This is a genomic window from Mycobacterium sp. (assembly GCF_040509115.1).
Classification (GTDB): Bacteria; Actinomycetota; Actinomycetes; order Mycobacteriales; family Mycobacteriaceae; genus Mycobacterium.
Genome location: NZ_JBEVLO010000306.1, coordinates 1 through 52872, shown reverse-complemented (window position 1 = coordinate 52872; position 52872 = coordinate 1). Strand labels below are relative to the sequence as shown.

Sequence of the window (52872 nt, the reverse complement as noted above, 5' to 3'; positions counted from 1 at the left end):
AGGTCGGCAGCCACGTCCACCTGCCGCAGGCCAACGCGGCGCTGCAGTTCGACCGGGAGGCCGCCCACGGGTACCGCTTCGACATCCCCGCGGGCACCGCAGTGCGCTTCGAACCCGGTGTGGCCCAGCAGGTCTCACTCGTGCCGTTGACCGGCACCCGGGAGGTCTACGGGCTGTCGCTGAACCCGCCGGGAAAGTTGGACGAGGAGTGATGAGCGCTTGCGCGAAGAACCGAGGAAACGATGAGCGCTTGCGCGAAGAACCGAGGAACGATGAGCGCTCGCGCGAAGAACAGAGGAAACGATGAGTGAGCTCTCCCGCAGTCGCTACGCGGCGCTGTTCGGCCCCACCACCGGTGACCGGATCCGACTCGCCGACACCGACCTGTTCATCGAGATCACCGAGGACCGCAGTGGCGGCCCAGGACTCGCTGGCAACGAAGCCGTCTTCGGCGGCGGCAAGGTCCTCCGCGAATCGATGGGCCAGTCGCGTGCCACCCGCGCCGACGGCGCCCCCGACACCGTCATCACCGGCGTGGTGATCATCGACCACTGGGGAATCATCAAGGCCGACGTCGGAATTCGCGACGGCCGCATCACCGCCATCGGCAAGGCGGGCAACCCCGACATCATGTCGGGGGTGCATCCCGACCTGGTGGTCGGACCCTCCACGGAGATCATCGCGGGCAACGGCCGCATCCTCACCGCGGGCGCCATCGACTGTCACGTTCACCTGATCTGCCCGCAGATCATGGAGGAGGCGCTCGGCGGCGGCATCACGACGATCGTCGCGGGTGGCACCGGGCCCGCGGAGGGCAGCAAGGCCACCACCGTCACCCCGGGCGCCTGGCACCTGGCCCGGATGCTGGAAGCACTCGACACGTGGCCGCTGAACGTCGTGCTGCTCGGCAAGGGCAACACCGTCAGCGCCGAGGCCATGTGGGAGCAACTGCGGGCGGGCGCAGCGGGTTTCAAGCTGCACGAGGACTGGGGCACCACGCCAGCTGCGATCGACGCCTGCCTTACGGTCGCCGACGCCGCCGGTGTCCAGGTGAATCTGCACTCCGATACGCTCAACGAGGCGGGCTTCGTCGAGGACACCCTCGCGGCCATCAACGGCCGGGCCATCCACGCGTATCACACCGAGGGCGCGGGCGGCGGCCACGCTCCCGACATCATCACGGTGGTGTCGCACCCCAACGTGCTACCCAGCTCGACCAACCCGACACGTCCCCACACCGTGAACACGCTCGACGAGCACCTCGACATGCTGATGGTGTGCCATCACCTGAATCCCAGTGTCCCAGAGGATCTGGCGTTCGCCGAGAGCCGGATCCGTCCGTCGACCATCGCCGCCGAGGACCTGCTGCACGACATCGGGGCGATCTCGATGATCGGCAGCGACGCGCAGGCGATGGGCCGCATCGGCGAGGTCGTGCTGCGGACCTGGCAGACCGCGCACGTGATGAAGAAGCGGCGCGGTGCGCTGGAGGGCGACGGGGCGGCCGACAACAACCGGGTCCGTCGCTACGTGGCGAAGTACACGATCTGCCCGGCCGTCGCGCACGGGATCGACCACGAGATCGGTTCGGTCGAGGTCGGCAAGCTCGCCGACCTGGTGCTGTGGGAGCCGGCGTTCTTCGGCGTGCGCCCGCACGCGGTGATCAAGGGCGGCATGATCGCGTGGGCCGCGATGGGTGATGCCAACGCGTCGATTCCCACTCCGCAACCGGTGCTGCCGCGGCCGATGTTCGGTGCTTCGCCTGCCGCGGCGGCGGCGACGTCGGTGCACTTCGTGGCACCGCAGGCCATCGAGGACGGTCTGGCCGACCGACTCGCCGTCAACCGCAGGCTCGTCGCCGTCAACGACGTTCGGCAAGTCGGTAAGGCGCACATGCCGCTCAACGACGCGCTACCGAGCATCCAGGTCGATCCCGACACGTTCACCGTGACGATCGATGGCGAGGTTTGGGCCGAGCAGCCTGCCACGGAACTGCCCATGGCGCAGCGATACTTCCTGTTCTGATGTCCTCCCTGACGACGCTGTTGGCCCTCGCCGACTCCCGGCTCCCGACGGGTGGGCACGTCCACTCCGGTGGCGTCGAGGAGGCCGTCGCCAGTGGATTGGTGGTCGACCTGCCGACGCTGCGGGCGTTCCTGCGCCGACGCATCCGCACCAGCGGGATGGTGACGGCATCGATCGCTGCCGCCGTTCACGCCGGCACCTTGAGCGTCTCCGACGCCGATCTCGAAACCGATGCGCGCACACCGGCGCCCGCGGCCCGCGGCGCATCGCGGGCGCAGGGCAGGGGCCTGGTTCGGCTGGCGCGCAAGGTGTGGCCGGACCGGGACTGGGAGGCGGTTGGCCTCAAGCCGCACCTGAGCGTCGCGGCGGGCGCCGTCGGTGCGGCCAGCGGCCTGCTGCCCGAACAGACCGCGCTGTCAGTGGTGTACACCACGATGACGGGATCGGCGACGGCCGCGCAACGGCTGCTCGCCCTGGACCCCGGTGACGTCGCGGCGCTGACGTTCGAGTTGTCCACGCTGTGCGACCAGACCGCTGCCGAGGCCGCCAAGGAACTCGCCGACTTGTCCGACCCACTGCTCGACGTGCTTGCTCAGCGGCACGTCGAACGCGACCGACCTCTCTTCGTTTCCTGAAAGGTGCCTCATGCCACCACATCTCCTCGATGGTGAGCCCCACACCCACGTCGACCGTCCGCGTCGCGTGCGCGTCGATGGTGAGCCGTTGCGCATTGGCATCGGTGGACCCGTCGGCTCCGGCAAGACCGCGTTGGTGGCCGCACTGTGCAGGCAGCTGCGCGACGAGCTCTCGCTTGCGGTGCTGACCAACGACATCTACACCACCGAGGACGCCGACTTCCTCCGCCGCAATGCGGTGCTGCCCGACGAACGCATCGCGGCGGTGCAGACCGGCGGCTGCCCGCACACCGCGATCCGTGACGACATCACGGCCAACCTCGACGCCATCGACGACCTGATCGCGGGCAACGAGAAGCTGGACCTGATCCTCGTCGAATCCGGTGGCGACAACCTCACCGCCACGTTCTCGTCGGGTCTGATCGACACGCAGATCTTCGTCATCGACGTGGCGGGCGGTGACAAGGTGCCCCGCAAGGGCGGGCCTGGAGTGACGTTCTCGGATCTGTTGGTGATCAACAAGACCGACCTCGCCCCGATGGTGGGTGCCGACCTCGACGTGATGCGCCGTGACGCGGCGATGGTCCGCGGTGACCGCCCGTTCGTGTTGATCTCGCTGACCGAGGATCCGACGGCGTCCCTGGTGTTGGACTGGGTGCACCAGCAGCTGCGCGTGCCGGTGTAGTCAATGATCTCCGACGTCCTGATCGTCGCGTCGACCGGTCGCGGTCCGCGCATCGAGTGCTCGGGCGGGGTGGCTGGCCGCCGTACCGGCGTGGACACCGTGCACCTGGTGTCGGCGGCGGCCACTCCGTTGGGGGGAGACACCATCCGAGTGCGGGTGGTCGTTGAGGCGGGGGCGCGACTCGTACTGCGCAGTGCTGCCGCGACGATGGCGATGCCCGGCGTGGTGTCGATGGAGTCGCGTTCGGGCTGGGATCTGGAGGTGGCGGGACACCTCGATCTCGATCCTCAGCCGACGATCGTGGCCGGGGCGGCCCGGCACGTGACCTCGACACGGTTGAGCGTCTCGGGCGAGGGCAGCGTGCGGGTGCGCGAGCGGATCCAGATCGGCAGATCATTTGAGCGCGAGGGCAATTGGTCCGGTTCGTTGCATGCCGACGTGGACGGAGCTCCGCTGCTGCGGCACCGCATCGAGATGGGTTCCGGCTCGGTGACCGACGACGAGCTCGGCCGACCGCTGGCGTGCGTCAGCGAATTGCGTTATCCCGAGCCTGCGTTCGACGCCGCAGGCACGCTGCTCGAGCTTGCGGCGGGCGGCGGCCTGGCCACCTGGCAGGGCGAGCGGCTCTGACCGAGCCGCCGGCCCCGGGCAGGTGGGCTAGCTGGCCGCTCTCTCGGTCTCCTTGGCCGCCGCGAGATCCTCGAGTTGCTCGATCCGGGTTCTGGCGTAGGCCTGCTGCTCGGTGATAGTCAGCTGACCGCGGCTGCGGCTGAGGAACGTCACGGCCCACGACAACAGCGTGGCGATCTTGGTCTTGAACCCGACGAGATAGATCAGGTGCAGGCCGAGCCAGGCAAGCCAGGCGATGAAGCCACCGAACTCCAGCTTGCCGACCTGAGCGACCGCGTTGTACTTCGACACCGTCGCCATCGAGCCCTTGTCGAAGTAGTGGAACGGTTCGCGGGGCTTGGGCACGTTGCCGTGCTGGCGGGCCGCGACTTCGTTCTGGACGATCTTCGCGACGTACTTGCCGCCTTGGATGGCGCCCTGCGCCATGCCGGGAACGCCTTCGACGTAGGCCATGTCACCGACGACGAACACGTGCGGGTGGCCGGGAATCGACAGGTCGGGCAGCACCTTGACGCGGCCGGCGCGATCGATCTCGGTCTCGGACTGATTCGCCAGGTCCCGACCGAGCGGGCTGGCCTGCACACCGGCGCTCCACACCTTGCAGGCCGCCTCGATGCGACGGATGGTGCCGTCCTTGTCCTTGACGGTGATGCCGTTGCGGTCGACGTCGGTCACCATGGCGTTGAGCTGAATCTCGACGCCCATCTTCTCGAGCCGGGCCTTGGCCTTGAGCCCGAGCTTCTCGCCCATCGGCGGCAGCACGGCGGGTGCGGCGTCGAGCAGGATGACGTGCGCCTCGGTGGGGTCGATGTGCCGGAAGCTGCCCTTGAGGGTCTGGTCGGCCAGTTCCTGGATCTGGCCGGCCATCTCGACCCCGGTGGGGCCCGCCCCCACGACGACGAACGTCAGCAGCTTCGCCCGGCGGACGGGATCACTGGACCGCTCGGCCTGCTCGAAGGCGCCCAGAATGCGACCGCGGAGCTCCAGCGCGTCGTCGATGGACTTCATGCCGGGGGCGAATTCGGCGAAGTGGTCGTTGCCGAAGTAGGACTGGCCCGCGCCTGCCGCGATGATCAGCGTGTCGTACGGGGTCTTGTAGTCGTGGCCGAGCAGTTCCGAGGTGACGGTCTGGGCCGCCAGATCGATGTGCGTGACGTCGCCGAGCAACACCTGTGCGTTCTCCTGCTTGCGCAGGATGAGCCGGGTGGGCGGGGCGATCTCACCCTCGGAGATGATCCCCGTGGCAACCTGGTACAACAGCGGCTGGAACAGATGGTGTGTGGTGCGGGCGATCAGCTTGATGTCGACGTCGGTCTTCTTGAGCTTCTGCGCTGCGTTCAGAGCGCCGAACCCGGACCCGATGATGACGACCTTATGCCGATCCGTTGCCGTAGCTCCGGGGTGGCTCATTGCTGCTCCTCGCGTGCGAAAAACCTACTCGGTACAACCGATAGGTTAGTCGGCACCGTTCCCGGCAGCGCGGTGAGATCAACCACCACCCCGGATGGCTACTTGGCGAGCAGCGGCTTGAGCTTGTCGGCGACCTCGGTGATGTTGCCGGGCTGGTAGCCGTTGAGGCTAGTGACGGGGCTGATGATGACACCGTCGACGCCGACGTCGAGCACCTTGGTCTTGATCTGGTCGACGACCTGTTCGGGGCTCCCGAAAACGGCTTGCTGCCTGAACTCCTCGGGGATGGCGTCGACGGTGATGCCCTCGTCGATGATCGCGATGACCAGCATGCTGGTTTCGAGCGTGGCGGGATCGCGATCGATCTCCTCGCACTTGGCCTTGACGACGTCGAGCTTGCGGGGCAGCTCGTCGAAGCCGGCGATCACGTTGAGGTGGTCGAAGTGCTTGGCGGCCAGTGGGATGGTCTTCTTCTCGCCACTGCCGCCGATCATCAGCGGAATGTGGTCGCGGAAGCGCGGCTCGGCCATCGCCTCCTGGGTCTGGTAGTACTTGCCGGAGAAGGTCGGGCGCTCACCTGCGAGCATCGGCAGGATGATCTGCAGCGCTTCGCCGAGTTTGTTGAACCGGTCGGTGAAGGTGCCGAACTCGTAGCCGAGTGAGTCGTGTTCGAGCTCGAACCAGCCGGTACCGATGCCGAGGATGGCGCGGCCCTGGCTGATCACGTCCAGCGTGGTGATGGCCTTGGCGAGCAGCGTCGGATTGCGGTAGGTGTTGCCCGTGACCAGGGTGCCGAGCTGAACGTTCTCGGTGGCATTGCCAAGGGCGCCCAGCGCCGTATATGCCTCGAGCATCGGCTGATCGGGCGTGCCCAGCCCGGGCAGCTGATAGAAGTGGTCCATCAGGAAGACGGAGTCGAAACCGGCGGCGTCGGCTTCTTGCGCTTGCTTGATGACGGTGGGGAAGAGCTCTTCCACACCGGTGCCGTAGGAGAAGTTGGGGATCTGGAGTCCGAGTCGAATCGTCACGCAGACGACCCTAGCCACGGGCTAACCGGAACCGTAACCCCGTTTCGCTCTCCGCGAAGAGGGAATAATCCCGGCCCGTCGGTCCCTAGCCGAATTTGGCGAGTGCGCCGTGACTGACGTGGAGCGTCTGACCCGTGATGTGCCGGGCGGCAGGCGTGGTGAGGAACAGTGCGAGCCTGGTGATTTCGGCGGCGACCGACGGCGACGTGGTGGCGATGCCGTCGTAGCCGGGCTCGGCGCCACGACCCGAGGCGACGGCGTTCAGCGTGATGCCGCGGATCCCGAAGTGAGTGGCTTGCCCTGCCGTCCAGTTCGCCAGTGCCGCCTTGGTCGCGGCCTCGGCGCTGCCCTCGGTGGAGTTGTCGGCGACGACGTTGACGATCGTGCCGCCGGAGCGCAGATGGTCACCGAGCACCTGCACGGTGAGGACCGCCGACAGCACGGTGGCGTCGAGGGCAGCGCGCCACGCCGCGGTGCGCTCGGCCAGTGTGTAGGTGCGGGGATCGCCACCGTCCCAACGATGGGCCGGGATGTTGACGATGGTGTCGAGATGATGCGGGAACTGAGCGCGGGCCTCTTCGAGGCTGGCCGGGTCGGTGTTGTCGAAGACGATGAAGTCGACGTCGAGTTCCTTGGCGGCGACCTCCAGGTCATCGCGGCGGGAACCGGCAATCGTCACCTCGTGCCCCGCATCGCGAAACCCTTGGGCGACGATGCGCCCGAGCTCGGTGTCACCGCCGGTGAGCAGCACATCCATCACCACGACCTCCTCGTGTTCGACGCTGAACCCAGCGAGTCGCGGTTCATGTTACTGGACGGTAGCTATTGGACGAAATGCGCCACGCAGGGAAACGGGACAGCGGGATGGGGGTGCCCTAGGGTTTTTCCGATGATCAGGTCGCACCGCGTGGTCGCCGCCCTTGTCGCCGTGTTGCTGGTGGGCCTCACCGCCTGTGGGTCCGGCGGTCAGGGCAATTCGCCGTCGAGCAGCGCCGCCAGCGGTTCCACCGAGGCCGCCGAGGGAGGCTCGCTGACCGTGTATGCCGCCGCGTCGCTGAAGAAGTCGTTCACCGACATCGGCGGTCAGTTCGAGACCGACAACCCCGGGTGGAAGGTCGAGTTCAACTTCGCGGGCTCCTCCGACCTCGTCACGCAGCTGACCCAGGGCGCGCCTGCCGATGTCTTCGCGTCGGCCGACACCAAGAACATGGACAAGGCGGTCGACGGTGGCCTGCTCGCGGGCGATCCCGTCGACTTCGCCTCCAACACGTTGGTGATCGTGACGGCACCCGGCAATCCCAAGGGCGTGACGTCGTTCGCCGACCTCGTCAAGCCCGACCTGTCCGTTGTCGTGTGCGCACCCCAGGTGCCCTGCGGTTCGGCGACCGAGAAGGTCGAGCAGGCCACCAAGGTCACGCTGAACCCGGTCAGCGAGGAATCCCAGGTGACCGACGTGCTGACGAAGGTCACCAGCGGGCAGGCCGACGCGGGACTCGTCTACGTCACCGACGCCATCAGCGCGGGGGACAAGGTCGCCCAGGTCGACTTCCCGGAGGCCTCGTCGGCGGTGAACACCTATCCGATCGCCGTGCTGAAGGGCGCAGCCGACGCGGCGGCGGCGCAGAAGTTCGTCGACCTGGTGACCGGTGAGGCGGGCCAGAAGATCCTGTCGCAGGCGGGCTTCGCCAAGCCTTGACCGGTTCGGGCGGGCTCCCGCGCTGGATCTACGTGCCGGCGGCGATCGGCGCGATCTTCGTCGTGCTGCCGTTGGTCGCGGTGGCCGCGAAGGTCGACTGGTCGCAGTTCTGGTCGTTGATCACCAGCCAGTCGTCGCTGACCGCCTTGGAGCTCAGCTTCCGGACGGCGCTGGTCAGTACGACGCTCTGCATCGTGCTCGGGGTGCCCATGGCAATGGTGTTGGCCCGCACCAACTCTCGTATGGTGCGCTGGATGCGACCGCTGATCCTGCTGCCGCTGGTGCTCCCCCCGGTGGTGGGCGGCATCGCGCTGCTGTACGCGTTCGGTCGACTCGGCCTGCTCGGCAAGTACCTCGAGACGGCGGGCATCCAGATCGCCTTCACCACGACGGCCGTGGTGTTGGCGCAGACGTTCGTCTCGCTGCCGTTCCTGGTGATCGCACTCGAGGGGGCGGCACGCACCGTCGGGGCCGACTACGAGGTCGTGGCGGCGACGCTCGGTGCCAGGCCGTCGGTGGTGTGGTGGCGCGTCACGTTGCCGTTGTTGGCCCCCGGATTGGCGTCGGGCGCCGTGCTGGCCTTCGCCCGCTCGCTGGGGGAGTTCGGCGCGACGCTGACGTTCGCCGGTTCCCGGGAGGGCGTGACGCGAACCCTGCCGCTGGAGATCTACCTTCAGCGTGAAGTCGACGCCGACGCCGCGGTGGCGCTGTCGGTACTGCTCGTCGCCGTCGCCGCGGTGGTGGTGGTCGGGCTCGGCAGCAGGCGCATCAAGGCGGGCGGCGCCAGTGGTTGGCAGTAACCCGTGAGCGGCGTCGAGTTGAGGGCCGTTGTCGAAAGCCGTTCGCTGGACCTGGAATTCACCGTGGCACCCGGGCAGGTGGTGGCGGTGCTCGGTCCCAACGGGGCGGGCAAGTCGACGGTGCTCGGGGTGATCGCCGGGCTGGTGCGACCCGACAGTGGCTGGGTCCGGGTTGGGGACCGGGTGCTCACCGATACCGCGGCTGGGCGGCACGTCGGCACTCACGACCGTCGGGTCGGTCTCCTCATGCAGGACCCGCTGCTGTTTCCGCATCTCTCGGTGGCCGCCAACGTGGCCTTCGGCGCACGAAGTGGTAAACGATTGGCGCGCAAGGCTTCTCAAGCCGCGGCCGGGCGTTGGCTGGAGGAAGTCGAGGCTGCCGCACTTGCCGAGCGCAAGCCGCGCCAACTGTCGGGCGGCCAGGCGCAGCGCGTGGCGCTGGCGCGGGCACTGGCGGCCGATCCCGACGTTCTGCTGCTCGACGAACCGCTCGCTGGTTTGGACGTCGCGGTCGCCAGCGCAATGCGCAAGGTGCTCAGAAGGGTGCTGGCCCGCGACGGCAGATCCTCGGTGCTGGTCACCCACGACCTGCTCGACGTCGTCACCCTCGCCGATCGGGTGGTGGTCCTGGAGGCGGGTCGCATCGTCGAGGCAGGTCCGACGGCGACGGTGTTGGCCGCCCCGCGCAGCGGCTTCGGCGCCCGGTTCGCCGGCGTCAACCTGGTGACGGGGCACGTCGGGCCGGGCGGCTCGCTGGTCAGCGGATCCGGTCAGGTGTGGCACGGCATCCTCGACGAGGAGCTCGAACCTGGCGCCGCGGTGACGGCGACGTTTCATCCCTCGGCAGTCGCGGTGTACCGGGACAAGCCGCACGGAAGTCCCCGCAACAGCATCGAGGTCGTGGTCGCCGAGTTGGACGGTCGCGGCCCAGCCATCCGGGTGCGGGCCGACGAGCAACCCGACGGCACGCCCGGCCTGTCCGCCGACATCACGGCGGAGTCCGCGGCCGACTTGCGGTTGGGACCGGGGGAGCGCGTGTACTTCGCGGTGAAGACGCAGGAGGTGGCTATCCATCCGGTGCGGTAACGGCTACCGGAACGGTGGCGATCAATCAGTGGAGCCACCCCGCGCACCGCGCGGGCGGCTCGTCGCGCGCGGATATTGCCAGCAATCTCGAAACTGCACTGCGGTCAGTCATTTTCAAGCCACAGCAATCTCCAAGATTGACACTTTAAGAGCAACTCACACTTGCGTCACGGCCGTAACACGGTAGTTTCTTCCCCATGCAACACCCCCCACGACGATGGAGTCTCCCGAAGTCGCTGGCCACCGCGGCGTTCGCAGGTGTGACCGCAGTGACGGTCGCGATACCCGGCGCACTCGCCTACGCGGAGCCGCTTCCTCCTGCGCCCGTACCCGTACCGGCGCCAGCACCTGCTCCAGCACCCGCCCCAGTGGACCCGAATGCGCCGGCCCCTGCCCCGGCGCCGGCACCGATCGACCCCAACGCGCCGGCCCCGCCGCCCGCGGATCCCAACGCACCACCCGTCGATCCCAATGCGCCGCCGCCGCCACCACCTCCGGAGCCCGGCCGCGTCGACAGTGCCGCAGGCGGACTGAGCTATGTCATCCCCGCCGGCTGGCAGGTGTCCGACGCTACGCAGCTGTCGTATGGGCAGGCGCTGCTGACCAAGGTCCCCGAGGGCGGCGGTCAGGCCCCGTCCGACACCAGCGTGTTGCTCGGAAGGCTGGACCTCAAGCTGTTCGCCGGCGCCGAAACCGACAACTCCAAGGCCGCAACGCGGTTGGCGTCTGACATGGGTGAGTTCTTCATGCCGTTCGCCGGCACGCGCCTCAACCAGGAGGCAGGTCCGCTCGACGCGGCGGGCGTCCCAGGCGCCTTCTCGTCCTACGAGGTCAAATTCACCGACGCCAGCAAGCCCAACGGGCAGATCTGGGCCGGTGTCGTCGGCAACACGCCCCCGGCGGGTACCCCGCGTGGCCAGCGGACGCCGGAGCGCTGGTTCGTCGTTTGGCTGGGTTCGGCGAGCCATCCGGTGGACAAGGCCGCCGCGATCACGTTGGCCCAGTCGATCAGGCCGTACACGCCGCCTCCGCCCCCACCACCGCCACCGCCGCCAGACCCCAACGCGCCGCCGGATCCGAACGCCCCGCCGCCCGATCCGAACGCCCCGCCGCCACGGCCAGGCGTCGGTGTGCCGGTGCCCGTCACCGATGCCCCACCGGAGATGATGCCGGCCGGCTGATCCGTCGGCCCCGAATCGAGGGACGAACGTACACGTTTCGCCTGCCTAATCGTTACCCTCGGCGAGTACACCGGAGAGGGTCAGCGGTTGCGTTGACGCGTTCGGCGACAGGCTGGAGTTCCTGATGGACATGATTACGGCTACCGAGTTCCTGGCTGCCAGATCCACCACTCTGACGAGCGTGGGGTGGATCGGTTACATCATCATCGGCGCAATCGCGGGTTGGATCGCGGGCAAGATCGTCAAGGGCGGCGGCTCGGGAATCCTGATGAACATCGTCATCGGCATCGTCGGCGCGCTCATCGGCGGCTTCCTTCTGAGCTTCTTCGTCGACACCGCGGCGGGTGGTTGGTGGTTCACGCTGTTCACCGCGATTCTCGGATCGGTGATCCTGCTGTGGATCGTCGGCAAGGTGCGGAGCCGCTAGCGCGGCGCTACATCGCCGCCAGCACGCCCCGCATCGCGGCGGAGAAGCTGCCCTGCCCCGACCGGTAGATGGGGCCTCGGCCGTCGCCGAGCAGGATCCTCAGCCGGGCCATGCCGCGTGCGCGCACCGGCAGTGGACTACCGAGGCGAGCGAGTACGTCGCCGACGAGTTCTGCCGACCTGCGAACGTCGTCGGCCCGGATGGGCACCCGCATCGTCTTGGTGCCCTCGTTCGGTGTCACGCCCGCGTCGCGCAGTAGCAAGGTCAGGGCCATCGCCATGTCCTCCCGTTCCTGGCGGGAGGCGAGGCGGGCGTAGTGCGCGGCCAGCGGCGTGCCTGCGTGCACCGTGACGCCCCGTTCGATCTGCAGGTCGTAGCGTCCGGCGAAGAGTCGCGCCCACATACGTCCTGAGAATGGCACGTCCGCGGCGTCGATCCGGCGGATTTCGCGGCTGGCCGGGTCCTTCGCATCCGTGGTGTCGGCGTTTCTCGGAGTGTCGGCGTTCCGCGGAGTCCCGTTCTGCAGCGTCATCGTCATGCCTTTCGTTTCGTGACCAACGTAAACGCTATACCGGTCACGAATGACCGGTCAAGCCGTTATGGCGGTCACGGTCGAGTTAGAGTGGGTGGCATGTCGACGCCCCAGTCGTCCGGACGGTGGTCCGGAGACACCGAGACCAAACCGGCACCCGAACCGCTGCGCCGCGTCCAGGCCCTCGTCAACACCGTCGACCTGGAATCTGGCCAAGACCGCTTGGCCCTGGCTGCCGACGCCGGGCCCTGGCTCGTCGACCACGCCTTGCTGACGCCGGGAGCCACTCCGACGGAGGAGGAACTGCGCCTCGTCGTTGGTGTGCGGGAGGGGTTGCGGGCCCTGCTGATACAGAACGCCGGCGGCGACGCCCCGAACGCGTCGCGGACCGCGCCTCTGACCGAGATCGCCGCGGCCACGCCGGTACGCGCCACCATCGACGACGACGGCCGGATATCGCTGGTGCCCGACGGCGAGTCGGTGCGATCACGCCTGGTGTCGCTGCTCCTGCTCGTCAAGGACGCCCAACTCGACGGCACCTGGAGCCACCTGAAGGCCTGCGCCAACGATGACTGTGCGTGGGCGTTCTACGACCGCTCGCGCAACCACGGCGGCATGTGGTGCGACATGGCGGCATGCGGAAACAAGTTGAAGAACCGCGACTTCCGGGCAAGGCGGCGACAGCCGCTGGTGCGGTAAGGGCGACAGCCGCTGGTGCGGTAAGGGCGACAGCCGCTGACGCGGTGAGCGGCGACAGCCGCTGGTGCGGTAAGGGGCGACGGCCGCTGACGCGGTGAGGGGCGCCGATCAGGTCGACAGGTGCCACACCAGGGCGGCCGCCAGTGCACCAAGACCGTTGAGCGACCAGTGCAGCGCGATCGGTGCGATCAGGCTGCCGCTGCGTCGCCGCAGCCAGGTGAACACGAAGCCCGCGGCCCCGGTGGCGAGCACCGCCATCACCACGCCCGCGACCATGCCGAGCACGCCGGCGCCGAAGAGATTCGTGAAGCCGACGTTGCTGCTGGTCAGGCCCAGTGACGTGGCGATGTGCCACAGCCCGAACAGGAGCGAGCCCGCTGCCGCCACCCCACGGAACCCCCACGCGCGATCGAGTGCGCCGTGCAGCACCCCACGAAACGCGAGCTCCTCCGGGATGACCGTCTGCAGCGGGATGATGATCATCGACGCGACGAGCGCACCTGACACCGTGGCGTAGTGGTCGTTGAGGAACATCGGCCGAGTCCACGGCAGCATCGCGCCCGCGGCGATTACCGACCCGACCAGCGCCACGGCGCCCAGTGCGTACCAGGCGCCCGAGCGCCAGTGATCGCGACCGAGGCCGAGCTCCGTCCAGCCCAGCCCGCGGGACCGGACCAGCAGCACCAGACCGACCGCCGCGGCGGGCACCACCACGAGGTTCGCCAGCGGAGTGGTGAAGTGCGCGACGAGGTTCGTCAGAGCGAGGACCACGACCACGACGCCGATGTCGACGTAGATCCGGAAGTGGTGCAGTGCAGCCATCTGACCGATCAGCGGATGGGGCGGCGCGTCGGCCGTGCTGAGGTCAGACATAACCGAGCCAGCATACGTGCGGTGTGGGTAACGGCAGGTCAGTGTCGAGCACCGCGCGGATCGGGGCGTCCGCCGCACGGTAACCGGAAGATGAAATCCCGGGACGCGCGCAAGCGCGAGGGCCTCGCCGGGGGTTTGATGGGCAGTGGACCATTCGCCTCGACGCGTAGGAGTGTTTGCGATGACCGCCCTGATGCCAGCCTGGAACTCCATCGATGCCGGCCCTCTCAGCGATGAGACCGTCGCGCGGCTGGACGGCTGGTGGCGCGCCGCGAACTACCTCTCCGTCGGGCAGATCTATCTCTTGGACAACCCGCTGCTGCGCACGCCGCTCTCGCGCGACGACGTCAAGCCCCGGCTGCTCGGCCACTGGGGCACCACGCCGGGCCTCAACTTCATCTACGCCCACCTCAACCGGGCGATCAAGGCCCGCGAGCAGTCGACGATCTACGTCACGGGCCCCGGGCACGGCGGACCCGGCCTGGTCGCCAATGCCTATCTTGACGGCACCTACTCCGAGGTCTACTCCGACATCACCTCCGACGTCGAGGGCATCCGACGACTGTTTCGGCAGTTCTCGTTCCCCGGAGGTATCCCGTCCCACGTGGCTCCCGAGACCCCGGGCTCGATACACGAGGGGGGCGAGCTGGGTTACGCGCTGTCCCATGCCTACGGCGCGGCGTTCGACAATCCCGACCTTCTGGTCGCCGCGGTCGTCGGCGACGGAGAGGCGGAGACCGGAGCCCTGGCGACCAGCTGGCACTCCAACAAGTTCACCAACGCCGCCAAGGATGGCGTGGTGCTGCCGATTCTTCACCTCAACGGCTACAAGATCGCCAATCCCACTGTGCTGGCGCGCATCCCAGAGGACGAGCTGCGCAGCTTGATGATCGGCTACGGGCACCGGCCGTATTTCTTCGAGGTCCCCGACGATGCGGATGCCGCGGGCGGCGGCGACCACATCGAGGTGCACCGCCGGTTCGCCGCGCTGCTCGACGAGGTCCTCGACGAGATCGCCGAGATCAAGGCCAGGGCGCTCAGCGGCGACGAGGAGCGGCCGCGTTGGCCGATGATCGTCTTCCGCACCCCGAAGGGCTGGACCGGACCCGCCTACATCGACGGCAAGAAGACCACCGGATCGTGGCGAGCGCACCAGGTTCCGCTCGCCAACGCCCGCGACACCCCCGAGCACCTCCAGGTGCTCGCCGAGTGGCTCGCCTCCTACCGGCCAGAGGAACTCTTCGACGAGAACGGGAGCCTGCACGCCGACATCGCCCAGTTGGCGCCCGCGGGTCAGTTGCGGATGAGCGACAACCCACACACCAACGGCGGGCTGCTGCTGAAGGACCTGCGGCTGCCCGACTTTCGCGAGTACGGCGTCGACGTGCCTGCGCCTGGGGCGACGGTCGCCGAGGCCACCAAGGTGCTCGGCGGGTGGCTGACCGACGTGGTGCGACTGAACCCGCACAACTTCCGGATCTTCGGCCCCGACGAGACGGCGTCCAACCGCCTGCAGGCGGTGTTCGACGCGACCGACAAGCAGTGGAACGCCGAGTACCTGTCACCGGAGGTCGACGACCACCTGGCCCGCCTCGGTCGGGTCGTCGAGATGCTGTCCGAACACCAGTGCCAGGGGTGGCTCGAGGGGTATCTGCTGACCGGGCGACACGGGTTGTTCAACTGCTACGAGGCGTTCATCCACATCATCGACTCGATGATGAACCAGCACGCCAAGTGGCTGAAGGTCACCAACCACATCCCGTGGCGTCGGCCGATCGCCAGCCTGAACTACCTTCTCTCCAGCCATGTCTGGCGCCAGGACCACAACGGGTTCAGCCATCAGGATCCCGGGTTCATCGACCACGTCGTCAACAAGCGCGCCGAGGTGGTCAGGGTCTACCTGCCGCCGGACGCGAACACGCTGCTGTCGACCTACGACCATTGCCTGCGCTCGCGTCAGTACGTCAACGTCGTCGTGGCGGGAAAGCAACCGGCGCCGAACTACCTGACGATGGAGGAGGCCGTCGCGCACTGCACGCGGGGGCTCGGCATCTGGGAGTGGGCGGGCTCCGAGCGCTTCGGCGAGGAACCCGACGTCGTAGTTGCCACGTGCGGTGACGTTCCGACGTTGGAGGGGCTCGCCGCGGTCGATCTGCTCAAGCAGCACATCCCGGATCTGAAGATCCGGGTCGTCAACGTCGTCGACCTGATGCGACTGCAGGACGAGAGCGAGCATCCACACGGGTTGTCCAACAAGGCCTTCGACATGGTCTTCACCCCGGACAAGCCGGTGATCTTCGCCTACCACGGCTACCCGTGGCTCATTCACCGGTTGATCTACCGCCGCACCGGGAGCAACAACTTCCACGTCAGGGGGTACAAGGAGGAGGGCACCACCACGACGCCGTTCGACATGGTGATGCTCAACGACCTGGACCGCTTCCACCTGGTGATCGACGTCATCGACAGGGTTCCTTCGCTGCAGACGAAGTATGCGTCGCTCCGCCAGGACATGGTCGACCGCCGGATCGCGGCCCGCGAGTACACCCGCGAGCACGGTGATGACATGCCCGAGGTGCGCGACTGGGTCTGGCCCGATGCGCGCGGTGCTGCGCCAGGAACCAGCATCGATGCGACCGCGTCGACGGGCGGCGACAACGAGTAGCGGTAGAACGAGCAGCGGTAGAACGAGTATCGGTGGCCAGTGGCGAGGCCCCGGCACACGGCGGTGGAGCTCGCTGAACGATACTGATCGGCATGCTTGACAGGTGTCAGCTTCTCGCATCGGTGCGGGTGCTGGACGTCGGCGGCCCCGAGTCCGACGGCGTCGGCCGGTTGCTGGCCGACCTGGGGGCCGACGTGCTGAAGATCGAGCCGCCCGGCGGTGCCTCTTGCCGCACGGCGCGCCCCACGATCTCGGGCGCCAGTGTCGCGTTCGCGTTGAACAACGCGAACAAGCGCACGGCAGTGCTCGACGCGGCCGATCCGGGTGACCGCGGCCGGTTCACCGAGCTCGTCGCGGCGGCCGACATCCTCGTCGACGGCCCTCCAGGAACGACGGCGTTCGGAGCCACGTGCGCTGACCTCGCCGACCGCTTCGATCATCTGGTGGCCCTCGAGATCACCGACTTCGGCACCTCAGGTCCTCACGCCGGATGGCAGGCCACCGACGCGGTGCTGTATGCGATGTCGACGGCGCTGTCTCGCTCCGGGCCCACCGCCGGGCGACCGGTGCTGCCGCCGTACGGAATTGCGTCGGCCGCCGCCGCGACGCAGGCCGCGTGGGTGGCGCTCAGCGCCTACTATCACCGGTTGCGCTGCGGAAGAGGCGACTACATCGACTTTTCGCGTTTCGAGGCGGTGTTGCAGTGCCTGGATCCGCCGTTCGGCTCGGAGGGGCAGGCTGCGGTCGGCAGGAAGCCGTCGGAGGAATTGTGGCGGGGCAGGCCGCGCAATCAGCAGATCTACCCGACTTTCGCCTGCCGGGATGGCTTCGTGAAGATCTGCCTGCTGTCGGCGAAGCAGTGGCGCGGCATGCGGGCCTGGCTCGGCGAGCCCGACGCCTTCGCCGATCCGAAGTTCGAGACGATCGCCGCCCGCTACTTCGCCTCCGACGAGATCAACGCCGCCGTCGCCGAACTGTTCGGGCCGCAGACGATGGACGACCTCGTCGCCGAGGGGCAGCGTCGCGGCGTTCCGATCGCCGCGGTGCTGACCCCCGCCGAAGCGCTTGCCTCCGAACACCTTCGGTCCGTGGGTGCCCTGACGGAGACCGAGGTCGGCGGGCGGACGCTGCAGGTACCCGTCGGTGCCTTCGTCCTCGACGGCCACCACGCCGGGATCCGCAGACCATGTCCGCGGGCGGGCGCCGACGATGCCGACTGGGTCGCGACCACTCCCGGCGCCGAAGCTGCCGATGCTTCGCACTCCGGCCCCCCGACGTCACGACCATTCAGCGGGCTCCGGGTGCTCGACCTCGGCGTCATCGTCGCAGGCGGCGAATTGGGCAGGCTCTTCGCCGATCTGGGCGCCGAGGTGATCAAGGTGGAGAGCGCGGCCTATCCCGACGGGCTGCGCCAGACGATTCCTGGCCAGCCGATGAGCAGGTCATGGGCGTTGACGCATCGCAACGAGCTCAGCCTCGGGCTGGATCTCCGTGACGAGGGCGGTGCGGAGATCTTCCGCAGGCTGGTCGCCGACGCCGATGCGGTGTTCGCCAACTTCAAGCCGGGAACCCTTGCCGCCCTTGGCTTCTCCTATGATGAACTGCGGACCATCAATCCACGGATCATTCTCGCCGAGAGCAGCGCGTTCGGCGCCTCGGGGCCGTGGAGCGCGCGGATGGGCTACGGTCCGCTGGTTCGGGCCACCACCGGCATCAGCAGGCTGTGGTCGTCGGATGACCGCGGAGGGGAGGACTCCTGCTCCAGGTTCTTCGATGCGACGACGATCTTCCCCGACCACGTCGTCGCCAGGATCACGGCGTTGGCGACGCTGGCGGCCCTCGTCAGCCGGACCTCCGCCAACGTCCACATCTCCCAGGCCGAGGTGGCGGTCAACCAGCTCGCGACGTCATACGTGACCGAAGCCGCCCGCGTGGCTGGCCTCGACGTCACCGACGACGACGCGGTCCATGCGGTGTACCCGTGCGCAGGCGACGACGAGTGGTGCGTGATCTCGGCGCGGACGGACGCCGACCGCGCCGCGCTGGCCAAGTTGCTCTCGATCGATGAATTGCCAAGGGGTAGAGAGGAATTCGTAGACATCGTCGCCAGTTGGACGGTGAGCCGGGACAAGGCCGACGTCGTGGCCGCCGCGCAGGGCGCGGGGGTTCCCGCCGGGCCGATGAACCGCGCCGTCGACGTGCTCGCCGACCCGCAGGTCGTCCATCGCGGCCTGTACACCGAGCTGGTGCACCCGCTGTTCTCGGTGCCGATGTCCGCTGAAGCGCACCCTGCGCCGTTTCGGAGAATTCCGGACGCCGAGCTACGGCCGGCGCCGATGCCGGGGGAGCACACCCGAGAGATCGCCACCCGACTTCTCGGCCTGACCGACGACGAGACCCAACGCCTGATCGCCGATGGCGTGCTGTTCGCAGCTTCCGATGCGGATCGAGGCTGACTTCGCCCCCTCCGGCCCACCAACCCCTTCCGCGAGCGTGCGTGTCTGCACGCGACACGCCGCGGCGAACCTGAAACAACGCGCACGTTTGCGCTCGACGGAAAGGCCACCCAGTGCCGCTAGATCCACGCACGCCAGTGCTCGTCGGCTACGGCCAGGTCAACCAGCACGACGAACGTCCCGACGTCGAACCCGTGGATCTGATGGAGCGGGCCGCCCGCGCCGCCGCCGACCCGCGTGTGCTGGAGGCCGTCGACTCGGTGCGAGTCGTCAACCTGCTGTCCTGTCATTACCGCAACCCCGGATTGCTTCTCGCGCAACGCATCCGGGCATTTGATGCGCAGGCTCGCTACACCAGCATCGGTGGCAACGTGCCCCAGTCGCTGGTCAACCAGGCGTGCCTGGACATCCAGCGAGGCACCGTCGACTCCGTCCTGATCGCGGGCGCCGAGACGTGGCGGACGCGGACGCGGCTACGCAAGGCAGGAGCCAGGCTGGAGTGGACGCAGCAGGACGACTCGGTGCCGATCCCGCCCGGTGCCGAGGACGACTTCATGCTGGCGGGTCCGTTGGAGATCCGCATCCATCTGGATCGACCCGCCTACGTGTATCCGATGTTCGAGCAGGCGCTTCGCATCTCGGCGGGGGAGACGCCCGAGGACCACCGTCGCCGGATCGGGGCGCTGTGGGCGGGATTCAGTGCGGTGGCGCAAGGCAATTCTCATGCGTGGAACCGCGATCCGTACTCCGCGGAGGAGATCTGGCAGCCGAGTGCGAGCAACCGGATGATCAGCTGGCCGTACACCAAGTTGATGAACTCCAACAACATGGTCGACCAGGGGGCGGCGTTGATCCTCACGTCGGTGGAAAAGGCCACCCAGCTCCAGGTTCCCAGCGACACCTGGGTGTTTCCGTATGCGGGCACGGATGCGCACGACACGTATCTGATCGCCGAGCGCGCAGCGTTCGACCAGTCACCGGCGATCCGCATCGCGGGCGGGCGCGCGCTGGAGTTGGCGAACAAGGGCATCGCGGACATGGACATGGTCGACGTGTACTCGTGCTTCCCGTCGGCCGTGCAGGTCGCGGCCAGGGAACTCGGTCTCCCGCTTGACGATCCGGGCAGACCGCTGACGGTCACGGGTGGTCTGACCTTCGCGGGCGGGCCGTGGAACAACTACGTCACGCATTCCATCGCGACCATGGCCGAGCGGCTGGTCGCCGCGCCGGGCAGTGTCGGTCTGATCACCGCCAACGGCGGCTACCTGACCAAGCACAGCTTCGGCGTGTACGGAACCAGGCCGCCCAGCGGTGAATTCCGTTGGGAAAACGTGCAGTCCGCCGTCGATGTCGAGCCGACCGTGGTCGCAGAGGACGACTGGACCGGCGTCGGCACCGTCGAGTCGTGGACCACTCCAGTGAGCCGGGACGGGTCGGCCGACAAGGTCTTCCTCGCCGTGCGCACCCCGGAGGACACTCGGATGCTGGCGGTGATCGCCGACGCCGACGGGGCAGAGGCGAGCACCCGTGAGGACATCGCGGGCGCGAAGGTCCTGGTCGGTGCGCAGGCCGTCGCCACACTGCTCTAGCCCTGCGATTCGTGGAGACGTTTCGGCGCGTACCGCTGCTGAGATCCACTGGCTGCCGAGACTCCACTGGCCGCTGTTGACGTCGTCGCGTTGGCGCGGTTAAGGTGAGCCGCGTCACCAATTGAAACGTTTCAACAGGCAGGGAACTCGACATGGCCAACGCCGCCACGGAGCGGGTGTGCTTCGTGCTTCGACTCAAACCGGACCGGGTGGACGAGTACGTGGCCGCTCACCAGGACGTTTGGCCGGACATGCTGAGCGCGCTCAGCGAAGCCGGGTGGCACAACTACTCGCTGTTCGTCCGGCCCGAGGACGGGCTGGTCATCGGTTACCTGGAGACCGACGACTTCGCGGCCGCACAGTCGGCGATGGCCGCCACCGAGGTCAACGCCCGCTGGCAGGCGGGCATGGCCGACTTCTTCCAGAACCCCGCGGGCGTCGCACCCGACGAAGCGATGAAACCGCTCACCGAGTACTTCCACCTCGACTGAACAGAACAGCCCTAGACCGACCCCGCCATCACAACGGACACTGAAGGACGACCATGAAAATCGGAGCAACGACGACGACCGGTTGGAGGGCGACCATCGCGGTCGCCATGTCCAACTACATCGAGGCGGGGTCGATCATCGCGATCGCGACCAGCCTCGCGTTCTGGCAGGCCGAGTTCGGCATCAGCAACTTCGCGGTCGGGCTGCTCGCCGCCCTGAGCGCCAACGCCTTCGGCGCGGCCATCGGTGCGATCCTCGGTGGTCCGCTGTGTGATCGCTTCGGCCGCAAGGCGATCTACACCTACGACCTGCTGGTCTACATGGTCGGCGTGCTGTTGGCCGCCTTCGCCGTCAACTACACGATGCTGTTGGCCGCCTTCATCATCACCGGCGTCGCCGTCGGTGCAGGCGTGCCCGCGTCGTGGACCTACATCGCCGAGCAGGCGCCGTCGGACGGGCGCGCCAAGCACGTCGGCACCGCGCAGCTGGCCTGGTCGATCGGCCCGCTGATCGGCTTCGGCCTCGCCGCCGCGCTGGCCCCGATGGGTCTGCTGGGCTCGCGGCTGATCTTCGGCCACCTGTTCGTCGTCGCCGCCGTGGTCTGGTGGGTGCGGCAAGGCCTGGCGGAGTCGAAGATCTGGACCGAGGAGGGGCAACGGGAACCGGAGGGGGTAGCCAACGCGGTCGGGCTGCGTGGCCTGCGCGGCCTGTTCTCCCGCAGGGTCAACATCTCCGCGCTGCTGTTCCTCGGCGGCATCTACCTGTTCTGGAACACCGTCGCGGGCCAGGCGGGCATCTTCATGCCCCGCGTCTACGACACCGCCGGCCTGCACAGTCCCGTCGCGCAGAACCTGCTGCAGGTGCTGGTGTGGGGATGCACGGTGGCCGCCACCTACTTCGGTTTCATGCGCTACGGCGACAAGATGTCGCAGCGGCTGCTCTACGCGATCGGCGCCGCGCTGGGCATCGTCGGGTGGATCGTCCTGGTGGCGTTCACCGACAGCGGGGTGCCGACGATGCTGGTGTTCGCGGTCCTGTGGGGTGTGTCGGCAGGCATCGGAGCTCAGGCGTTCTACAGCCTCTGGGCCAGTGAGATGTTCGCGACGCCGTATCGGGCCAGCGCGCAGGGCGTCATGTTCTGCGTGGTGCGCAGCTTCACCGGACTGCTGAGCTACTTCTTCCCGACGCTGCTGGTCGCCATCGGCCTCACCGGCGTCGGCCTGCTGCTCATCGGGCTCCTGACGGTGGCACTGGTGATCGGCGCCGTATGGGCGCCCGAGACCAGGGGAAAGACATTGCAACAGATCGAGGTCGAACGCTACGGCGACGAGGCGAGCGAAGCGACGGGGAATGATGGAGTGGAGAGCGCCGCGCCCCAAACGGAGGTATCCGCATGAACGCCCTACTCGACAACCTGGCCATCGAACTGCCCTCTTGGGCGTTCGGCAACTCCGGGACGCGGTTCAAGGTGTTCGGCACGCCCGGCACGCCGCGCACCATCGAGGAGAAGATCGCCGACGCCGCGACCGTGCACCGGTTCACCGGCATGGCGCCGACGGTCGCGCTGCACATCCCATGGGACAAGGTCGACGACTACGGCGCCCTCGGCGCCTACGCCGCCGAGCAGGGGGTGAGGCTGGGCACCATCAACTCCAACACCTTCCAGGACGACGACTACAAGTTCGGCAGCCTGACCCACGTCGACAAGACGGTGCGGCAGAAGGCCATCGACCATCACCTGGCCTGCATCGAGATCATGGACCAGACCGGATCGCAGGATCTCAAGATCTGGCTTGCCGACGGCACCAACTACCCCGGCCAGGGCGACATCCGCGGCAGGCAGGACCGGCTGGCGGACTCGTTGGCGGCGATCTACCAGCACATCGGTGAAGGTCAGCGAATGGTGTTGGAGTACAAGTTCTTCGAGCCGGCGATGTACATGACCGACGTGCCCGACTGGGGTACGTCGTACGCGCAGGTCTCCGCGCTCGGCGAACGCGCCAAGGTGTGCCTCGACACCGGTCACCATGCGCCAGGCACCAACATCGAATTCATCGTCGCGCAGCTGCTACGGCTGAACAAGCTGGGTTCGTTCGACTTCAACTCGCGGTTCTACGCCGACGACGACCTGATCGTCGGGGCGGCGGATCCGTTCCAGCTGTTCCGCATCATGTTCGAGGTGATCCGCGGCGGCGGGCTAGGTACCAGTGGGAAAGGCACCGAGAGTGACCTTGCGCTGATGCTGGACCAGTGCCACAACGTCGAGGCCAAGATCCCCGGCCAGATCCGCTCGGTGCTCAACGTCGCCGAGATGACCGCACGGGCGTTGTTGGTCGACACCGACGCGCTCGCCGCAGCGCAGGAGGAGGCTGACGTGTTGGGCGCCAACGAGATCTTCATGGACGCCTTCTACACCGACGTCCGTCCGACCATGGCGCAGTGGCGCACCGACCGAGGCCTGCCAGAGAACCCGATGCGCGCATTCGCAGAATCGGGCTACCAAGACACCGTCAACGCCGCCCGAGTCGGCGGCACCCAGTCCAGTTGGGGAGCGTGAGGGGACATCATGACCAACTCCACCGTTAGCGAGCTGATCGCCAGGTCCAACCGGCTCGGCGCCGACCCGAAGAACACCAACTACGCCGGCGGCAACACCTCGGCCAAGGGCACCGACGTCGACCCGGTCACCGGTGCGCCGGTGGACCTGTTGTGGGTCAAGGGATCCGGGGGAGACCTCGGCACCCTGAAGGAGAACGGACTGGCCGTGCTGCGGCTGGACCGGATGCGCGCCCTGGTCGACGTGTACCCCGGCGTCGAGCGCGAGGACGAGATGGTCGCCGCGTTCGACTACTGCCTGCACGGCCGCGGCGGCGCCGCACCGTCCATCGACACCGCGATGCACGGCCTGGTCGACGCCAACCACGTCGACCACCTGCACCCCGACTCGGGCATCGCCCTGGCGACCGCCGCCGACGGCGAAGCGCTGACCAAGCAGATCTTCGGTGACCGCGTGGTGTGGATTCCGTGGCGCAGGCCCGGTTTTCAGCTCGGCCTCGACATCGCCGAGATCAAGAAGCGCAACCCGCAGGCCATCGGCACCATCCTCGGCGGCCACGGCATCACCGCGTGGGGTGAAACGTCGGCCGAGGCCGAGGCGTACTCCCTGGAGATCATCGACACCGTGCAGCGGTACATCGACGCGAACGGGCGACCGCAGCCCTTCGGTGCGCCTTTGGACGGTTATGGCGCACTGCCCGATGCGCAGCGTCGCGCCAAGGCCGCCGAACTGGCCCCGTTCATCCGCGGCCTGGCCTCGGCGGACAAGCCCCAGGTTGGCCACTTCACCGACGACCCGCGGGTGCTGGAATTCCTTGCCAGCAGCGAACATCCGCGACTGGCCGCACTAGGCACCAGCTGCCCGGACCACTTCCTGCGCACCAAGGTCAAGCCGATGGTGCTCGACCTGCGGGCCGACACCTCCGTCGAGGACGCCAAGGCCAGGCTGACCGAGCTGCACGAGGCCTACCGCGCCGACTACCAGGCGTACTACGACCGACACGCCTCGGCTGACAGCCCGGCGATTCGCGGTGCCGACCCGGCGATCGTGCTCATCCCCGGCGTCGGAATGTTCAGCTACGGCAAGGACAAGCAGACCGCCCGGGTGGCAGGCGAGTTCTACCTCAACGCCATCAACGTGATGCGCGGCGCAGAGTCCATCTCCACGTACGCCCCCATCGACGAGGCGGAGAAGTTCCGCATCGAGTACTGGGCGCTCGAGGAGGCGAAGCTCGCGCGGATGCCCAAGCCCAAGCCGCTGGCCACCCGCATCGCCCTCGTCACGGGAGCGGCGTCGGGTATCGGCAAGGCCATCGCGGAACGTCTGGCCGCCGAGGGCGCGTGCGTCGTCATCGCCGACCTGGACGCCGAGAAGGCCAGTGCCGCAGCCGAACAGATCGGCACCACCGACGTGGCGATCGGGATCGCGGCGGACGTGACCGACGAGGCGGCCGTGCAGGCCGCGATCGACGCCACCGTGCTGGCGTTCGGCGGCATCGACATCGTCGTCAACAACGCGGGTCTCTCGCTGTCCAAGTCGCTATTGGAGACCACGGCCGCGGACTGGGATCTGCAGCACAACGTAATGGCCCGAGGTTCGTTCCTGGTGTCGAAGGCCGCGGCGCGCGCGTTGATCGACCAGAAGCTGGGCGGCGACATCATCTACATCTCGTCGAAGAACTCGGTGTTCGCCGGTCCCAACAACATCGCCTACTCGGCGACCAAGGCCGATCAGGCCCACCAGGTGCGGCTGCTGGCCGCCGAGCTCGGCGAGCACGGCGTCAAGGTCAACGGCATCAACCCCGACGGCGTGGTGCGCGGCTCGGGCATCTTCGCAGGCGGGTGGGGTGCCAAGCGGGCCGCGGTGTACGGCGTTCCCGAGGAGGAGCTCGGCGCCTACTACGCACAGCGCACCCTGCTCAAACGCGAAGTGCTGCCGGAGAACATCGCGAACGCGGCGTTCGCCCTGTGCACGTCGGACTTCTCGCACACTACGGGGCTGCACGTGCCGGTGGACGCAGGCGTCGCGGCGGCCTTCTTGCGATGAGCACCCGCACGTTCGTCGCGGTCGACCTGGGCGCCACCAGCGGCCGGGTGATGTTGGCCGACGTCGGTCCCGGGTCGCTGGAGATGCGCCAGCTCAATCGGTTCGCCAACGATCCCGTGTACCTGTGGAACGGCAAGCGCACCGCCATGCACTGGGACCTCCCCGGACTGTTCGCCAACGTGTGCGCCGGGCTCGCGGAGGCTGGCCGGGCGGCTCCGGACGTGACGAGCGTCGGCGTGGACTCTTGGGCCGTCGACTACGGCCTGCTGCGCGAGGGCAAGCTGCTCGGCCTGCCCTACAACTACCGCGATGCGCGGTGCGCCGCGGGCGCCGACTCCGTACACGCCACGCTGAGCCAGGAGCAGATCTTCGCCCGAAACGGGCTGCAGTTCCTCAACTTCAACACGATGTTCCAGCTGGCCGCCGACAAGGCCGACGGTCTGCTGCACCTCGCCGACTCCGCCCTCCTGGTGCCCGATCTGATCGGTTACTGGCTGACGGGGCGGATGGCCACGGAACGCACCAACGCCTCGACGACCGGTCTGCTTGGCATCGACGGGCGGTGGGACGACGAGCTGGAAACGCTTCTCGGACTGCCCGCCGGGCTGTTCCCCACGCTGGCCGAACCCGGCGCCGAGCTCGGGCACGTGTTGCCCGATCTTGCCGAGCGGGTTGGTCTTCCGGCCGGGCTGCTGGTCAGCACGGTGGCGTCCCACGACACCGCATCGGCGGTGGTGGCGATTCCCATGCGGGCGGAGTCGGCGGCCTACATCTCCTGCGGGACGTGGGCCCTGGTCGGCGTCGAGTTGACCGGACCCGTGGTCGACGAGGCGGCGCGGTCGGCCAACTTCACCAACGAGGTGGGTGCGGACGGAAGAATCCGATTCCTGCGCAACGTGATGGGCATGTGGGTGCTCAGCGAGTCGGTCCGGCACTGGGAGCGGGACGGATCGCGCGTCGACCTGCCCCTGCTGTTGAAGCAGGCCGCCGAGTGCCCGCCACCCGTCGACGTGTTCGACGCCGACGATCCCCGCTTCGTCGAGCCCGGTGATCTGCCCGCTCGCATCCGAGACTGGTACGCCGACCACGACCTGCCCGCGCCGGAAGGACGCCCGGAGATGGCGCGCGCGATCGTCGAGAGTCTGGCCGCCGGGTTCGCCAGAGGCGTCGAGCAAGCGGCCGCGCTGTCCGGGGTCCCCGTCGACACCGTCCACCTGGTCGGGGGCGGCGCCAAGAACCGGCTGCTGTGCCAGCTGGTCGCCGATCGGGTCGGCAGGCCGGTGGTCGCCGGGCCCGTCGAGGCCACGGCCATCGGTAACGTATTGATCCAGGCCCGCGCGCACGGCGTGCTGGACGGTGGTCTGGACGACCTCCGTGCCAGCATGGCCGCCGCGCTGTCCACTGAACGTTTCGAACCGCAACGAACCCCGGCCGGAAGGGCTTGACTGTCATGAACCAAAGGGTGAAGCGACGCCTCCCAAATCGGCACGATCTCGCGCCGCTGATGCAGTTCAAGAAGCCCGAGTTCGACGCCACGAAGCGCAGGCTCGACAAGGCGCTGACGATCGAGGACCTGCGCCGCATCGCCAAGCGCCGCACCCCGCGGGCGGCGTTCGACTACACCGACGGGTCGGCGGAGGCGGAGCTGTCGATCACCCGCGCCCGCCAGGCGTTCGCCGACGTCGAGTTCCATCCGGCGATCCTTCGCGACGTGTCGAAGGTCAGTACCGGATGGGACGTCCTCGGCGCACCGGTGAGCATGCCCTTCGGGATCGCACCGACCGGGTTCACCAGGATGATGCAGACCGAGGGCGAGATCGCGGGCGCACACGCCGCGGCCAAGGCGGGCATCCCGTTCTCGCTGTCGACGATGGGTACCACGGCCATCGAAGAGGTCAAGGCGGCCAACCCATTGGGCCGCAACTGGTTTCAGCTGTACATGTGGAAGGATCGCGACCGTTCGATGGCGCTCGTCGAGCGTGCGGTGGCGGCAGGTTTCGACACCCTTCTGGTGACCGTCGACGTGCCCGTCGCGGGGGCACGGCTGCGGGACAAGCGCAACGGGATGTCCATTCCGCCCGCGCTGACGTTGCGCACCATCGCCAACGCGTTGCCGCGACCCCAGTGGTGGATCGACTTCCTGACCACCGAGCCGCTTGCCTTCGCGTCGCTGGACCGGTGGTCGGGCACCGTGGCCGAGCTTCTCGACACGATGTTCGATCCGACGGTGACGTTCGACGACCTCGCCTGGATCAAGTCGCAGTGGCCGGGCAAGTTCGTCGTGAAGGGCGTCCAAACGGTCGCCGACGCGCGGGCCGTCACCGACCTCGGCGTCGACGCCGTCCTGCTGTCGAATCATGGTGGCCGACAGCTTGATCGGGCGCCGATACCGTTCCACCTGCTTCCCGCGGTGGTGAAGGAGGTCGGCAAGGACACCGAGGTCCATCTGGACACCGGGATCATGTCGGGTGCCGACGTGGTGGCTGCGGTCGCCATGGGAGCGCGCTTCACCCTGATCGGTCGCGCCTACCTGTACGGTCTGATGGCCGGCGGCGAGGCCGGGGTCAACCGGGCCATCGAGATCCTGTCGGGTCAGGTGGAGCGCACCATGCGGCTGCTCGGGGTGACGTGTCTCGAAGAGCTGACGCCAGCGCACGTCACGCAGTTGGTGCGGCTGGCGCCGCGGTCACTGTCGGGTGCAACGGGGGAGTAGACCCCCATGGCGGTCGGAATCCGCGAGGTGGCGGCTGCGGCATCGGTGTCGGTGGGCACGGTGTCCAACGTGCTCAACGCACCCGACCGGGTCGCACCTGCCACGGTGGCGAGGGTTCACGCCGCCATCGAGCGGTTGGGCTTCGTCCGCAACGACGCCGCACGGCAACTGCGGGCAGGCCAGTCGCGGTGCGTCGGGCTGCTGGTGCTGGACGTGGGCAACCCATTCTTCACCGACGTGGCACGATCCGCGGAAAGGCAGGCGGCGCAGAGCAATCTGGTGGTGCTGCTCGGCACCTCCGACGACGATCCCCAGCGCGAGCGCGCCTATCTGGAGACCTTCGACGAACAGCGGGTGTTCGGTCTGCTGATCTCGCCGGTGAGCGAGGATCTCACCCGCCTGCACGCCCTGGCTGGTCGCGGTGTGCCGGTGGTGCTCGTCGACCGCGACGGCGCGGGCACCCCGTTCGCCTCCGTTGCCGTCGACGACGTCGCCGGTGGCCGGCTCGCGGTCGATCACCTGTGCAGTCAGGGCCGAAGGCGGATCGCGTACGTCGGTGGGCCGGACGGGCTGAGGCAGGTGGCCGATCGCCTCGCAGGTGCGCGTGACGCGGTGGCCGAGCATCCCGGCGCCGCCCTGGAAGTCATCCCCACCGACGAGCTCAGCGTGCTTGCGGGCCGGGCGGTGGGGGAGCGGCTGTGCGCGCTGCCCGCGGGTCGCCGCCCCGACGCCGTGTTCTGCGCCAACGATCTGTTGGCCATCGGGATGCTGCAGGCGCTGACGATGAATGGCGCGAACGTGCCAGGCGACATCGCGCTGATCGGTTACGACGACATCGACTTCGCCAGGTCGGCGATGGTTCCGCTGTCCTCCATTCGGCAGCCGAGCGCGGACATCGGCAAGACGGCGATCGAGCTGCTGCTCGAAGCGCCGGCAGGCCAGCCCAGGCACGTCGTGTTCCGCCCCGAGCTGGTCGCCCGCGCCTCGACTGCTACTTGATGGTGTACCCGCCGTCGATCACCAAGTCGGCGCCGTTGACCATGGCTGCCGCGCCGGAGGCGAGGAACACCGCGGCAGCGGCGATTTCGTCGGGATAGGCGAACCGTCCGGTGGGGATCAGCTTCTTGAGCGCGTCACCCTTGGGGTTGTCCCACGCCTTGATTCCGAGGTCGGTGAGCACGACCGTCGGGGAGATGCTGTTGACCCGTACCCCGCGACCCGCCCATTCCGTGGCAAGGACCTTGGTTATTCCGACGACGCCGAACTTGGACGCGCAGTAGGCGACGTGCTCGTCGATAGCGACGCTGGCCGCCTGCGACGCCATGTTGACGATGGCTCCTCGGCCGGCCGCCAGCATGTGCCGTCCGACCGTCTGGCACATCAGGAACGTGCCCTTGAGGTTGATGGCGATCGTGGAGTCCCAGTCGGCCTGTGACAGTTCCTCGGCGGGCGCGAGTCGCGCGATGCCCGCGCTGTTGACCAGGACGTCGATGCGGCCGAACTCGGCGATGGTGGCGTCGACGGCCGCGGTGACGGACTCGGGATCGGCGACGTTGCAACCGAATCCGCGGCTGCCAGGCAGCCCGTCCGCGAGCTCCACGGCACCGGTCTCATTCAGGTCGACGACCGCGACCCGGGCGCCCTTGGTGGAGAACGCCGTCGCGATGGCCGCGCCGATGCCGGATGCGCCGCCCGTCACCAACGCCACCAGGCCGTCGAGACTGAAGTCGAAATCCACTACCGGCGGCGATGTTTCGGGCATGCTCATCTCTCCTTTGATGTGAGTCGGGTTCAGTCGAGAACCGAGGCGGCGATGTCGATGTCGGTGACGAGTGAGGACACCAACCCGGACAGCAGGACCGCCTTGGTGGCGGCGGCCTTCTCCTTGCCCGCCGCGATGGCGATCCTAGTGGGGATCGCACGAAGGACGCTCTCGTCGATCCCCATTCGGCGCTCGTCGAGGCCAGCGATGCGGGTGCCGTCGGCGTCCATCAGCAGCGCGCAGGTCTCACCGCAAACACCTGCTGCGGCAAGGGCTTCCTGCTCGTCGGGGGTCAACGACTCGTAGACCTGGGAGGCGCCTGCGGTCCACGCGCCAACCGAGACGATGGCGCAGCTGACACCGGCCTGGCGCGCGATGGTGTCGCGGATTTGGAGGTTGTCCCCGAGGCTCTGTGCCGTGCGCGCATCGGTGACGACGAGAGGCGCGTACAGCGGCCAGGATTCGCCGCCGCTGACCTCGCTGATGCGCCGCACCAGATCGGTGCCATTGGAGGTGATGGTGCCCGCCATTCCCGTCAATTGCACGACGTCGCAACGAGGTAACGACGTGAGGTACGGCGCGATGTGCGTGAGGGTTCGGCCGCAGTCGACGCCGACGACGTCGCCGTCGCGCAGGATCGACTGCAGCAGGTCGGCCATCGCCCGCGCCACGGCGTCGACGTGGTCGGCGGCATTGCTCGAGTCGGCCGTCACCGCATAGGCGTGCTCGAGGCCGTACCGCTTCTGAAGTGCGGTCGAGAGTTCGACGTCGATCGAGCCGGGATTGTGGATCTTGATCTCGACCATCCCCGACTCGATCGCCTCGTCGAGCATCCTGGCCACCTTGAACCGGGACAGCCCGAATTCCTCGGCGATCTGGATTCGTGTTCGTCCCTCCAGGTAGTACCGACGGGCGATGACCGCGCGCTGGAACAGCTCGTCGGGCCCCATAGATCGCCTCCCGTGGATTGCGAGCCGCTAGGCTCCCCAGTCGCCGCACATATGTGCAGCTGCGTTGACATGTGAGCATAAGCATTGCATGATCCACATCACAAAGGAACACATGAGTACTGGGGCTAACAGATGAGCAGCGACGACGAAGGGCTGGCCACCTCGGCCACGTCCGCCGGATCCCGTTCGCTCACGTCCGCCGGATCCCGTTCGCTCCTCACGTCCGCGGTCATGGGTGTCGATTCGTCCACCCAATCGTGCAAGGTCGAGATCCGGGATCTGACCAGCGGCAGGCTCCTCGGCTCCGGTTCCGCGCCCCATCCGCCCGCCTTCCCGCCGTGCAGCGAGCAGCACCCCGGTGATTGGGTCAGCGCGTTCATCGCCGCGGCCCGGCAAGCGATCGCACGATGTGAGCAGCGCCCCGAGATCAAGGCGATCTCGGTGGCCGCCCAGTGCCACGGGCTGGTGCTCCTTGACGATCGCGGCGAGGTACTGCGCGCCGCCAAGCTCTGGAACGACACCACCGGCGCTCCCAACCTGGCCCGCCTCGTCGACCGCATCGGCGCCCGCCGCTGGGTGATGCGCATCGGCTCGCTCCCGACGGCGGCCTTCACCATCGCCAAGCTGGCCTGGGTCGCCGAACACGAACCCGGCCTGCTCGAGCGGGTGGGCACCATCCTGCTGCCCCACGACTACCTCACCTACTGGCTCACCGGCGAGGCCGTGACCGACCGGTCCGAGGCGTCGGGCACCGGCTACTTCGACGCCACCGACGGGCAGTGGATTACGTCGTATCTGGAACTTGCTGCCGGCGACCGCAATTGGGCCGCCAAGCTGCCTACGGTCCTCGGCCCCACCGACTGTGCGGGCACGGTGCGCCCCGAAAGGGCCGCCGAACTCGGCATCGGGGACGGCGTGTTGGTCGGGGCGGGTGGCGGTGACCAACACGCCGCCTACCTCGGTCTCGGCCTGACCGACGGCGATCAGTACTTCAGCATCGGCACCTCGGGCGTGGTGGCGACGTCCTCACGGGGCCCGGTGTTCGACACCACCGGCGCCGTCGACGGGGTCGCCGACATGACCGGCGGCTACCTGCCACTGATGAGCACGCTCAACGCCGCCAGGGTCGTCGACCGCGCCGCCGTCCTGCTTGGCACCGACCTGGCCGGCATCTCCGAGCTGGCCCTCGCGGCAGGCCCAACGCAGGGTCCGGTCCTGGTGCCGTTCCTCGACGGGGAGCGCACACCCGACCGACCGGACGCGCACGGCGCCTTCGTGGACATCACCTCCCAGACCACCCGCGAGGAGATCGCCCGGTCCTTCGTGGAGGGACCGCTGCTGTCACTGCTGTCCGGCCGCGACAGCCTGCGGGCGTGCGGCGTCGAACTCGGCGGTGTCGCAACGGCCGTCGGCGGGGGCGCCCGATCACCCGCGACCCTGCAGCTGCTCGCCGACCTGCTGGGAGAGGAAGTCACCGTGCCCGACGTCGAAGAGGCCACCGCCCGCGGCGCCTGCATCCAGGCGGCCGCCGTCGCGTCGCGCGCCGACCGCGCGGGCCTGGTCGACCTGGCCAAGCGGTGGACGCCGGACGCGCGCGTGCGGGTCGCCCCCCGCAAGCACGGCAGGAACCTCTCCGCCCTGCGGACGCGGTGGGCCAAGGTTGCCGAGTCGCCGCTGATCGACTCACCCATGCCAGAAGGGGGCCCGCTGTGACGGGTCTCGCGGCGTGGTGCAGCAACTTCCCCGGGACCGTGGCGGGGTCCGTCTATGCCGCCCCGGGCTCCCGGGTACAGGCCGCGGAGTGCCTCGCCGACGGCGGCCTCGACGTGCACGTCGACGTGATGGCCGCCTCCGAGGGACTGCCCGCGGGCGTGAGTCTTGCCGACCTGCAGATGATCTCGTCCGTCGTCGACAGGCAGCGCATCGGCGTGCACGTGATCGGGTCGGCCGACTTCGCCGACAGCGTGCTGCCGAAGATCCTTGCGCTGCAACCCGGAGTCGTCTTCTTGCCGTGGCACGCCTTCACCACCGAGCGGGCCAACGCGATTCGCACGGCCGGGGGCGAGGCGTGGATCGCCGTATGGCGGGAGTGGGACGGCCTGGACGACCCGCACTTCCCCGCCGACCCGGACGGCGTTCTGGTCATGCTCATCGAACCCGGCAGCCGTGACCGATGCCGACTGGACCGACTCGGTCTGGTCACCGCCTGCACCACCCAGTTCCCCCATCTGCCCGTCGCCGTCGACGGCGGCGTGACCGAGGAGATCGCACCCCTGTGCGCGGCGGCCGGCGTCCGCCAGATGATCGTCGGCCGGGCCCTTCTCACCTCCGAACGAAAGGAAGCAATGTGACTGAGACAGTCCTTCCCACCTCCTCCATGCGCGCGAGCGTGATGACGGGCGTCCGCGAACTTCAGATCGAGGACCGGCCGGTGCCGACGCCGAAACCTCACGAGGTTCTCGTCGAGGTTGCCGCGGTGGGCGTCTGCGGCTCCGACGTGCACTACTACCGTCACGGCCGGATTGGCGACTTCGTCGTCGAAGACCCGATGATCCTGGGCCACGAGCTGTCCGGGCGCATCGCAGCCGTAGGTGAGAAGGTGGACCCGAGCCGGGTTGGCCAACGCGTCGCCGTCGAACCGCAGCACCCGTGCCGGCGCTGCAAGCAGTGCACCGCGGGCCGCTACAACCTGTGCCCCTACATGGAGTTCTACGCCACGCCGCCGATCGACGGCGCGTTCTGCCGCTACGTCACCATCGACGCCGAATTCGCCCACCCCGTACCGGATTCCATGTCCGATGACGCGGCCGCGCTCCTCGAGCCGCTGTCGGTCGCCGTCACAACGATGCGCAAGGCTCACGTGCAACCGGGTAGCTCCATCCTCATCGCCGGGGCCGGGCCCATCGGAATCATGTGCGCACAAGCCGCGCGGGCCTTCGGCGCGGCGCGCATCGTGGTGTCCGATCTGCTGCAGTCACGGCGGGAAGCCGCCTTGCGCTTCGGCGCCACCGAGGTGCTCGATCCGATGGCAGACGACGTCGCCGCACTCACCCCCCAGGTCGACGCCTTCGTCGACGCCAGTGGCGCCGCCCCCGCGGTGGTCAGCGGCATCAAGGCGGTCGGCCCAGCCGGGCACGTCGTGCTGGTCGGCATGGGTTCCGGCGACTACGCGCTGCCCATCGGCTACATCCAGAACATGGAGATCAACGTCACCGGGGTGTTCCGATACACCGACACCTGGCCCGCCGCAATCCATCTGGTGACCTCCGGTGCCGTCGACCTCGACGCGATGGTGACCGGCCGCTACGACCTCGAACACGTTGCCGACGCGTTGGACAGCGACACCGACCCGGCAAGCCTCAAGTCAATCGTCGTCCCCAAATGAAGGAGAGTGCCCTAGTGAGTGCCCGTTCACCGTTCGATCTGACCGGCCGCACCGCGCTGGTCACGGGCGGAAACCAAGGCCTCGGAAAGGCGTTCGCCTTCGGGCTCGCCCAGGCCGGGGCCACGGTCGCGATCTCCGGCCGCAGCGCCGAGCGCAACGAGAAGACGGCGGCCGAGGCATTGGAAAGCGGAGTGGCGGGGTTCCACCCGATCACCGCCGACATCACGAATCGGGCCGACGTCGACCGGATGACCACCGAGGCCATCGAGGCGCTCGGCCACATCGACATTCTGGTGAACAACGCGGGCACCTGCTACCACAACGAGTCGTGGGACGTCACCGAACAGGAGTGGGACGACGTCTTCGACCTGAACGTCAAGGCGCTGTGGACGTGTTCCTTGGCGGTGGGCGCGCACATGCGGGAACGCGGTTCGGGGTCGGTGGTCAACATCGGGTCGATGTCCGGTTTGATCGTCAACCGTCCGCAGATGCAGCCCGCGTACAACGCGTCCAAGGCTGCGGTGCACCATCTCACCAAATCGCTTGCCGCTGAATGGGCTCCGCTGGGCATCCGGGTCAACGCCGTCGCTCCTGGCTACTGCAAGACCGAGATGGCGCCCGTGGACCGGCCCGATCTCAAGCGTTACTGGATCGACGACGCCCCGCAGCAGCGGTACGCGATGCCGGAGGAGATCGCCCCCAGCGTGGTCTTCCTCGCCAGCGACGCCGCCTCGTTCATCACCGGTTCCGTCCTGGTCGCCGACGGGGGGTACACCGCATGGTGAACCCGGCCGAACCCGGTGTGAACCGCCGCGTCGTCGTGAACTCCATCGACGACGTGGTGTTCGAGAGCGTGGCCGAGGACGAGCCCGCGGCCGGTGAGGTCCGCATCCGCGGCACGGCCGTCGGGATCTGTGGTTCGGATACCCATGCGGCGTGCGGCCACCATCCGTTCATCGACCTGCCCTACCGCCCCGGCCACGAGGTGATCGGCGTCGTCGACGCAGTGGGCGCCGGAGTCGACGACTCCTGGGTCGGCACCCGGGTGGTCGTCGAACCGAACCTGGCCTGTGGCCACTGCACGCAGTGCCTCGCGGGTAGGTACAACATCTGCGCCGAACTGCTGGTACTGGGCTGCCAGACTCCTGGTGGCCTGGCTGACAGCTTCACGGTGGCCGTCGACCGAGTCATCGCGCTGAGTCCCGAGCTCGACGACGACCACGCGATCCTGATCGAACCGCTCGCCACCCCCGTTCACGCCGTACGCCGGGCCGCCGAGGCGGTCGGCGATCTACGCGATCGCCCCGTCGTGGTGATCGGAGCGGGCCCCATCGGACTGTTCGTGCTGCTGGCCCTGCGCGACGCGGGTGCCAACGTGGTGGTGGCCGACCTGCTGGCATCCAAGCGAGAGAGAGCCGAACGGCTCGGCGCAGTGGGGACGTTCGACCCGACGGCTGCCGATGCCGTCGAGTCCGCACTGGCTCTCCTCGGTGGACCCGCCGCCGTCGTGATCGACTGCGTGTCAAGGGAGAGTTCGGTCGCGCAGGCGGTCGATCTCGTCGACAAGGGCGGCGCCATCATGATCGTCGGCGTCGCCTCCGGTGCGGTTCCCGTGCGGCTCGACCTGATCCAGGATCGCGAACTGGCCCTGATCGGCAACCTGATGTACGTCCGCGAGGACTACGCCGCCGCGATCGACCTGCTGGCCTCAGGGGCGGTGCCCATCGATGAGATCATCACGGCGCGTTACGACTTCGAGCACTCCGCAGATGCGTTCAGCGCTTCGATGGATGCGGAGAACGTCAAGGTCGTCGTCACCCTGGGCGGCCGCGACGAGGCTCCGGTCTCGGTGGGCGCCACTTCGACGAGGAGTCTTCCATGAGCTCAGCCATCCTCGAATGTGCCGACATCACCAAGAGTTTCGGTGGCGTACCGGTGCTCAAGGGCATCACGCTTGATCTGGAGCCCGGCACGGTCACCGCACTGGCCGGTGAGAACGGCGCGGGCAAGTCGACACTGATGAAGATCGTCAGCGGTCAGTACAGCGCCGACTCCGGCGAGGTGTCGGTGCAGGGCACCCACCTCGCGCCCGGCAATCCGCGCGACGCCGTCCGCCACGGCGTGGCGATCGTGCCGCAGGAGTTGGCGTCGATCGAGGACATGACGGTCTACGAAAACCTTTTCGTAGGACGGGAATTGCGGCGTGGGCCGTTCCTGAACCGTCGGGCGATGATCGCCGAGGCCAAGGAGACCCTGTCGGCCTTCGACGTGGCCATCTCGCCGACCGCGCGGATGGGCAGCCTGCCCGTCGGTCTCCGGCAGATCGTGGAGATCGTCAAGGCCGCCCGCACCGGCGCACAGGTCGTCATGCTCGACGAACCCACCTCCGCCATCTCCGAGCGTGAGGTCGAGGGCCTGTACGGGATCGTGCGTCGGCTGCGGGATCACGGCGTGGCGATGGTGTACACCACGCACAAGATGGCCGAGATCCGTGCCATCGCAGACCGCGTCGTCGTGCTCCGCGACGGCGGGCTGATCCTTGACAAGCCACTGACCGACGTGACCGACGACGACATCGTCACCGCGATGATCGGCCGCGAACTCGACGCGCTGTTTCCCGACCGCGTCGAGCCCAAGACGGACCCCGTCCTGGAGATCCGCGACCTGCAGGTGGCCGGCGCCACCGGGCCGGTGTCGTTCTCGGTGAGCTCCGGCGAGATCGTCGGTCTCGCCGGACTGGTCGGTGCGGGCCGAACGGAGTTGTTGGAGGCGATCTTCGGTGCGCACCACACGGTCTCCGGCGACATCCTGGTGCGGGGCAAGAGCGTGAAGCGCAACGCGCCAGCGGCCGCCATCACGGCGGGCATGGCGATGGTTCCAGAAGACCGCAAGATCTCGGGTGTCGTGCTCTCGATGAGCGTGCTCGACAACGGCTCCCTTCCCCGGTTGTCGTCGTTCAGCGTCGCAGGCTGGCTGCGCAGCAAGGCAAGGGGCAAGGCGGTGTCCGACGTGATGAAGTCGGTACGCCTGCGCAGCAATGGGATGGGCCAGCTCGTCGGCACCCTGTCGGGCGGAAATCAGCAGAAGGTGGTGTTGGCCCGGTGGCTCACCGGCGAGGTCAACGTCCTGCTGCTCGACGAGCCCACCCGTGGCGTCGACGTCGGTGCGCGAAGCGAGATCTATCGCATCATCACCGAGTTCGCCGAGGCGGGCATGGCGGTGGTGATGGCGTCCTCGGACATGCCCGAGATCATCGGTCTCTCGCACCGCGCCTTCGTGATGCGCGGCGGCGTGTTCGTCGGCGAATTGAACCGTGACGCCCTCGATCATCCCGCCGTGCAGGAATCCGTGTTCCGGATGGCGACCGCGCTGGACGGGCCCGTCCACGTCGACACACCTGCATCAACACCTGAACCACCCACGGCCGAAAAGCGGCACGAGTCACCGGAGGAAACATCGTGACAACGCAAGTCGACGACACCCCGGAGGCCTCTGGCCCTCCGGTGGTCGCGTCTCCCACCACGGGTGAGCCGGTTCGGCTCTTCTCGCGCGAGTGGATCAGCGGCGTGGCGCTGCGCTACTCGATGGTGATCATCATGCTGTTGGTCATCGCGTACTTCAGCTACCGCAGTGCACGATTCGGCACGGTCGACAACCTGGTCACCATCTTGGTCGCGGCCGCCCCGTTCGCGCTCATCGCGCTCGGGCAGACGCTCGTCGTGCTCACCGGAGGCATCGACCTGTCGGTGGGCTCGGTGATCGCGGTGTCCGCCATGGCGGGTGCGGCGACGGCGAAGGCCAATCCCGGCCAGGTGTGGATGACCGTGCTGGTGGCCATGGTCGTCGGCTTGGCGGTGGGTTCCCTGAACGGAATCATGGTGTCGCGCATCAACGTTCCACCGTTCATCGCGACATTGGGCACGCTGACCGCGGGCTCGGGTCTTGCCTATGTGATCGGCGGCGGCGCCCCCATCAACGGCCTACCCGCCGAGTTCGGGTCGATCGCCAACACCAAGATCTTCGGTCTGACGATCCCCGTGCTCGTCATGATCATCGGCATCGTCGTGCTGGCGATCGTGATGAAGCGGACCACCTATGGCATGCGGGTCTACGCCGTCGGCGGCAACCGCAACGCCGCCGAGATCGCCGGCATCAACGCCAAGAACGTGCTGTTCAGCGTGTATGCGTTCTCCGGCCTGCTGGCCGGCATCTCCGGCGTCATGCTGGCCTCCCGCGTCATCTCGGGACCGCCCAACCTCGGGCAGGGTTACGAACTGGACGCCATCGCCGCCGTCGTGATCGGTGGCGCCAGCCTCATGGGTGGTCGCGGCACCATCTGGGGAACGGTGTTGGGTCTGTTCATCATCCAGACACTCAACAACGGTTTGGACATCCTAGTGGTGCCCGCCTACTGGCAGGACGTGATCAAGGGCGTCCTCATCGTCGCGGCCGTGGCCGTCGACGTCTGGTCGACCCGACGACGAACGTGATCGTTTGACCGACAACCAATTCACATCCAACGAACACAACGAGAGTGGGATCAGATGAGACTGACAACGAAGTTCGTCGCCATCGCCTCGGCGGGGGCACTTGCCGTGGGCATGACCGCCTGCGGCGCTGGCGATACCGAGGCCAACAGCGACAAGACCAGGATCGGCGTCTCGGTGTATGACATGAGCTCGTTCATCACCGCGGGCAAGGAGGGGATGGATCAGTACGCCAAGGACAACAACATCGAACTGGTCTGGAACTCGGCCAACCTCGACGTGTCGACCCAGGCCAATCAGGTCGACTCGCTGATCAACCAGGGTGTCGACGCCATCATCGTCGTTCCCGTGCAAGCGGATTCGCTCGGCCCGCAGGTGGCCTCGGCCAAGTCCAAGGGCATCCCGCTGGTCCCGGTCAACGCCGCGCTGGACAGCAAGGACATCGCGGCCAACGTGCAGCCCGACGACGTCAAGGCGGGTGAGCAGGAGATGCAGATGATGGCCGACAAGCTTGGCGGCAAGGGCAACATCGTCGTGCTGCAGGGCCCGCTCGGCCAGTCCGGTGAGCTCGACCGCACGAAGGGCATCAACAACGTGCTGGCCAAGTACCCCGACATGAAGGTGCTGGCGATGGACACCGCCAACTGGAAGCGCGACGAGGCCGTCAACAAGGTGAAGAACTGGATCTCGGGCTTCGGACCGCAGATCAACGGCGTGGTCGCCGAGAACGACGACATGGGTCTTGGTGCCCTTCAGGCGCTGAAGGAAGCCGGCCGCAGCGACGTGCCGATCGTCGGCATCGACGGCATCGAGGACGGCCTGAACGCCGTCAAGAGCGGTGAGTTCATCGGCACCTCGCTGCAGAACGGCACCGTCGAGCTATCCGCGGGCCTGGCCGTCGCGAACGCGCTCGCCAAGAAGGAGCAGGTCAACACCGAGCCCGTGTACATCATGCCTGCGATCACTCAGGAGAACGTCGACGTCGCCATCGAGCACGTCGTCACCAAGCGGGCGGAGTTCCTTGCCGGTCTGTCCGAGCTGACCAAGAAGAACCTCGAGACCGGCGACATCGCCTACGAGGGCATTCCGGGTCAGAAGCAGCCCTGATTCCCGTTCGACAATGCATTTCAATCGAATCACCACAGAAAGTGAATAGATGAGACTGACAACGAAGTTGGGCGCCATCGCCTCGGCGGGGCTGCTCGGACTCGGGCTGACCGCCTGCGGCGCAGGCGACACCGAGGCCAACAGTGACATCACCAAGATCGGCGTCACGGTGTACGACATGAGCTCGTTCATCACCGCGGGCAAGGAGGGGATGGACACCTACGCCAAGGCCAACAACATCGAGCTGGTCTGGAACTCGGCCAACAACGACGTGTCCACCCAGGCCAGCCAGGTCGATTCGCTGATCAACCAGGGCGTCAAGGCGATCATCGTCGTTCCCGTGCAGGCTGATTCGCTCGCCCCGCAGATCGCGGCCGCCAAGGAGAAGGGCATCCCGCTGCTCGCCGTCAACGCCGCGCTGGAGAGCACGGACCTTGCGGGCAACGTGCAGCCCGACGACGTCGCGGCCGGTGCCCAGGAGATGCAGATGATGGCCGACAAGCTCGGCGGCAAGGGCAACATCGTGATCCTGCAGGGTCCGCTCGGCGGATCAGGGGAGATCAACCGCGGCAAGGGCATCGACCAGGTGCTCGCGAAGTACCCGGACATCAAGGTGCTGGCCAAGGACACCGCCAACTGGAAGCGCGACGAGGCCGTCAACAAGATGAAGAACTGGATCTCCGGTTTCGGCACCCAGATCGACGGCGTCGTCGCTCAGAACGACGACATGGGTCTCGGGGCGTTGCAGGCGCTCAAGGAAGCCGGCCGCACCGGTGTCCCGATCGTCGGCATCGACGGTATCGAGGACGGTCTGAACGCCGTCAAGAGCGGTGAGTTCATCGGCACCTCGTTGCAGAACGGCACCGTCGAGCTGTCCGCGGGCCTGGCCGTCGCCAACGCGATCGTCAAGGGCGAAGAGGTCAACAAGGAGCCGGTTTACGTCATGCCTGCCATCACTCAGGAGAACGTCGACGTCGCGATCCAGCACGTGGTGACCGACCGGCAGAAGTTCCTCGACGGGCTCGGCGAACTGACCGCGCAGAACCTCAAGACGGGCGACATCGCCTATGAGGGCATCCCCGGCCAGAAGCAGCCGTAGTTCAACGCATCACGTAGCGGGGCCGGTCGGGTGGGTGACCGGCCCCGCTTCGCGTGTCCGATGAGTTTTCGTGCCGACGGCAGTCGGTACGAGAAACCACGAAAGGTATCGATCGTGCGAATCGAACACGTACTGGCCGTCGTCCCCGTGTCAGATCTCGCCGTCTCGGAGGTCTGGTATCAGAAGCTCTTCGGGCGTCCCGCCGACAACAACCCCATGCCGGTGCTCGTCGAGTGGCAGGTGGTCCCCGGCGGCTGGGTCCAGGTCTTCATCGACGAGAAACGGGCGGGGTCGGGGCTGGTCAACTTCGCGGTGGACGATCTCGCCGCCTACGTCACCGAGGCCACGCGTCTCGGCCTGGCACCCGGTGAGATCGAGGACGTCAACAAGGGTGTTCAGCTGGCCACCCTCGAAGACCCCGACGGCAACGTCGTCAGGCTGATCGGGAACTTCCGGGTCGACTACTGACCGTTTAGCACCGTGGTTACCTACACCTCACGGGCCTGACACGAACATCGCGTACCTGTAGTCGATGACGTTCACGAAGGCCGAAATCCCCGAGGGCGACGCGCCCCCGAAGTCTCGTTGGTACACCTCGCTGTTCACCCAACTGCTGATCGCCATCGTCGCGGGCATCCTGGTGGGTTGGCTGTGGCCGGCGTTCGGCGCGGACCTCAAACCCATCGCCGACGCCTTCATCAAACTGATCAAGATGCTCATCGCGCCCATCATCTTCTGCACGGTCGTGATCGGCATCGCACACGTCGGTGACCTCAAATCCGTTGGGCGCATTGGCATCAAGGCACTGATCTACTTCGAGGTCGTCACGACCTTCGCCCTGCTGTTCGGGCTGTTGATCGGCAACGTCGTCAAACCCGGTGCCGGCTTCAACATCGACCCGGAGACGCTGGCCACCGGCGCCGACGCGGTCGCGGCGAAGACGGGCAGCGGGGAGCTTCCCCACACAGTGGAGTTCCTGCTCAACATCATTCCCACGTCGATCATCTCCGCGTTCGCCGAGAACCAACTGCTGCAGGTGCTGTTCTTCGCGGTGTTGTTCGGGTTGGCGTTGGCCAAGTTCGGCGAGCACGGCCCGCCGGTGGTCTTCGAGTTGATCGAGCACTTCAGCAGCCTGTTCTTCACCATCATCGGCTGGATCATGAGGTTGGCGCCGCTGGCCGCGTTCGGCGCGATGGCCTACATCATCGGCCAGTACGGGATCTCGTCGCTGGGCAGTTACGCCAAGTTGATCGGGGCCTGCTATCTGGGGGCGGCGCTGTTCATCCTGGTGCTCGGTGCGATCGCCTGGTTCCTGGCAGGCGTGAACCTGTGGCGCTTCGTCGTCTACATCAAGGACGAGCTGTTCCTGGCACTTGGCACTGCCTCGACCGAGGTCGTCCTGCCGCGCATCATGGACAAGCTGATGTTCGCCGGATGCTCGCGCACCACAACGGGTTTGGTGGTGCCGACCGGGTACTCGTTCAACCTGGACGGCGCGACGCTGTACCTGTCGATCTGCGTGCTGTTCCTGGCGCAGGCCCTCGGCGTCGACCTGAGCCTCGGCGAGCAGATCACGGCCGTGCTGGTGCTCATGCTCACCTCGAAGGGCATGGCAGGCGTGCCGGGGTCGTCGTTCCTCGCTCTTTCGGCGACGGTCGCCGCCATCGGACACGGCGCCATTCCGGTGGCCGCCGTGGCGTTGCTCCTTGGCGCCGACCGCATCATGGACTCGATGCGCGTCTCGGTGAACCTGCTCGGCAACTGCGTGGCGACCATGGTGGTGGCGCGCTGGGAGGGGCAGCTCGATTCAGACCGCATGAAGGCGGTGCTCCGCGGTGACGACGTCGAGGCGCTCGTCGACGACGAGGTTCCTGAGGTGGTCGTCTCGTCGCGTTAGCCGCTGGCGTCGCCGAGCGTGGGCCCCGTGCACGGAGATTCGCTGACCGCCGTGCACCAGACCCAGGGATCAGTGCCTTGGTTGCAACGGCTGCCGGGCAAGCTCGAGTACCTCTTCGGTGGTCAGCGGGCTGTTCGGGTGATACGACAGACACCACGGTGTCGTGATCTTGTGGAACGCAGTGCCTTCGAGGGCGGCATAGAAGTTGCCGGCCCGCAGACGGCTGATGTCGGGCACCAGTCCGCCCTTGACGCGGGCCATCTCCTTGGCGACGGTGATCTGAACCGGCGCGTTGAGCAGACCGAAGAACTGCGTCGCCGCGTTGCCGGGAATGTTGGGATTCAGCCCTCGCGGCGCCTGCGTTGCATAGACCAATCCCAGACCGTACTTCCGGGCCTGCGACGACAGCGCCAACGTACTGCGCGTCGCCACGGTGGTGCGCCCCGACGGTGCGAAGTTCTGCGCCTCGTCCATCACCAGCAGGCCGCCGAGCGGTCGGTCGCCCGCCGGATTCCGCTTGATCCACGCGAACAGCGCCATTTGCAGTTGGTTGACGAACCCTTCGCGCTGCGCTCCGTCGGACAGGCCGACCATGCTGATCACCGACACCCTGGCGCGGTAGCCCTCCGACGGCGTCAGCAATGACCCCGGATCCGCGGGCGCGCCATCGCCCCCGAACATCGGGTCGTTCACCATGGCGGCGCGCAGGTTCTGGCTCAACTCCGCGGCCCGGTCCCTGGCGTTCGCCATCACGCTGACACCGTCGGGCAGATCGGCGAGCACCGCGAGAAACCCCTGCAACGTCGGCGACGGCCGCCGCCCATACCACTGCAGGGCCTCGCGGAGCACCGCCCGCGCCTGGTTGGCCTTCGGAGTCTTTCCCGCGATGTGAGCGTGGGGTTCCATTGCGGCAAAAGCAGATTCGACGGCCTCGTTGAACTCGTCGTGATCATCGACGACGCTGGCGAAGTCGGGGAGCGGCTGAAACGACAGCGGCCGTCCGGCGGAACGACGAGGTGTCCACACCACCACCTCGGTGTTGGCCAGGTAATCCGCGGCCAGCGACGTGTCGGCGGGCCGCCAACCGCTGGGCTGGTCCTTCCACGGCAGGCCCAGTCGCGCCAGATCGTTGTTGGGATCCAACACGATCGACGACACTCCGCGAAGAGCGCACTCCTCGACCAGTCGGCGGATGAGCACGGTCTTCCCCGAGCCGGAGCCCGCGAAGATCGCGGTGTGCTTGCGCAAGGCGAGCAGTTCGACGCTCAGCGGCTCTCCCGTGGTGTCGTCGACGCCGAGGGGAACGGCCGTGCCGGTCGATTGCTCGCGGCGGCCATCCTTCTTCAACCGCTTGGCCCACGGCTCTTGCGCCTGCGCGGGCTCTGGCTCGGGCTCAACATCGGAACCCGTTGTCGGCTCGGGTATCTCGGCTGCTTCGGGTCCAGCTTCGTCGCCGAGGGCTTCACGCAGGAAGGTCAACCCGTGGGCGGGTTTACGGCTCATCAGCCAGCCGACGAGTTCGGGATGATCGTGGTCGATGAGGTCGCGTAGAGCCGACGCGGTGCGCAGGTCGTCGTCCGAAAGGGTCAGGGTTCGGCCACCGGACTCCCCGAATGCCGCCACCACCTCCGCCGTCTTCACGCCACCCGGCCACGGGGTGTTCCGCAGCAGGAACAGCTGACGCTTGTCCACGTTGCTGCCGAAACCTGCTGCGACGCAGGCATTCTTGATGCGGTTCTGGACTGCGATGGCGTTGCCGCTGGCGATCGCGCGGAACGCCCAGTGCCGTTCGTCGTCGGTGTCGGCGTCGAGGCGCTGCCTCAGGCGCCCATGCAACGGCACCGCCTTGCCTGGCGGCGGGTCGAGCGCAAACGTCTGCTCGACGTCGGCGCGTTCGATGATCCAGGCGTCCAACGCGGCCGATAGCAGGCCGGGCATCGTCGTGTCCTCGCCCTCGGGATCCAGCGCCGCCGCACCTACCGCACGCCGCCGGAATTCGGCGAATAGCCGGTCCAGTTCGGTCGTTTCCAGCGGGGCGTCGGGCACCGGCTGCGTCGGTTCGGTGGACGCGTCGAGGTGCGCCAATTCCTCGAGCTCGTCGCGGTCCAGACAAGCGCGGACATGGGCGTCGGCACGCTGAAGCAATCGGCGCGGGGTGTAGTGCGGCGCATCGTCGAAGGCCGATGGCAGGACGGGCCAACTCGGATACCGCGGGGTGAAGTCGACGGCGCGGTAGCTCGCGGTGAATCTGCGTTCGAGGATCGCTCGGCCGATCTCGGCACTCGGTAGTTCGTGCAGGGGAGCGGTCTCCCGGAAGCGGTCGGCCACGGTGGCCGTCGCCCTCGACCTGATCGATTCCCACACCGACGGCAGGCAGGCGACCACCTCTGCGGTCCTTCGCATCGTCTCCCGGATCGACATCAGCCCGTGGGCAACGTGCTCCAGGTCTCGGTTGTCCGCGACGCCGTCGTCGCGGCCCGCGGTCGACGTCGCGGACTGCGCGAGCAGGGTGTCGATCTGATCGATCGCCATCACGGCCGGGCCTGCCAGCGCGACGAGGCGCGAGATGTCGCGCACGCACTCCTGCGGCGTCAGCGTGGACACCCCGATCGACCAGTGCCTGCGACCGGTGTCGTCGACGTCCTCCGCCGAGTTCAGGTACGCCTGCCCGATGTCCTGGATGCCCAGGTCGTCGGCGCCGAGCAGCGTCAGAGCGCGCAGGGTGTGCTGCGTCTGGCGGACCGTCTGCGGAGCCGCCTTGTGAAGCGCGTTGACGAAGGCGGTCAGGATCTCCGGGGTCAGCTCGTCCTCGCCTGCGACGGCCCGACGATCGGCGCGGGACACGTGGGCCACCGAGGCGAGCTGCCACAGCAATTGCTTGAGCTGCGTCTCACGCTCGGCGCCGGGCCTGCCGAGGCTCTCCAGGATGCTGCTGCGCGCCGACTCCCAGAAGCTCGTCGCATCGAGGAGTTGCAACAGGAAGAAGAACCCGCCGCCGGACTGGACTCGCTCGCGGACCTGGCCGAGGAGATGGGTCTTGCCAGAACCTGCCGTACCCCGCACGACCACTCCGAGCGGGCTCGACTCGGGGAAGCGATCGGCGTCGGCGAAGGCGTCCATCACCTGCTCGAGTGCCTTGTCGTGGACGCCTGGCACGTGGAAGGCGCCCTGGGCGTGCCACAGATCGTCGGCGGACGGTGCGAATGACAGGCGCAGCGACTTGAGGGCGTCCCGTTCCCGCGGATCCATCACGACTCGATCGCGATCAGGTGCCTGGCCCGATTGCCGATCTCCACGGCGGCGGCATGGTCCTCATCGGTCAGCGTCTTCTGGTTCTCCTCGGGAATCAGGCTGACGTCGGGACTGCGTTGCATCTGCGTCAGCGCGTCGTCCAACTCTCTCTTGGACACGTCTGGCAGTTCGGCGCGGAGCCGAACCAGGTCGACCCATCCACCCGCCCGCGCCGCCAGCTTGGCGTAGGCGGCGCGGACCTGCGTCTCGACGTCGACGGTGTCGTCCAACGCGAAGAACACCTCGGCGGGAGCCAGGTCCTCCCGGTCGAAGTAGCGGCGCAACCCCCGCAGCACGGTGTACAGCGCCCTGCCCTGCCCCGACGGCCGCTCGGGCACGTCGGCGCCGATGATCGCCGCGCACGTCGCCCAGCCCCTGTCCGTCAGATCGAACACCATCGCGGGCCTCGTCGCAGTGATCTCGATGAGCCCCTTGCGGATCAGCTCGTCACGAGCTGGTTTGTCCAGCTTCGGTCCCAGCTCGCCGAGCTCGGGATTGCGGACGGGCCGCGCTTCGGCCATCAGAACGAGCAGCACCGCTTGCTGTGTGCCGGTCAGTTCATCGAGGGCGACGCTCAAGGCAGATTCCCTTCATTGGTTCTCTTCTTCAATAGCAGGCTTTCGATGACGGCGAGCACCCGCGCGGGGTCGTCGTCGATCTCCTCGTTGGTGAACCGCAGTACGGCGAAGCCATCGAGGGTCAGGCCGTTGTCGCGCCGACGATCGGCCGCGTACTTGAGACTGCCACGGTGGTCGGGCCCGTCGATCTCCACCACACACCGTTCGACCGGCCACATCAGGTCGACGCGGATGGGTGGCGCAAGCGAGTGGCTGGCGTACTCCTGGTTCCAGGTTCGCCCCACCGCCCAGGCGCAGCGGGCGAGGCGCCGTTCGAGCGCTTGCTCGGCGGCGCTGGCCGGATGCGGCAGGCCCGCCAGCGCCGGGTAGTCGAGCGGCGGCGGGTCGCGGTGAACGTCGGGGCCCCAACCGTTCAGATAGTCGGGCACGGCCAGCTGCCACGTCGGATGACGGTCGACGAGCGGCAGGGCGGCCGTCGTGAGCCACACGCCGACGCCGTGATCGACCAGCCACTCGAGGGCCGCCGCGGCCCGCCGCTGATCGTCTTCGGTGTGCGATTCGGGCCCGACGACGAGCAGCGCGACCCCGTCGCGGTGGTAGCTGTCGGCGATGATCCTGGTCAACCCGACCACGCGGACGTCGGACTCGAAACGCCGCTGCGGGGGCCTCCCGCGCAGCGCCGACTCCGCCATCTCCGCGAGGAACGGTCCGAAGTGCGTGCTGTCCGCTGCCTGCCGGTGGGCCATCTCCCGCACCACGCGCCGGTCGAAGTCACTGCTGGCGTCGATGACGTCGGCACCCGGCAACCAGGTGGGAAACAGGTCGAGCGCAACGGTTTCGAGCCGAGCCAGGACGTCGTCGACGAGACCCTGCGACGTCAGGGGCGCGGAGGGCACGCGGTAGCGGATGACGACGGGAGCGTCGTCAGGCAAGGGGTCGAGGCCGACGGCCAGCTGCTCGTCGGTCAGGCCTGCGAGCCTGACGACGTGATCGGTCGGGATGTTCGCCAACGACAGCGGTTCCCCGCACGTCAGTGCGCTCACCCCACCCCCTGCAGCGTTGGACGACCGCCGCCCATTGTCTCCCACGCGTCAGTTCTTCGCCGAGGGCATCAACCGCCGAGATCGCCGAGTGGGAGGTCCGCGTCCGCGAGGCGGCTCGCGTCGACGGGCCTTCGCGACCGGATGAGGGCCTTGATGTCGTCGAGCCCGTCCCAGACGTTGACGTTCATCCCGGCCAGCACCCGACTCTCGTCATCGAGCCAGAACACGGTGAACTCCCCGCCCTTCTGGTCACCGCGGAACACGACCCGCTCGTAGTCGGGGGCGTACCCGACGTACTCCATCCCGAGGTCGTACTGGTCGGTGAAGAAGTACGGCAACTCGTCGTACACGCCGGGGTTGCCCTGCATGCCCGCGGCGGCCACCGCTGGTTGTTTGAGCGCGTTGGCCCAGTGTTCGGTGCGGATCCGCGTCCCGAAGACGGGATTCTCGGCGGCCGCGATGTCGCCGACGGCGTAGACGTCGTCATCGCTGGTCTTGAGTGAGGCATCGACGAGCACGCCGCCGTCCGCCACCTGAAGGCCCGCCTTCTCGGCGAGCTCGATGTTGGGCTTGGCGCCGACGGCCACCAGGACCGCGTCGGCGGGGACCGTTGAGCCGTCCCCGAGCTTGAGGCCGGTGGCCTTGCCGCCGTCGGTGGTGATCTCTTCGACCGCGGTCGCCAGTCGGAGGTCGACGCCGTGGTCGCGGTGCAGTTGCGCGAACACCTCGCCTGCCTCGCGGCCCAGCGATCCGAGCAGTGGCAGTTCCGCGGTCTCCACCACGGTCACGTCGACGCCGCGCTGGCGTGCACTCGCGGCGACCTCGAGCCCGATCCAGCCGGCGCCAACGACTGCGAGCGACGCCCCATCGGTCAGCGTGTCGAGCAACGCGGACGCGTCGTCGACGGTCCTCAGGTAGTGCACGCCGTCGGCATCACCGCCGGGGATCGGCGGTTTGCGTGAGCTCGACCCGGTGGCCAGGAGCAGTTTGTCGTAACCCTGGTGGCTGCCCTCGGCGAAGCCGACGGAGTGCGTGATGCGGTCGATGATGGTCACCTCGGTGCCCAGTCGCAGGTCGACGTCGTGCTCGCGGTACCAGTCCTCGGGGTCGACGGTGAAGTCGTCGAGCCCCTTCTTGCCTGCCAGGAAGTCCTTGGACAACGGCGGCCGTTCGTAGGGGAGGTGGTCCTCCGCGCCGAAGAGCACGATCTCGCCATCGAAGCCATTGTCCCGCAAGGCTTCTGCGGCCTTCGCGCCGGCCAATCCACCACCGACGATCACGTATGTGGGCACTTCGTCACTCCTCTGGATCGAGCGTGTTCACTTGGGCGGCAGGCTCTTGGCGTACTCGACGCCGCGGGTCACCCAGGACTGCAGTTGGCGTTTGGTCTTGACGCCGTCGCCGCTGATCCGCACCCAGCCCCTGGTCTCGCGGCCCGCCATCACCATGGGGTCGACGTGGTCTCGGGTGATCAGCTGCTCGGTGTCCTCGGGTGGCACCCGCACCATCAGGCCGCCGCGACCGCTCGCGGCGACGGACATGTTGCCGTTGATCAGGAACGCCAGCCCACCGAACATGCGCTTCTCCTCGACGCCGCGTTCGGCGCCGACGAGCTCCCTGATCCGGTCGGCGAGGTCCTCGTCGTAGGCCACCCCTTCGACGGTAGTCACCCCGGGTGCGCGATGGCCACGAGATCAGTCGAAGTCGATCCGCACCGTCAAGAGATCGCTGCCCATCAGCTTGACGACGGCACTGTTCATCGCGGGTAGTTGCGCGAGCCGAGCCGCTGCGTCGTCGGCGGGCAGCAGGTGCGCGGTCCCCGAACGCCACCGGCCGTGGATACGGACCCGCACCCTGGGATTGGCCTTGATGTTGAGCACGTAGTGCGCCCGTGCGCCGTGTTCGGACACCATCCAGAACTGGCCGTCGACCACTCTGCCGCCGACGGCGGTGTGCCGCGGCTGGCCGCTCTTGCGGCCGGTGGTCTCGAGCATGGTCACCGGCAGCTTTCTGGCGACGGGGTTGACCACCAGGCGTTGCGCGGTGTGCACGATGCGGCGCTTCAATTCTCGCGGGTCCGGCATCTGCCAAGTATGGATCAGCCGGTCAGTGCGTCACGCAGTTCGGCGTCCAGCGACACCCGAACCAGCGCCGCTGCCAGGTTCGCCACCCGGCGGGGCGCCAGCGCGGCAAGCGCGTCGGGATCGGTGGGTAACCCGACGTCGCGCGCGGCACCGAGGGCCCGCTCGTCGAAGTAGGGCCGAACCCATGTCCAGACGTCCTGCACCTCGCGCAGGAAGATGGCGGCACCGGTCGGCCCGATGCCCTTGAACTCCTGAAGGAGCTTGGCGGCGTGGCCCGCGTCGCCCTCGGCCGCGGCGGCCAGTGCCCTCAGATCGCCGTGATAGTGCTCGCGGACGGAGGTGGCAATGTCGACGAGGCGCGTCGCGGAGCTCTCGTCGTAGCGCGCGTAGCCGGCCCGACCGAAGGCCGCGATCATGGTCTGGCGGTCGGCGTCGAGAACCGCTTCGGGAGTGCGCAACCCGGTGCGGAAGATCTCGTCGGCTGCCCGCACCGCGATCGCCGCGTCGATGGGTTTGCTGGCGAGCATGCACAACACCAACAGCTGAAAGAGGGGTTTCGGGGTGTCCTTGAGCGAAATGCCTGCCTCGTCGGCGTAGGTGTCCCCGGCACGGTCGAGAAGTTGGGCGGCGAGCGTGTCTCGAGTGGTCATGTACGGCGCTTACCCACTCCGGCGAGGCTCATTGCCTCGGTTGCCACCCCAGCCTCGGCCCCAGATGTTCGGCCATGTCACCGATGATCTGGCGGTAGTCGGCCTCGTCGAACGTGAAGGGCAGCGCGAACGCGATCTCGTCGGCGCGCTGGAACCCGGCGTGGTCGAAGAGTTGGTCGGCCAGCTCGTCGGAGGTGCCGACGTAGTCGGGGGAGAACAGCATGTTGCGCGTAGCCGGGCCGCCGGCGACCTTCGCTCCAAGCCCCTGCGGCGTCTTGGTCCGCTCGAACCGGCTCGCGGCGTACTCGCGGTACCTTCGGACCTGGTCGTTGGTGGCCGAATCGGTCGGGATGACCACCAATCCCTGTGACACCCTTGCCCTTTCGGGATTCGGGTGATGGGCGCGGAAGGCGTCGATCTGCTCGCCCTGAATGGTGGCGAAGTCGCGGGACTCGGTTCCGTCGCTGCTGACGACGGAGCTGGTCAGGTAGTTGATGCCCTGCTCGCCGGCCCAGATCGCGGAGGCCAGGCCGCCGCCGTACCAGACCCGGTCGGCGAGCCCGGGCGAGTGCGGTTGGACGCGGTTGGTGAACCGCTCGATGCCGACGACGCCCTCGAAGTCGCTGACCGGTTCCCCGCGCAGGCAGTCCAGCAGCCGCACCACGCGCTCCTTGGAGAAGTCCTCCACGTCGTGGGTGTGCGGATACAGCGCCATCTTGTAGTGGTCGTAGAGCATCGGGGTGCCCACCGACACGCCTGGGTTGATCCGCCCGCCGGAGAGGATGTCCACGGTGGCGAGGTCCTCGGCCAGCCGGAACGGGTTCTCCAGCCCCAGGGGCATCACGGCCGTGCCCAGCTCGATGCGCGACGTGCGTTGGGTGGCCGCCGCCATGATTGCGACCGGCGAGGAGATGCCCGGCTGGAGGTGCCGGTCGCGCAGCCACACGCTGTCGAAGCCGAGCGTTTCGGCCCGCTCGATCACCTCGAGCGTCTCCTCGATGCCCGGTTTTGGATTGGCCTCGTCGAACCGGCCGATGGTCAGGAACCCGAGCTTGCGCAACGGTTCACCGCGTCGTGGCATCTGCACCCTCCTTCACGCCGAATTCTGCACCAGGGCTGCCAATCGTGAACGATCGCAGCCCTGGCGCAGATCTCGTGGACTAGGCGGCCTGGGTGGCGGCCTCCGCCGCCGGCTCCAACGCCTGGACGACGATGTCGGCGACGTCGGTCATCGGCTTCACGTCCAGCGCTTCGAGCACCTCGGCCGGGACGTCGTCCAGGTCGGCCTCGTTGCGCTGCGGGATGAACACCGTCTTCAGCCCCGCCCGCTGTGCGGCGAGCAGCTTCTGCTTCACCCCGCCGATGGGCAGCACCCGACCGTTCAGCGTGACCTCACCGGTCATGCCCACGTCACCGCGGACCTTGCGGCCGGTGGCCATGGAGACGAGAGCAGTCACCATGGTCACACCCGCGGACGGGCCGTCCTTGGGCACCGCGCCGGCCGGGAAGTGGACGTGGATCTGACGGTCCAACGCCTTCGGGTCGACGCCCAACTGCTCGGCGTGCGCCCGCACGTAGGACAGCGCGATCTGCGCCGACTCCTTCATCACGTCGCCCAGTTGTCCGGTCAACTGCAGCCCGGCGTCGCCCTCGTTCGAGTTCGCCTCGATGAAGAGCACGTCGCCACCCAGGCCGGTGACGGCCAGGCCGGTCGCCACGCCGGGCACCGCGGTGCGCTCCTCGGACTCCGGCGTGAAGCGCGGACGGCCAAGGTAGCCAACGAGATCCGGCTCGTCGATCACCAGGCTCTCCTCGCCCGACGCCAGCTTCGTCGTCGCCTTGCGCAGTGCCTTGGCCAGCAGCCGCTCGAACTGACGCATGCCGGGCTCACGGGTGTAGTCCGCGGCAATCTTGCGCAGCGCGTCGTCGGTGACCTCGACCTCGTCGGGGGTCAGCGCGGCCCGCTCCCGCTGCCTCGGCAGCAGGAAGTCACGGGCGATGGCGACCTTGTCGTCCTCGGTGTAGCCATCGATCTGCACCAGCTCCATGCGGTCCAGCAGGGCCGACGGGATGTTCTCGATCACGTTGGCCGTGGCCAGGAACACGACGTCGGACAGGTCCAGGTCGAGGTCTAGGTAGTGGTCGCGGAACGTGTGGTTCTGCGCCGGGTCCAAGACCTCGAGCAGCGCCGCACTGGGATCGCCGCGGTAGTCCGAACCCACCTTGTCGATCTCGTCGAGCAGCACGACGGGGTTCATCGAACCCGCCTCGCCGATGGCCCGCACCAGGCGACCGGGCAGCGCGCCGACGTAGGT

General features: G+C 67.8%; 48 protein-coding genes. 32 read left to right on the top strand and 16 right to left on the bottom strand.

The window, feature by feature from the left end; translation table 11 throughout:
- The 5 genes from ABW137_RS21335 to ABW137_RS21315 all read left to right on the top strand — a co-directional run.
- On the top strand, positions 1 to 212 hold a 212-nt coding region (locus tag ABW137_RS21335; protein ID WP_526403433.1), incomplete at its 5' end, for an urease subunit beta.
- Between the two features lie 91 nt (positions 213 to 303).
- Positions 304 to 2025 (top strand): urease subunit alpha, encoded by a 1722-nt coding sequence (locus ABW137_RS21330; RefSeq protein WP_526403432.1) that lies wholly within the window; start codon positions 304 to 306, stop codon positions 2023 to 2025.
- On the top strand, positions 2025 to 2660 hold the full coding sequence (locus ABW137_RS21325) for an urease accessory protein UreF (protein ID WP_526403431.1): 636 nt from the start codon (positions 2025 to 2027) through the stop codon (positions 2658 to 2660). Before ABW137_RS21330 ends, ABW137_RS21325 begins: the two co-directional genes overlap by 1 nt.
- A gap of 10 nt (positions 2661 to 2670) precedes the next feature.
- On the top strand, positions 2671 to 3345 hold the full coding sequence (gene ureG / locus ABW137_RS21320) for an urease accessory protein UreG (RefSeq protein ID WP_526403430.1): 675 nt from the start codon (positions 2671 to 2673) through the stop codon (positions 3343 to 3345).
- Between the two features lie 3 nt (positions 3346 to 3348).
- Complete coding sequence (locus tag ABW137_RS21315; RefSeq protein ID WP_526403429.1) at positions 3349 to 3975, top strand: urease accessory protein UreD; 627 nt, start codon at positions 3349 to 3351, stop codon at positions 3973 to 3975.
- Between the two features lie 27 nt (positions 3976 to 4002).
- Here the strand turns inward: ABW137_RS21315 and ndh are convergent, their stop codons facing one another.
- The 3 genes from ndh to ABW137_RS21300 form a co-directional block, all read right to left on the bottom strand.
- Complete coding sequence (ndh, locus tag ABW137_RS21310; RefSeq protein WP_526403428.1) at positions 4003 to 5385, bottom strand: type II NADH:quinone oxidoreductase Ndh; 1383 nt, start codon at positions 5383 to 5385, stop codon at positions 4003 to 4005.
- Positions 5386 to 5483: 98 nt separating this feature from the next.
- Positions 5484 to 6413, bottom strand: coding sequence for an LLM class F420-dependent oxidoreductase (locus ABW137_RS21305; RefSeq protein ID WP_526403427.1), 930 nt, complete (start codon positions 6411 to 6413; stop codon positions 5484 to 5486).
- Positions 6414 to 6498: 85 nt separating this feature from the next.
- Positions 6499 to 7170 (bottom strand): SDR family oxidoreductase, encoded by a 672-nt coding sequence (locus tag ABW137_RS21300; protein WP_526403436.1) that lies wholly within the window; start codon positions 7168 to 7170, stop codon positions 6499 to 6501.
- Positions 7171 to 7302: 132 nt separating this feature from the next.
- On the opposite strand from ABW137_RS21300, the gene modA reads away from it, so the two are divergent.
- From modA to ABW137_RS21275, 5 genes are all read left to right on the top strand, one after another.
- Positions 7303 to 8109 carry a molybdate ABC transporter substrate-binding protein gene (modA, locus tag ABW137_RS21295; RefSeq protein ID WP_526403426.1) on the top strand — a complete coding sequence of 269 codons (807 nt, stop codon included), beginning with the start codon at positions 7303 to 7305 and terminating at the stop codon, positions 8107 to 8109.
- A complete protein-coding gene (locus tag ABW137_RS21290; protein ID WP_526403425.1) occupies positions 8106 to 8909 on the top strand; it encodes an ABC transporter permease in 804 nt (267 codons plus the stop codon). The genes modA and ABW137_RS21290 overlap by 4 nt, the downstream gene beginning before the upstream one ends.
- 3 nt (positions 8910 to 8912) lie before the next feature.
- Complete coding sequence (locus tag ABW137_RS21285) at positions 8913 to 9995, top strand: sulfate/molybdate ABC transporter ATP-binding protein (RefSeq protein ID WP_526403424.1); 1083 nt, start codon at positions 8913 to 8915, stop codon at positions 9993 to 9995.
- A 197-nt stretch (positions 9996 to 10192) separates the two neighbouring features.
- On the top strand, positions 10193 to 11176 hold the full coding sequence (locus tag ABW137_RS21280; RefSeq protein ID WP_526403423.1) for an APA family fibronectin-binding glycoprotein: 984 nt from the start codon (positions 10193 to 10195) through the stop codon (positions 11174 to 11176).
- Positions 11177 to 11300: 124 nt separating this feature from the next.
- Positions 11301 to 11603 carry a GlsB/YeaQ/YmgE family stress response membrane protein gene (locus ABW137_RS21275; RefSeq protein WP_526403422.1) on the top strand — a complete coding sequence of 101 codons (303 nt, stop codon included), beginning with the start codon at positions 11301 to 11303 and terminating at the stop codon, positions 11601 to 11603.
- 7 nt (positions 11604 to 11610) lie between these two features.
- On the opposite strand, the gene ABW137_RS21270 is transcribed toward ABW137_RS21275, so the two are convergent.
- A complete protein-coding gene (locus tag ABW137_RS21270; protein ID WP_526403421.1) occupies positions 11611 to 12135 on the bottom strand; it encodes a hypothetical protein in 525 nt (174 codons plus the stop codon).
- Between the two features lie 99 nt (positions 12136 to 12234).
- Between ABW137_RS21270 and ABW137_RS21265 the strand changes: the two genes are divergently transcribed.
- Positions 12235 to 12834: a CGNR zinc finger domain-containing protein gene (locus tag ABW137_RS21265; protein WP_526403420.1), complete on the top strand. Its 600-nt coding sequence runs from the start codon at positions 12235 to 12237 to the stop codon at positions 12832 to 12834.
- Between the two features lie 108 nt (positions 12835 to 12942).
- Here ABW137_RS21265 and ABW137_RS21260 read toward each other — a convergent pair whose 3' ends face one another.
- Positions 12943 to 13707, bottom strand: a complete 765-nt coding sequence (locus tag ABW137_RS21260; protein ID WP_526403419.1) for a CPBP family intramembrane glutamic endopeptidase — start codon at positions 13705 to 13707, stop codon at positions 12943 to 12945.
- A gap of 193 nt (positions 13708 to 13900) precedes the next feature.
- On the opposite strand from ABW137_RS21260, the gene ABW137_RS21255 reads away from it, so the two are divergent.
- The 10 genes from ABW137_RS21255 (at position 13901) to ABW137_RS21210 (ending at position 29223) form a co-directional block, all read left to right on the top strand.
- Entirely contained in the window at positions 13901 to 16372 is a 2472-nt protein-coding gene (locus tag ABW137_RS21255; RefSeq protein ID WP_526403435.1) for a phosphoketolase family protein, read from the top strand.
- 92 nt (positions 16373 to 16464) lie between these two features.
- Positions 16465 to 18828 carry a CaiB/BaiF CoA-transferase family protein gene (locus ABW137_RS21250; protein WP_526403418.1) on the top strand — a complete coding sequence of 788 codons (2364 nt, stop codon included), beginning with the start codon at positions 16465 to 16467 and terminating at the stop codon, positions 18826 to 18828.
- 113 nt (positions 18829 to 18941) lie between these two features.
- Entirely contained in the window at positions 18942 to 20417 is a 1476-nt protein-coding gene (locus tag ABW137_RS21245) for an acetyl-CoA acetyltransferase (protein WP_526403417.1), read from the top strand.
- A 152-nt stretch (positions 20418 to 20569) separates the two neighbouring features.
- Positions 20570 to 20908 (top strand): L-rhamnose mutarotase, encoded by a 339-nt coding sequence (locus ABW137_RS21240; protein ID WP_526403416.1) that lies wholly within the window; start codon positions 20570 to 20572, stop codon positions 20906 to 20908.
- Positions 20909 to 20961: 53 nt separating this feature from the next.
- The gene (locus tag ABW137_RS21235) at positions 20962 to 22305 is read left to right on the top strand and encodes an MFS transporter (RefSeq protein ID WP_526403415.1); all 1344 of its coding nucleotides are present in this window, start codon (positions 20962 to 20964) and stop codon (positions 22303 to 22305) included.
- Entirely contained in the window at positions 22302 to 23465 is a 1164-nt protein-coding gene (gene rhaI, locus ABW137_RS21230) for an L-rhamnose isomerase (RefSeq protein ID WP_526403414.1), read from the top strand. Before ABW137_RS21235 ends, rhaI begins: the two co-directional genes overlap by 4 nt.
- A 9-nt stretch (positions 23466 to 23474) precedes the next feature.
- Positions 23475 to 25511, top strand: a complete 2037-nt coding sequence (locus ABW137_RS21225; protein ID WP_526403413.1) for a bifunctional aldolase/short-chain dehydrogenase — start codon at positions 23475 to 23477, stop codon at positions 25509 to 25511.
- On the top strand, positions 25508 to 26956 hold the full coding sequence (locus ABW137_RS21220) for a rhamnulokinase (RefSeq protein WP_526403412.1): 1449 nt from the start codon (positions 25508 to 25510) through the stop codon (positions 26954 to 26956). The genes ABW137_RS21225 and ABW137_RS21220 overlap by 4 nt, the downstream gene beginning before the upstream one ends.
- 5 nt (positions 26957 to 26961) lie before the next feature.
- Entirely contained in the window at positions 26962 to 28224 is a 1263-nt protein-coding gene (locus ABW137_RS21215; RefSeq protein WP_526403411.1) for an alpha-hydroxy acid oxidase, read from the top strand.
- A gap of 6 nt (positions 28225 to 28230) precedes the next feature.
- Complete coding sequence (locus ABW137_RS21210) at positions 28231 to 29223, top strand: LacI family DNA-binding transcriptional regulator (RefSeq protein ID WP_526403410.1); 993 nt, start codon at positions 28231 to 28233, stop codon at positions 29221 to 29223.
- Here ABW137_RS21210 and ABW137_RS21205 read toward each other — a convergent pair.
- Both ABW137_RS21205 and ABW137_RS21200 read right to left on the bottom strand, forming a co-directional pair.
- Positions 29216 to 29986, bottom strand: a complete 771-nt coding sequence (locus tag ABW137_RS21205) for an SDR family NAD(P)-dependent oxidoreductase (RefSeq protein WP_526403409.1) — start codon at positions 29984 to 29986, stop codon at positions 29216 to 29218. The genes ABW137_RS21210 and ABW137_RS21205 overlap by 8 nt on opposite strands.
- Before the next feature lie 29 nt (positions 29987 to 30015).
- Positions 30016 to 30936, bottom strand: a complete 921-nt coding sequence (locus ABW137_RS21200) for a sugar-binding transcriptional regulator (RefSeq protein ID WP_526403408.1) — start codon at positions 30934 to 30936, stop codon at positions 30016 to 30018.
- 132 nt (positions 30937 to 31068) lie between these two features.
- On the opposite strand from ABW137_RS21200, the gene xylB reads away from it, so the two are divergent.
- The 11 genes from xylB to ABW137_RS21145 all read left to right on the top strand — a co-directional run bounded on the left by xylB (position 31069) and on the right by ABW137_RS21145 (position 42911).
- Positions 31069 to 32649: a xylulokinase gene (gene xylB / locus ABW137_RS21195; RefSeq protein WP_526403407.1), complete on the top strand. Its 1581-nt coding sequence runs from the start codon at positions 31069 to 31071 to the stop codon at positions 32647 to 32649.
- On the top strand, positions 32646 to 33287 hold the full coding sequence (locus ABW137_RS21190; protein ID WP_526403406.1) for a ribulose phosphate epimerase: 642 nt from the start codon (positions 32646 to 32648) through the stop codon (positions 33285 to 33287). Before xylB ends, ABW137_RS21190 begins: the two co-directional genes overlap by 4 nt.
- 41 nt (positions 33288 to 33328) lie before the next feature.
- Complete coding sequence (locus ABW137_RS21185) at positions 33329 to 34321, top strand: NAD(P)-dependent alcohol dehydrogenase (protein ID WP_526403434.1); 993 nt, start codon at positions 33329 to 33331, stop codon at positions 34319 to 34321.
- 14 nt (positions 34322 to 34335) lie between these two features.
- Positions 34336 to 35106 carry an SDR family NAD(P)-dependent oxidoreductase gene (locus tag ABW137_RS21180; protein ID WP_526403405.1) on the top strand — a complete coding sequence of 257 codons (771 nt, stop codon included), beginning with the start codon at positions 34336 to 34338 and terminating at the stop codon, positions 35104 to 35106.
- Entirely contained in the window at positions 35100 to 36203 is a 1104-nt protein-coding gene (locus tag ABW137_RS21175; RefSeq protein WP_526403404.1) for a zinc-dependent alcohol dehydrogenase, read from the top strand. Before ABW137_RS21180 ends, ABW137_RS21175 begins: the two co-directional genes overlap by 7 nt.
- On the top strand, positions 36200 to 37783 hold the full coding sequence (locus tag ABW137_RS21170) for a sugar ABC transporter ATP-binding protein (RefSeq protein WP_526403403.1): 1584 nt from the start codon (positions 36200 to 36202) through the stop codon (positions 37781 to 37783). The genes ABW137_RS21175 and ABW137_RS21170 overlap by 4 nt, the downstream gene beginning before the upstream one ends.
- Complete coding sequence (locus ABW137_RS21165; protein ID WP_526403402.1) at positions 37780 to 38811, top strand: ABC transporter permease; 1032 nt, start codon at positions 37780 to 37782, stop codon at positions 38809 to 38811. The genes ABW137_RS21170 and ABW137_RS21165 overlap by 4 nt, the downstream gene beginning before the upstream one ends.
- A gap of 54 nt (positions 38812 to 38865) precedes the next feature.
- Positions 38866 to 39915: a substrate-binding domain-containing protein gene (locus ABW137_RS21160; protein WP_526403401.1), complete on the top strand. Its 1050-nt coding sequence runs from the start codon at positions 38866 to 38868 to the stop codon at positions 39913 to 39915.
- Between the two features lie 49 nt (positions 39916 to 39964).
- Positions 39965 to 41014, top strand: coding sequence for a substrate-binding domain-containing protein (locus tag ABW137_RS21155; protein ID WP_526403400.1), 1050 nt, complete (start codon positions 39965 to 39967; stop codon positions 41012 to 41014).
- A gap of 114 nt (positions 41015 to 41128) precedes the next feature.
- Positions 41129 to 41482, top strand: a complete 354-nt coding sequence (locus ABW137_RS21150; protein WP_526403399.1) for a VOC family protein — start codon at positions 41129 to 41131, stop codon at positions 41480 to 41482.
- A gap of 64 nt (positions 41483 to 41546) precedes the next feature.
- A complete protein-coding gene (locus ABW137_RS21145) occupies positions 41547 to 42911 on the top strand; it encodes a dicarboxylate/amino acid:cation symporter (protein WP_526403398.1) in 1365 nt (454 codons plus the stop codon).
- Between the two features lie 69 nt (positions 42912 to 42980).
- On the opposite strand, the gene ABW137_RS21140 is transcribed toward ABW137_RS21145, so the two are convergent.
- From ABW137_RS21140 to ABW137_RS21100, 9 genes are all read right to left on the bottom strand, one after another.
- A complete protein-coding gene (locus tag ABW137_RS21140) occupies positions 42981 to 46160 on the bottom strand; it encodes a helicase HerA domain-containing protein (RefSeq protein WP_526403397.1) in 3180 nt (1059 codons plus the stop codon).
- The gene (locus tag ABW137_RS21135) at positions 46160 to 46780 is read right to left on the bottom strand and encodes a hypothetical protein (RefSeq protein ID WP_526403396.1); all 621 of its coding nucleotides are present in this window, start codon (positions 46778 to 46780) and stop codon (positions 46160 to 46162) included. Before ABW137_RS21135 ends, ABW137_RS21140 begins: the two co-directional genes overlap by 1 nt.
- The gene (locus ABW137_RS21130) at positions 46777 to 47823 is read right to left on the bottom strand and encodes an endonuclease domain-containing protein (RefSeq protein ID WP_526403395.1); all 1047 of its coding nucleotides are present in this window, start codon (positions 47821 to 47823) and stop codon (positions 46777 to 46779) included. Before ABW137_RS21130 ends, ABW137_RS21135 begins: the two co-directional genes overlap by 4 nt.
- Before the next feature lie 68 nt (positions 47824 to 47891).
- Positions 47892 to 49115 (bottom strand): NAD(P)/FAD-dependent oxidoreductase, encoded by a 1224-nt coding sequence (locus tag ABW137_RS21125; RefSeq protein ID WP_526403394.1) that lies wholly within the window; start codon positions 49113 to 49115, stop codon positions 47892 to 47894.
- A 27-nt stretch (positions 49116 to 49142) separates the two neighbouring features.
- On the bottom strand, positions 49143 to 49475 hold the full coding sequence (locus tag ABW137_RS21120) for a TfoX/Sxy family protein (RefSeq protein ID WP_526403393.1): 333 nt from the start codon (positions 49473 to 49475) through the stop codon (positions 49143 to 49145).
- Between the two features lie 42 nt (positions 49476 to 49517).
- The gene (locus tag ABW137_RS21115) at positions 49518 to 49907 is read right to left on the bottom strand and encodes a nitroreductase family deazaflavin-dependent oxidoreductase (RefSeq protein WP_526403392.1); all 390 of its coding nucleotides are present in this window, start codon (positions 49905 to 49907) and stop codon (positions 49518 to 49520) included.
- A gap of 14 nt (positions 49908 to 49921) precedes the next feature.
- Positions 49922 to 50557, bottom strand: a complete 636-nt coding sequence (locus ABW137_RS21110; RefSeq protein ID WP_526403391.1) for an HhH-GDP family DNA glycosylase — start codon at positions 50555 to 50557, stop codon at positions 49922 to 49924.
- Between the two features lie 28 nt (positions 50558 to 50585).
- Positions 50586 to 51638: an LLM class flavin-dependent oxidoreductase gene (locus tag ABW137_RS21105; protein ID WP_526403390.1), complete on the bottom strand. Its 1053-nt coding sequence runs from the start codon at positions 51636 to 51638 to the stop codon at positions 50586 to 50588.
- Positions 51639 to 51717: 79 nt separating this feature from the next.
- Positions 51718 to 52872, bottom strand: a 1155-nt coding sequence (locus ABW137_RS21100; RefSeq protein WP_526403389.1) for a S16 family serine protease, incomplete at its 5' end; no start/stop codon positions are given.

What these genes read in the sequence shown, in the direction of transcription:
- ABW137_RS21160 (WP_526403401.1), top strand. Translation starts at nt 38,866, where the DNA reads ATGAGACTGACAACGAAGTTCGTCGCCATCGCCTCGGCGGGGGCACTT.
- ABW137_RS21265 (WP_526403420.1), top strand. Translation starts at nt 12,235, where the DNA reads ATGTCGACGCCCCAGTCGTCCGGACGGTGGTCCGGAGACACCGAGACC.
- ABW137_RS21330 (WP_526403432.1), top strand. Translation starts at nt 304, where the DNA reads ATGAGTGAGCTCTCCCGCAGTCGCTACGCGGCGCTGTTCGGCCCCACC.
- ABW137_RS21280 (WP_526403423.1), top strand. Translation starts at nt 10,193, where the DNA reads ATGCAACACCCCCCACGACGATGGAGTCTCCCGAAGTCGCTGGCCACC.
- ABW137_RS21210 (WP_526403410.1), top strand. Translation starts at nt 28,231, where the DNA reads ATGGCGGTCGGAATCCGCGAGGTGGCGGCTGCGGCATCGGTGTCGGTG.
- ABW137_RS21185 (WP_526403434.1), top strand. Translation starts at nt 33,329, where the DNA reads ATGACGGGCGTCCGCGAACTTCAGATCGAGGACCGGCCGGTGCCGACG.
- ABW137_RS21300 (WP_526403436.1), bottom strand. Translation starts at nt 7,170, where the DNA reads ATGGATGTGCTGCTCACCGGCGGTGACACCGAGCTCGGGCGCATCGTC.
- ABW137_RS21270 (WP_526403421.1), bottom strand. Translation starts at nt 12,135, where the DNA reads ATGACGCTGCAGAACGGGACTCCGCGGAACGCCGACACTCCGAGAAAC.
- ABW137_RS21240 (WP_526403416.1), top strand. Translation starts at nt 20,570, where the DNA reads ATGGCCAACGCCGCCACGGAGCGGGTGTGCTTCGTGCTTCGACTCAAA.
- ABW137_RS21140 (WP_526403397.1), bottom strand. Translation starts at nt 46,160, where the DNA reads ATGGATCCGCGGGAACGGGACGCCCTCAAGTCGCTGCGCCTGTCATTC.
- modA (WP_526403426.1), top strand. Translation starts at nt 7,303, where the DNA reads ATGATCAGGTCGCACCGCGTGGTCGCCGCCCTTGTCGCCGTGTTGCTG.
- ABW137_RS21325 (WP_526403431.1), top strand. Translation starts at nt 2,025, where the DNA reads ATGTCCTCCCTGACGACGCTGTTGGCCCTCGCCGACTCCCGGCTCCCG.
- ABW137_RS21155 (WP_526403400.1), top strand. Translation starts at nt 39,965, where the DNA reads ATGAGACTGACAACGAAGTTGGGCGCCATCGCCTCGGCGGGGCTGCTC.
- ABW137_RS21200 (WP_526403408.1), bottom strand. Translation starts at nt 30,936, where the DNA reads ATGGGGCCCGACGAGCTGTTCCAGCGCGCGGTCATCGCCCGTCGGTAC.
- ABW137_RS21255 (WP_526403435.1), top strand. Translation starts at nt 13,901, where the DNA reads ATGCCAGCCTGGAACTCCATCGATGCCGGCCCTCTCAGCGATGAGACC.
- ABW137_RS21315 (WP_526403429.1), top strand. Translation starts at nt 3,349, where the DNA reads ATGATCTCCGACGTCCTGATCGTCGCGTCGACCGGTCGCGGTCCGCGC.
- ABW137_RS21175 (WP_526403404.1), top strand. Translation starts at nt 35,100, where the DNA reads ATGGTGAACCCGGCCGAACCCGGTGTGAACCGCCGCGTCGTCGTGAAC.
- ABW137_RS21145 (WP_526403398.1), top strand. Translation starts at nt 41,547, where the DNA reads ATGACGTTCACGAAGGCCGAAATCCCCGAGGGCGACGCGCCCCCGAAG.
- ABW137_RS21220 (WP_526403412.1), top strand. Translation starts at nt 25,508, where the DNA reads ATGAGCACCCGCACGTTCGTCGCGGTCGACCTGGGCGCCACCAGCGGC.
- ABW137_RS21250 (WP_526403418.1), top strand. Translation starts at nt 16,465, where the DNA reads ATGCTTGACAGGTGTCAGCTTCTCGCATCGGTGCGGGTGCTGGACGTC.
- ABW137_RS21105 (WP_526403390.1), bottom strand. Translation starts at nt 51,638, where the DNA reads ATGCCACGACGCGGTGAACCGTTGCGCAAGCTCGGGTTCCTGACCATC.
- ureG (WP_526403430.1), top strand. Translation starts at nt 2,671, where the DNA reads ATGCCACCACATCTCCTCGATGGTGAGCCCCACACCCACGTCGACCGT.
- ABW137_RS21215 (WP_526403411.1), top strand. Translation starts at nt 26,962, where the DNA reads ATGAACCAAAGGGTGAAGCGACGCCTCCCAAATCGGCACGATCTCGCG.
- ABW137_RS21205 (WP_526403409.1), bottom strand. Translation starts at nt 29,986, where the DNA reads ATGCCCGAAACATCGCCGCCGGTAGTGGATTTCGACTTCAGTCTCGAC.
- ABW137_RS21225 (WP_526403413.1), top strand. Translation starts at nt 23,475, where the DNA reads ATGACCAACTCCACCGTTAGCGAGCTGATCGCCAGGTCCAACCGGCTC.
- ABW137_RS21110 (WP_526403391.1), bottom strand. Translation starts at nt 50,557, where the DNA reads ATGACCACTCGAGACACGCTCGCCGCCCAACTTCTCGACCGTGCCGGG.
- ABW137_RS21115 (WP_526403392.1), bottom strand. Translation starts at nt 49,907, where the DNA reads ATGCCGGACCCGCGAGAATTGAAGCGCCGCATCGTGCACACCGCGCAA.
- ABW137_RS21170 (WP_526403403.1), top strand. Translation starts at nt 36,200, where the DNA reads ATGAGCTCAGCCATCCTCGAATGTGCCGACATCACCAAGAGTTTCGGT.
- rhaI (WP_526403414.1), top strand. Translation starts at nt 22,302, where the DNA reads ATGAACGCCCTACTCGACAACCTGGCCATCGAACTGCCCTCTTGGGCG.
- ndh (WP_526403428.1), bottom strand. Translation starts at nt 5,385, where the DNA reads ATGAGCCACCCCGGAGCTACGGCAACGGATCGGCATAAGGTCGTCATC.
- ABW137_RS21235 (WP_526403415.1), top strand. Translation starts at nt 20,962, where the DNA reads ATGAAAATCGGAGCAACGACGACGACCGGTTGGAGGGCGACCATCGCG.
- xylB (WP_526403407.1), top strand. Translation starts at nt 31,069, where the DNA reads ATGAGCAGCGACGACGAAGGGCTGGCCACCTCGGCCACGTCCGCCGGA.
- ABW137_RS21275 (WP_526403422.1), top strand. Translation starts at nt 11,301, where the DNA reads ATGGACATGATTACGGCTACCGAGTTCCTGGCTGCCAGATCCACCACT.
- ABW137_RS21260 (WP_526403419.1), bottom strand. Translation starts at nt 13,707, where the DNA reads ATGTCTGACCTCAGCACGGCCGACGCGCCGCCCCATCCGCTGATCGGT.